The sequence below is a fragment of the Hahella sp. NS-SX17 genome, assembly GCF_057367735.1.
This window is the reverse complement of sequence record NZ_CM170632.1, coordinates 6,040,914-6,098,584: the sequence shown is the minus strand read 5'-3', so window position 1 is coordinate 6,098,584 and position 57,671 is coordinate 6,040,914. Positions and strand designations below refer to the sequence as shown.

52 protein-coding genes (2 of these 52 cut by a window edge) are annotated in these 57,671 nt (G+C 53.7%); 39 read left to right on the top strand and 13 right to left on the bottom strand.

The features are described 5' to 3' along the window. The 7 genes from AC2IBB_RS27205 to AC2IBB_RS27175 all read left to right on the top strand — a co-directional run. Nucleotides 1-1,403, top strand: partial view of an ABC transporter substrate-binding protein gene (locus AC2IBB_RS27205; protein ID WP_486329831.1) — the 3' portion only. Its footprint begins 316 nt before the window's first position; 1,403 of the gene's 1,719 nt are visible here — the last part of the coding sequence; its start codon lies off the left edge, out of view; it ends in the stop codon at nucleotides 1,401-1,403. Nucleotides 1,404-1,414: 11 nt separating this feature from the next. Further along, nucleotides 1,415-2,200, top strand: coding sequence for a vWA domain-containing protein (locus AC2IBB_RS27200; protein ID WP_486329830.1), 786 nt, complete (start codon nucleotides 1,415-1,417; stop codon nucleotides 2,198-2,200). Between the two features lie 36 nt (nucleotides 2,201-2,236). Then, complete coding sequence (locus tag AC2IBB_RS27195; RefSeq protein WP_486329829.1) at nucleotides 2,237-3,778, top strand: OmpA family protein; 1,542 nt, start codon at nucleotides 2,237-2,239, stop codon at nucleotides 3,776-3,778. Nucleotides 3,779-3,780: 2 nt separating this feature from the next. Beyond that, nucleotides 3,781-4,587 carry a hypothetical protein gene (locus AC2IBB_RS27190; RefSeq protein ID WP_486329828.1) on the top strand — a complete coding sequence of 269 codons (807 nt, stop codon included), beginning with the start codon at nucleotides 3,781-3,783 and terminating at the stop codon, nucleotides 4,585-4,587. A 13-nt stretch (nucleotides 4,588-4,600) separates the two neighbouring features. Further along, entirely contained in the window at nucleotides 4,601-5,785 is a 1,185-nt protein-coding gene (locus tag AC2IBB_RS27185; RefSeq protein ID WP_486329827.1) for a toxic anion resistance protein, read from the top strand. A gap of 58 nt (nucleotides 5,786-5,843) precedes the next feature. Continuing rightward, a complete protein-coding gene (locus tag AC2IBB_RS27180; protein WP_486329826.1) occupies nucleotides 5,844-6,878 on the top strand; it encodes a putative urea ABC transporter substrate-binding protein in 1,035 nt (344 codons plus the stop codon). Between the two features lie 271 nt (nucleotides 6,879-7,149). Next, nucleotides 7,150-7,938, top strand: coding sequence for an acyl-CoA thioesterase (locus tag AC2IBB_RS27175; RefSeq protein ID WP_486329825.1), 789 nt, complete (start codon nucleotides 7,150-7,152; stop codon nucleotides 7,936-7,938). Nucleotides 7,939-7,977: 39 nt separating this feature from the next. Here the strand turns inward: AC2IBB_RS27175 and AC2IBB_RS27170 are convergent, their stop codons facing one another. Beyond that, the gene (locus AC2IBB_RS27170; protein WP_486329824.1) at nucleotides 7,978-9,069 is read right to left on the bottom strand and encodes a PA0069 family radical SAM protein; all 1,092 of its coding nucleotides are present in this window, start codon (nucleotides 9,067-9,069) and stop codon (nucleotides 7,978-7,980) included. 176 nt (nucleotides 9,070-9,245) lie between these two features. On the opposite strand from AC2IBB_RS27170, the gene AC2IBB_RS27165 reads away from it, so the two are divergent. Together AC2IBB_RS27165 and AC2IBB_RS27160 are read left to right on the top strand one after the other, a co-directional pair. Next, on the top strand, nucleotides 9,246-10,265 hold the full coding sequence (locus AC2IBB_RS27165; protein ID WP_486329823.1) for a phospholipase A: 1,020 nt from the start codon (nucleotides 9,246-9,248) through the stop codon (nucleotides 10,263-10,265). Nucleotides 10,266-10,427: 162 nt separating this feature from the next. Further along, nucleotides 10,428-11,186: a transglycosylase SLT domain-containing protein gene (locus tag AC2IBB_RS27160; protein ID WP_486329822.1), complete on the top strand. Its 759-nt coding sequence runs from the start codon at nucleotides 10,428-10,430 to the stop codon at nucleotides 11,184-11,186. Nucleotides 11,187-11,296: 110 nt separating this feature from the next. On the opposite strand, the gene AC2IBB_RS27155 is transcribed toward AC2IBB_RS27160, so the two are convergent. Beyond that, nucleotides 11,297-11,560, bottom strand: a complete 264-nt coding sequence (locus AC2IBB_RS27155) for a hypothetical protein (RefSeq protein WP_486329821.1) — start codon at nucleotides 11,558-11,560, stop codon at nucleotides 11,297-11,299. Nucleotides 11,561-11,735: 175 nt separating this feature from the next. Here AC2IBB_RS27155 and parC point away from each other — a divergent pair, with 175 nt between their 5' ends. Both parC and serB read left to right on the top strand, forming a co-directional pair. Continuing rightward, nucleotides 11,736-14,015 (top strand): DNA topoisomerase IV subunit A, encoded by a 2,280-nt coding sequence (gene parC, locus AC2IBB_RS27150; protein WP_486329820.1) that lies wholly within the window; start codon nucleotides 11,736-11,738, stop codon nucleotides 14,013-14,015. A gap of 83 nt (nucleotides 14,016-14,098) precedes the next feature. After that, nucleotides 14,099-15,328 carry a phosphoserine phosphatase SerB gene (gene serB / locus AC2IBB_RS27145; protein WP_486329819.1) on the top strand — a complete coding sequence of 410 codons (1,230 nt, stop codon included), beginning with the start codon at nucleotides 14,099-14,101 and terminating at the stop codon, nucleotides 15,326-15,328. A gap of 78 nt (nucleotides 15,329-15,406) precedes the next feature. On the opposite strand, the gene AC2IBB_RS27140 is transcribed toward serB, so the two are convergent. The 3 genes from AC2IBB_RS27140 to epmB all read right to left on the bottom strand — a co-directional run bounded on the left by AC2IBB_RS27140 (nucleotide 15,407) and on the right by epmB (nucleotide 20,775). Then, entirely contained in the window at nucleotides 15,407-17,503 is a 2,097-nt protein-coding gene (locus AC2IBB_RS27140) for an EAL domain-containing response regulator (RefSeq protein ID WP_486329818.1), read from the bottom strand. 167 nt (nucleotides 17,504-17,670) lie between these two features. Next, the gene (locus AC2IBB_RS27135) at nucleotides 17,671-19,473 is read right to left on the bottom strand and encodes a GTPase (protein ID WP_486329817.1); all 1,803 of its coding nucleotides are present in this window, start codon (nucleotides 19,471-19,473) and stop codon (nucleotides 17,671-17,673) included. Between the two features lie 255 nt (nucleotides 19,474-19,728). Further along, entirely contained in the window at nucleotides 19,729-20,775 is a 1,047-nt protein-coding gene (epmB, locus tag AC2IBB_RS27130) for an EF-P beta-lysylation protein EpmB (RefSeq protein WP_486329816.1), read from the bottom strand. A gap of 84 nt (nucleotides 20,776-20,859) precedes the next feature. On the opposite strand from epmB, the gene efp reads away from it, so the two are divergent. Further along, nucleotides 20,860-21,432 (top strand): elongation factor P, encoded by a 573-nt coding sequence (gene efp / locus AC2IBB_RS27125; protein WP_011399132.1) that lies wholly within the window; start codon nucleotides 20,860-20,862, stop codon nucleotides 21,430-21,432. Between the two features lie 107 nt (nucleotides 21,433-21,539). Then, the gene (gene epmA / locus AC2IBB_RS27120; protein WP_486329815.1) at nucleotides 21,540-22,496 is read left to right on the top strand and encodes an EF-P lysine aminoacylase EpmA; all 957 of its coding nucleotides are present in this window, start codon (nucleotides 21,540-21,542) and stop codon (nucleotides 22,494-22,496) included. Nucleotides 22,497-22,545: 49 nt separating this feature from the next. Here the strand turns inward: epmA and asd are convergent, their stop codons facing one another. The 3 genes from asd to AC2IBB_RS27105 form a co-directional block, all read right to left on the bottom strand. Further along, entirely contained in the window at nucleotides 22,546-23,436 is an 891-nt protein-coding gene (gene asd, locus AC2IBB_RS27115) for an archaetidylserine decarboxylase (protein WP_486329814.1), read from the bottom strand. A 39-nt stretch (nucleotides 23,437-23,475) separates the two neighbouring features. Continuing rightward, nucleotides 23,476-24,300, bottom strand: coding sequence for a rhodanese-like domain-containing protein (locus AC2IBB_RS27110; RefSeq protein ID WP_486329813.1), 825 nt, complete (start codon nucleotides 24,298-24,300; stop codon nucleotides 23,476-23,478). Nucleotides 24,301-24,425: 125 nt separating this feature from the next. Beyond that, nucleotides 24,426-26,150 carry an HDOD domain-containing protein gene (locus tag AC2IBB_RS27105; protein WP_486329812.1) on the bottom strand — a complete coding sequence of 575 codons (1,725 nt, stop codon included), beginning with the start codon at nucleotides 26,148-26,150 and terminating at the stop codon, nucleotides 24,426-24,428. 96 nt (nucleotides 26,151-26,246) lie between these two features. On the opposite strand from AC2IBB_RS27105, the gene motA reads away from it, so the two are divergent. Both motA and motB read left to right on the top strand, forming a co-directional pair. Further along, complete coding sequence (motA, locus tag AC2IBB_RS27100) at nucleotides 26,247-27,098, top strand: flagellar motor stator protein MotA (protein ID WP_486329811.1); 852 nt, start codon at nucleotides 26,247-26,249, stop codon at nucleotides 27,096-27,098. A 54-nt stretch (nucleotides 27,099-27,152) separates the two neighbouring features. Further along, a complete protein-coding gene (gene motB / locus AC2IBB_RS27095) occupies nucleotides 27,153-28,139 on the top strand; it encodes a flagellar motor protein MotB (protein ID WP_486329810.1) in 987 nt (328 codons plus the stop codon). A 6-nt stretch (nucleotides 28,140-28,145) separates the two neighbouring features. On the opposite strand, the gene rsgA is transcribed toward motB, so the two are convergent. Further along, complete coding sequence (gene rsgA / locus AC2IBB_RS27090; RefSeq protein ID WP_486329809.1) at nucleotides 28,146-29,192, bottom strand: small ribosomal subunit biogenesis GTPase RsgA; 1,047 nt, start codon at nucleotides 29,190-29,192, stop codon at nucleotides 28,146-28,148. 178 nt (nucleotides 29,193-29,370) lie between these two features. Here rsgA and orn point away from each other — a divergent pair, with 178 nt between their 5' ends. Then, nucleotides 29,371-29,919: an oligoribonuclease gene (orn, locus tag AC2IBB_RS27085; protein WP_486329808.1), complete on the top strand. Its 549-nt coding sequence runs from the start codon at nucleotides 29,371-29,373 to the stop codon at nucleotides 29,917-29,919. Here the strand turns inward: orn and queG are convergent. Further along, a complete protein-coding gene (gene queG / locus AC2IBB_RS27080; RefSeq protein WP_486329807.1) occupies nucleotides 29,908-31,032 on the bottom strand; it encodes a tRNA epoxyqueuosine(34) reductase QueG in 1,125 nt (374 codons plus the stop codon). The genes orn and queG overlap by 12 nt on opposite strands. Before the next feature lie 156 nt (nucleotides 31,033-31,188). On the opposite strand from queG, the gene AC2IBB_RS27075 reads away from it, so the two are divergent. From AC2IBB_RS27075 to AC2IBB_RS27020, 12 genes are all read left to right on the top strand, one after another. Further along, nucleotides 31,189-32,679: an NAD(P)H-hydrate dehydratase gene (locus AC2IBB_RS27075; protein ID WP_486329806.1), complete on the top strand. Its 1,491-nt coding sequence runs from the start codon at nucleotides 31,189-31,191 to the stop codon at nucleotides 32,677-32,679. A 5-nt stretch (nucleotides 32,680-32,684) separates the two neighbouring features. Further along, nucleotides 32,685-33,164, top strand: a complete 480-nt coding sequence (gene tsaE, locus AC2IBB_RS27070) for a tRNA (adenosine(37)-N6)-threonylcarbamoyltransferase complex ATPase subunit type 1 TsaE (RefSeq protein WP_486334001.1) — start codon at nucleotides 32,685-32,687, stop codon at nucleotides 33,162-33,164. 29 nt (nucleotides 33,165-33,193) lie between these two features. Next, nucleotides 33,194-34,516 carry an N-acetylmuramoyl-L-alanine amidase gene (locus AC2IBB_RS27065; protein ID WP_486329805.1) on the top strand — a complete coding sequence of 441 codons (1,323 nt, stop codon included), beginning with the start codon at nucleotides 33,194-33,196 and terminating at the stop codon, nucleotides 34,514-34,516. 148 nt (nucleotides 34,517-34,664) lie between these two features. Then, complete coding sequence (gene mutL, locus AC2IBB_RS27060) at nucleotides 34,665-36,503, top strand: DNA mismatch repair endonuclease MutL (protein WP_486329804.1); 1,839 nt, start codon at nucleotides 34,665-34,667, stop codon at nucleotides 36,501-36,503. Next, nucleotides 36,503-37,501 (top strand): tRNA (adenosine(37)-N6)-dimethylallyltransferase MiaA, encoded by a 999-nt coding sequence (gene miaA, locus AC2IBB_RS27055; protein WP_486329803.1) that lies wholly within the window; start codon nucleotides 36,503-36,505, stop codon nucleotides 37,499-37,501. Before mutL ends, miaA begins: the two co-directional genes overlap by 1 nt. A gap of 132 nt (nucleotides 37,502-37,633) precedes the next feature. Further along, nucleotides 37,634-37,885: an RNA chaperone Hfq gene (gene hfq / locus AC2IBB_RS27050; RefSeq protein ID WP_305903468.1), complete on the top strand. Its 252-nt coding sequence runs from the start codon at nucleotides 37,634-37,636 to the stop codon at nucleotides 37,883-37,885. 17 nt (nucleotides 37,886-37,902) lie between these two features. After that, nucleotides 37,903-39,195 (top strand): ribosome rescue GTPase HflX, encoded by a 1,293-nt coding sequence (gene hflX, locus AC2IBB_RS27045; protein WP_486329802.1) that lies wholly within the window; start codon nucleotides 37,903-37,905, stop codon nucleotides 39,193-39,195. A gap of 145 nt (nucleotides 39,196-39,340) precedes the next feature. Continuing rightward, nucleotides 39,341-40,510 carry an FtsH protease activity modulator HflK gene (gene hflK, locus AC2IBB_RS27040; protein WP_486329801.1) on the top strand — a complete coding sequence of 390 codons (1,170 nt, stop codon included), beginning with the start codon at nucleotides 39,341-39,343 and terminating at the stop codon, nucleotides 40,508-40,510. Beyond that, on the top strand, nucleotides 40,510-41,394 hold the full coding sequence (gene hflC / locus AC2IBB_RS27035; protein WP_486329800.1) for a protease modulator HflC: 885 nt from the start codon (nucleotides 40,510-40,512) through the stop codon (nucleotides 41,392-41,394). Before hflK ends, hflC begins: the two co-directional genes overlap by 1 nt. 163 nt (nucleotides 41,395-41,557) lie before the next feature. Next, nucleotides 41,558-41,746 (top strand): DUF2065 domain-containing protein, encoded by a 189-nt coding sequence (locus AC2IBB_RS27030; RefSeq protein ID WP_486329799.1) that lies wholly within the window; start codon nucleotides 41,558-41,560, stop codon nucleotides 41,744-41,746. Between the two features lie 43 nt (nucleotides 41,747-41,789). Continuing rightward, the gene (locus tag AC2IBB_RS27025; protein WP_486329798.1) at nucleotides 41,790-43,013 is read left to right on the top strand and encodes an ATP phosphoribosyltransferase regulatory subunit; all 1,224 of its coding nucleotides are present in this window, start codon (nucleotides 41,790-41,792) and stop codon (nucleotides 43,011-43,013) included. 13 nt (nucleotides 43,014-43,026) lie between these two features. Continuing rightward, entirely contained in the window at nucleotides 43,027-44,325 is a 1,299-nt protein-coding gene (locus AC2IBB_RS27020) for an adenylosuccinate synthase (RefSeq protein ID WP_486329797.1), read from the top strand. 73 nt (nucleotides 44,326-44,398) lie between these two features. Here the strand turns inward: AC2IBB_RS27020 and AC2IBB_RS27015 are convergent, their stop codons facing one another. Continuing rightward, nucleotides 44,399-44,854, bottom strand: a complete 456-nt coding sequence (locus AC2IBB_RS27015; RefSeq protein ID WP_486329796.1) for a hypothetical protein — start codon at nucleotides 44,852-44,854, stop codon at nucleotides 44,399-44,401. Nucleotides 44,855-45,058: 204 nt separating this feature from the next. Between AC2IBB_RS27015 and AC2IBB_RS27010 the strand changes: the two genes are divergently transcribed. Continuing rightward, entirely contained in the window at nucleotides 45,059-46,270 is a 1,212-nt protein-coding gene (locus AC2IBB_RS27010; protein WP_486329795.1) for a saccharopine dehydrogenase family protein, read from the top strand. Here AC2IBB_RS27010 and AC2IBB_RS27005 read toward each other — a convergent pair. After that, entirely contained in the window at nucleotides 46,239-47,186 is a 948-nt protein-coding gene (locus AC2IBB_RS27005) for a DMT family transporter (RefSeq protein ID WP_486329794.1), read from the bottom strand. The two genes, AC2IBB_RS27010 and AC2IBB_RS27005, sit on opposite strands and share 32 nt — an antisense overlap. A 150-nt stretch (nucleotides 47,187-47,336) precedes the next feature. On the opposite strand from AC2IBB_RS27005, the gene AC2IBB_RS27000 reads away from it, so the two are divergent. Then, nucleotides 47,337-48,449: an NAD(P)/FAD-dependent oxidoreductase gene (locus AC2IBB_RS27000; protein WP_486329793.1), complete on the top strand. Its 1,113-nt coding sequence runs from the start codon at nucleotides 47,337-47,339 to the stop codon at nucleotides 48,447-48,449. A 5-nt stretch (nucleotides 48,450-48,454) separates the two neighbouring features. Here the strand turns inward: AC2IBB_RS27000 and AC2IBB_RS26995 are convergent, their stop codons facing one another. After that, entirely contained in the window at nucleotides 48,455-49,189 is a 735-nt protein-coding gene (locus AC2IBB_RS26995) for a ComF family protein (RefSeq protein ID WP_486329792.1), read from the bottom strand. Nucleotides 49,190-49,280: 91 nt separating this feature from the next. On the opposite strand from AC2IBB_RS26995, the gene bioB reads away from it, so the two are divergent. From bioB to AC2IBB_RS26950, 9 genes are all read left to right on the top strand, one after another. Beyond that, nucleotides 49,281-50,357, top strand: a complete 1,077-nt coding sequence (bioB, locus tag AC2IBB_RS26990; protein ID WP_486329791.1) for a biotin synthase BioB — start codon at nucleotides 49,281-49,283, stop codon at nucleotides 50,355-50,357. A 6-nt stretch (nucleotides 50,358-50,363) separates the two neighbouring features. Then, nucleotides 50,364-51,554 (top strand): 8-amino-7-oxononanoate synthase, encoded by a 1,191-nt coding sequence (bioF, locus tag AC2IBB_RS26985; protein ID WP_486329790.1) that lies wholly within the window; start codon nucleotides 50,364-50,366, stop codon nucleotides 51,552-51,554. Further along, nucleotides 51,547-52,254, top strand: a complete 708-nt coding sequence (locus AC2IBB_RS26980) for an alpha/beta fold hydrolase (RefSeq protein ID WP_486329789.1) — start codon at nucleotides 51,547-51,549, stop codon at nucleotides 52,252-52,254. The genes bioF and AC2IBB_RS26980 overlap by 8 nt, the downstream gene beginning before the upstream one ends. Nucleotides 52,255-52,272: 18 nt before the next feature. Further along, entirely contained in the window at nucleotides 52,273-53,112 is an 840-nt protein-coding gene (gene bioC / locus AC2IBB_RS26975) for a malonyl-ACP O-methyltransferase BioC (protein ID WP_486329788.1), read from the top strand. A 3-nt stretch (nucleotides 53,113-53,115) separates the two neighbouring features. Continuing rightward, the gene (gene bioD, locus AC2IBB_RS26970; protein WP_486329787.1) at nucleotides 53,116-53,811 is read left to right on the top strand and encodes a dethiobiotin synthase; all 696 of its coding nucleotides are present in this window, start codon (nucleotides 53,116-53,118) and stop codon (nucleotides 53,809-53,811) included. Nucleotides 53,812-53,926: 115 nt separating this feature from the next. Next, entirely contained in the window at nucleotides 53,927-54,175 is a 249-nt protein-coding gene (locus AC2IBB_RS26965; protein WP_486329786.1) for a flagellar biosynthesis protein FlgE, read from the top strand. A gap of 47 nt (nucleotides 54,176-54,222) precedes the next feature. Continuing rightward, nucleotides 54,223-55,194 (top strand): putative metalloprotease CJM1_0395 family protein, encoded by a 972-nt coding sequence (locus AC2IBB_RS26960; protein ID WP_486329785.1) that lies wholly within the window; start codon nucleotides 54,223-54,225, stop codon nucleotides 55,192-55,194. Between the two features lie 372 nt (nucleotides 55,195-55,566). Next, nucleotides 55,567-57,366: an acyl-CoA dehydrogenase C-terminal domain-containing protein gene (locus AC2IBB_RS26955; protein WP_486329784.1), complete on the top strand. Its 1,800-nt coding sequence runs from the start codon at nucleotides 55,567-55,569 to the stop codon at nucleotides 57,364-57,366. Nucleotides 57,367-57,528: 162 nt separating this feature from the next. Further along, nucleotides 57,529-57,671, top strand: the start of a protein-coding gene (locus AC2IBB_RS26950; RefSeq protein WP_486329783.1) for an acyl-CoA dehydrogenase C-terminal domain-containing protein. The gene runs 1,648 nt beyond the window's last position; only the first 143 of its 1,791 coding nucleotides appear in the window; its start codon is at nucleotides 57,529-57,531; its stop codon lies off the right edge, out of view.

Here is a 57,671-nt window from a genome sequence, read left to right as displayed (position 1 = left end):
CATTTTTGCGCGGCACGGTGGGCATGGTCAGCGCGGCGGCGGAGCTGTTGAATAAAGATCCACGCACGCAGCCGGTGGTGATCTATCAACTGACCTGGTCCTCCGGCGGCGATGCTCTGGTGGTGAAATCCAATATTCGCAACGCCAAGGACCTGAAAGGCAAGACCATCGCAATTCAGGCTTACGGTCCGCATGTGGATTACGCCGCCCGGATTCTGAAAGACGCAGGCTTGAGTTTCAAAGACGTGACGGTTCGCTGGCTGCCAGACCTGACCGGCACCAATAATGCGCCTATGGCGGCGTTTTATGAGCAGGATGTGGATGCGGCCTTCGTGATCATTCCCGATGCGTTAGCGCTGACGTCCGGCGGCAATGTAGGCTCCGGCTCCGAAGACTCGGTAAAAGGCGCGCGCATTCTGTTGTCCACCCGTACGGCGGATAAGGTTATCGCTGACGTTTATGCTGTGAGAAAAGACTACTTCGACGCCCACCGCAGTGAAGTGGAGGCTTTTGTCGCCGGCCTGCTGGAAGGCGAAGAGGCGCTGGGCAAACTGTTCCAGAACAAAACCAAAGACGCTAAGCCCTATCGGGAGTTGCTGGCGGCGGCGGGCAAACTGTTGCTGGACAGCGAAGAAGCCACCGCTGACGTAGAAGGTTTATACGCGGATGCGACCTTCGTCGGTCTGCAAGGCAACAAGCAATTCTTTACCAACAACAACTATCCCCGTCGTTTCGACGCCCTGAGCAGTGAAGTGCAAACCGGTTTGCAACAGGCCGGTATTCTGAGCAAGCCGGCCACGCTGGCGAAAGCGACGTTCGACTATGGTTTCCTGGGGGCTGCGGTCAACATGAAAGCGGAAGCCGCCAAGCCGCGCTTTGACGAAGAGAAGGTGGCGCAGCTGGTGAACCAGCGTCAACAGCAACAGAGTCTGGCGGAAGGCGAGCTGTTTTCATTCGAAGTGTTCTTCCAGCCAAACCAGAAGTCTTTCTCCGTAGACCTGTACCAGGACTCTTTCGATAAAGTGGTCGAGCTGGCCAGCACCTATGGCGGCGCCATTATCACTGTAGAAGGCAACTCCGATCCGATGGAGTATCTGCGCGCCAAGAAGAAAGGCGAGCAGGCGGTGGTGTTGGGGCGCATCAAACAGTCCGCCCGTAACCTGAGCCTGGCCCGTGCGCAGGAAGTGCGCGACAGCATTGTTCAGTATGCGTCCGCCAAGAGCATTAGTTTAGACCCATCCCAGTTTGCGGTGGTGGGCAACGGCATCGCCAATCCGAAAACCGGTATTTGCGGCTCCGAGCCCTGTGCGCCCAAGAATCAGCAGGAGTGGCGTTCGAATATGCGGGTAGAGTTCCGCATTATTCAGGTTGAAGCTGAATCTGACGTATTCATGCCGCTGTAGGGGGATAGACGATGTTGAAGAAATTATCAGTCTATATCGCCCTGGCGGCGCTGGCGGGGTGCGATGACGCTTCTTCGCCGGCGCCGTCCTCCGCTCCGGCGGCGACGCCAGAGACGAAGCCTGCGCCAGAGGTTAAACCCTCTGGGCTTTACGCCATGCGCCCGGCGGATAACCGTTGGCCGGCGACGCAGGGACAAAGTGAATTGAGCAGTCACCTGCTGGCGAAAAACTATTACATTGTGTTTGACGGCTCTGGCAGCATGAACAATACCGATTGCGGCGACGGCAAGCGCAAATTGGATGTGGCCAAGGCGGCGGTAAAACAGTTCGTCGAACAGCTGCCGGCTGACGCTAATGTGGGCGTATACGCTTTTGACGGCCAGGGCGTTGGCGAGCGCACCCATCTCGCTACACAGAACCGGCCGCTGGTGAAGCAGATGATTGACCAGCTGGTCGCCGGCGGCGGCACGCCTCTGTCCGCTGGTCTGGAGGACGGCGCAGCCGCGCTGACTGCACAGGCGGGCAAGCAATTGGGGTATGGAGAGTATCATCTGGTAATTATTACAGATGGACTGGCCAGCAGCGGTTATGAAACCGATGGGGCGGTGCAGTCCATTCTGCAGAGCTCGCCCGTCAACATTCATACTATTGGCTTCTGCATCGGCGACGATCACTCTTTGCACCAGCCCGGCCTGACTTTCTACCGTTCCGCGAGCGATCCGGACAGTTTGATGGCGGGTTTGAACGAGGTGCTTGCCGAAGCGCCGGACTTCACACTGCTGGAATTTCAACAATAGAAGGCAAGGCGACCTCAGGCAGTAGAGACAGGATGCATGAAAGCGCACATTAAGATTGTAATTATTCTGCTGGTGGGCGGGCTGCTGGTGATGGCGGGAGTCAAGCTATTCCTGCTGCAATCCCAGGAAGACCGCCAACTGCAGACCACAGACGCCAAGAACACCAAGGGGACTATTCGTCTGGCCAGGGACAGCTGGGTTGGCTATTTTCCTTTGTGCTCGCCGGAAATGGGCGCGCGGCTGCGCCGCCAGGGCTATCTGCTCGAATGCGTGGATGATCAGGCGGACTATCAGGACCGCTTCAGGCGTCTGAGCAAAGGCGAATACAGCTTTATTGTCGCCACGGTGGACAGCTATGTGCAGAACGGAGCGGGCGTGAACTATCCAGGCCCGATCATTTCCGTGATTGACGAAAGCAAAGGCGGTGACGCCATTGTGGCCCGTCAATCCAAAGTGGCGGGCATTGAGGACTTGAGAAACGCAACTGGCGTCAAGGTGGCGTTTACGCCCAATTCGCCCAGCGAACACTTGCTACGGGCGATTCGCAGCCATTTTGACCTGGCCGCCTTGAACCAGTCCGCCGCCTGGAAGTTGCCTACCAATGGCTCCGGTGAGGCGTTGGACGCACTGCTCAAAGGGCAGGCTGATGTCGCGGTGGTGTGGGAGCCGGAGGTGACTCGGGCCTTGTCCAATGACGGCATTGTGCGTTTGTTGGGAACCGAGGACACGCAGAAGCTGATTGTGGATGTGCTGGTGGCTAACGCTACTGTATTGCGCAAAGACCCGGATTTAGTGTCGGTTTTTCTGAAATCCTATTTCCAGACATTGCAGCATTATCGCCGCAATCAGGACGAGCTGGTGAAAGCGCTGCGTGACGAATATGACCTTGACGCCAAACAATCCAAAGAACTGCTGGGCGGCGTGGAATGGAAAAGCCTCACTGAGAACGCGGAGGACTGGTTTGGCGTTGGACGTCGTAACGCCGGTCGCGAGTATCTGGTGGATACGGTCGAATCCGCGGTGGGTATCCTGATTGACGATAAAGTATTCGGTCGCAACCCGATTCCAAATAATGATCCCTATCGCCTGATCGCTAGCGCGCCGATTAAAGAGCTGTACGACACGCTCGCCTCCGGCGAGTTTGCAGGGGAGAGCGCGACGGAGAAAGCGTATTTTCGTGCGCTTGCCGCCTCAGAATGGGGTCGTCTGCGAGAGTTTGGCGCCCTAAAAGTGCGTCCGATCATTTTCTCCAGCGGAACCTCGGAGCTGACGCTGGAAGGGAAGCGCGAAGTGGACCTGTTGATGGAAAATCTGCAGCATTATCCGAACTTTCGCGTGGAGATACGCGGACATACCGGCGTTAGGGGGGATGCGGAGGCGAACAAACAACTTTCTCTGGACCGCGCTGAAGCCGTGTACCGTTATATTGAAGTGACTTACGAAATCGACCCGAACCGATTTCGCTTTGTCGGATTTGGCGGAGAGAAGCCGCTTCCGCAACTCCCGAACGAGTCGCTGCGCTCCTACAACTACCGCCTGCCGCGGGTGGAAATCGTGTTGGTGAGCGGGGAGATCTAGGTATGACCTTCGACACCAAAGCGATTAAACCCGCCAAAATCAAAGCGGAAACGCTGAAAACCTCGCTGACCCAGCCGGTGACGTTATATCCGGCCCTGGTGGGGTTTCTCGGCGGCGCTGCGACCATGCTTTTCGGTGTGGGAGGCGCAACGCTGGGCGCCTTGGTGGGCGGCGCCGTATTGGCGTTGGGAGGCTGGTCCTGGGAGTATTTCGCCAGAGGAGGCGCCCACGCCAATCGCTATATCGAACGCTATCGCAAGGCGCTGGAAGCGCAGCGCAAACAGGCCATCGCCCATCTTAATACGGAGTTGGCCAAACTGAGCGCGGATGACGCCATCCATCAGTTACAGTTGTTTCAAAAGAAATTTGAGATCTTTAATCAGGTGCTCAATCGCAAGCTGCAGTCGACCGAGCTGACTTATAACCGCTATCTGGCCATGGCGGAACAGGTATATCTGAATGGTCTGGATAACCTGGAGGGCGTGTCGCTTTCTCTGCAATCCGTCAGTGCGATTGACCGGCAGGCTATCGAACACAAGCTGCAGCGTATGGATGGCGTCGCTTCGGCGGAATCGGAAAGAACCCGCGAGCAACTGCGCGGTCGGCTGCAGTTGTTCGATGAGCAAATGCAACGGGTGCGCATGCTCTATGCGGAAAATGAGGAAGCCTTGACCAAGCTGGACCAGGTCAGCGCTCGTCTCGCCAATACAGACTTCAGTAGTGGTCGCGCGGCTATGGATATGGAGCAGGCGATTAAGGAACTGACCACACTAATTGAAAACTCGCAGCAATATGCGCAAAAAAAGTGATGAGGAATAACCAGTGAGCAATTTAATCCTGACCGAGAAAGAGAAAATAGAAAAGCAGGTCATTGCGGAAACCTCCCAGACAGAAGAGGCTGATCCCAAGCTACAGGCGCAGGCTGACGAGCTGGTGGAAAAGTTGATGAGCATTGATCTCCGCAACCTGGATCAACGCGAAGCCCAGGCGCGGGCGGTGGCGAACCTGGGTGAAACTGTCGCCCGCAACATGGCGCAACAGAGCGCCATGTTGAAACAGCCGATGGCCAACCTGCTGCGCGACGCTCAGGACGGCGGGCCGGTGGCGCAAGGGCTGTTGACGCTGCAGGAGCAGGTCAGCGACATCAACCCAAACCGGGTTGATTTTAATATGGGCGGCTTCCGTCGCCTGCTGTCCATGATCCCTGGCGTTGGCACGCCGCTGGCGCGCTGGTTCGCTCGTTATCAAAGCGTTGAGGGCGTCATACAGGATATCGTGGCGACACTGAAAGACGGCAAGTCGCAATTGGAACGGGATAACGTCACTTTGCGCAATGACCAGAAGCGCATGCGCGAACTGACGTTCCTGTTGCAGGATTACATCAAGCTGGGGCAGTTGCTCGACAGGCAGCTCACCTCTCAAGTGGAGCGCCAGGAAGATCAGGAGAAGCGTAAGTTCCTGGAGGAAGAGGTGCTGTTCCCATTGCGTCAGCGCATTATCGACCTGCAGCAAATGCTGGCGGTTAATCAACAAGGCGTGCTTTCCTCTGAAGTGATCATCCGCAACAACCAGGAGTTGGTGCGTGGCGTTGATCGCGCCTGCAATGTGACGGTGACTGCGTTGTCCACCGCCTCGACCCTGGCGCTGGCGTTACAGGCGCAAAAGAAAGTGTTGAAAGGCGTGCAGGCGGTGACCCAGACCACTAACGACCTGATCGCAGAAACCGCCAATACGCTGCGCACGCAGGGCGTGGAGATTCAAAAACAGGCCTCTCAGGCGCAATTGGACATTAACACGCTGAAAAAGGCTTTCACTGATGTGCAGGCGGCTCTGGAAGAACTCAGCAGTTTCAGACGCGACGCCTTGCCCAAAATGGCGCAATCCATCGTTGATATGGATGACCTGACAGGCAAGATGGATAAGTCGATTCAGAAAATGGAAGGGGCGGCGGAGGCTCGCGTTTCCCTGGAAGACGCCATTGAAATTATCGATATCAACAAAGAATAACTGGCTGCCCGATCCTTTAAACGGTCGGGCGCAATACTTTGCAACAAGGAAAAATATTATGGTACGACGCATAACCTCGCTCATGATGTGCCTGGCGGTCTCCGCTTCTGCCTCAGCGGCGGACAAGTTCAAGCTGGCCTGGTCTCATTACACTGGTTGGGAGCCATGGGGCTACGCAGCGGATCAGGGAATCGTGAAAAAGTGGGCGGATAAATACGGTATTGAAATTGAAGTGCAGTTGATCAATGACTATGTAGAGTCCATCAACCTGTATACCGCCAGCGACTTTGACGCGGTCACCGCGACTAATATGGATGCGCTGACCATTCCTTCCGTCAGCGGCGTGGACACGCAAGCGATAATAGTGGGCGACTACTCCAACGGTAACGACGGTATTGTGGTGAAAGGCGCGCACAGCGTGGCGGAGTTGAAAGGGCGGGAAATCAATCTGGTGGAATTCTCCGTTTCTCACTACATGTTGGCGCGTGCGCTGGATAAAAACGGCATGTCTGAAAGAGACGTCACGGTAGTGAACACGTCCGATGCGGATATCGCCAGCGCCTTCATCTCCAGTTCCAAGGGCGCGGTGGTGACTTGGAATCCGCCTTTGCAGCAGGCGCGCAACGCCAAAGGCGCACAGATGATTTTTGACTCTTCCATGATCCCTGGGGAAATTCTGGATATCACATTTGTGAAGACAGACGCGGATGAGCGTTTCAAAAAAGCGCTTACCGGCGCTTGGTATGAAACCATGGCCATCATAAGCGGCGGCGCAGGCAGTAAGGAGGCGATCGAACATATGGCGGAAGCCACTGGCGCGACCGTTCCCGAGTTCAAAGCGCAACTGCGGACCACCGCTATGTTCTATACGCCAGCTGAAGCCAGCGCGTACACCAAGTCTGATGCGATTGAAAAGACAATGGAATACGTTCGTCAGTTCAGCTTCGACAAAGGCTTATTCGGCGCCACTGCGCAATCAGCGGATTTTGTCGGTATCGAGTTTGATAACGGCAAAGTGTTGGGCGACGAGAAAAATGTCAAACTGCGCTTTACCAGTAAATATATGGACATGGCGGCGCAAGGTAGCCTGTAATGCAGGTTAGGCGTTGAGGCGCGAAGCAAGCGTCTCAACGCCAGTCCATACTCCGCTGTCGCCCTTTTTTCGGGTGTTTGCGGGCAGAAAGGGCGTTGCGGCGGAGCCTTGTAATTTTAAGTTGATGCTGTAAATATCGTTGAGTCGTTAGTGACGGCGACCGGCGGACAACGCCCAATCCTGTGTGCGCCTGATGGCGTGTGGCTGTATGACGTCAGGAGACCAGGACATTTTTGTCATGAAGCAATGCAAGCAATAAAGGTGAATTCCAATGCTTTTTTCCAAACTCCTGGGAGAAGTTAGCGACTCAATATGCGATGTAGAAATCGCCGAGGACTGGTCCCAAGGTCGCTCGACCTTTGGTGGACTGGTCGCTGCATTTATCTACGAGTCTATGCGCCAGTCGCTCTCCGAGGACCGTCCTCTACGTGAACTGAATATTTCGTTCGTATCCCCCGTCGCCCCCACCAGATTGACCGTCGCCAGCGAGCTGTTGCGTGAAGGCGGCTCCGTGACGCAGGTGTTGGGCCGCGCTATTCAACAGGGGGAGGTGAAAGCCACCGCCTTCGCCAGTTTCGGTAAGGCGCGAGACACCATCATCAATGCGGCTGGGGAAGCGACGCCCGAAGCCAAGGCCCCTGATCAGTGTATTGAGATGCCGTACATTAAAGGCGTCACCCCTGAATTTACTCAGCATTTCAATTACTACTACGCCTACGGCAATCTTCCGTTTTCCGGTGTGCAATCGAGAGAAATGGGCGGCTGGATACGCTTTCGCGAGCCGGAGCCGTCGATCACGCTGGGCCATATACTTGGATTGGTGGACGCTTGGCCGCCGGCGACTTTGCCTTGGGTGAAAACCCCTGCTCCAGCCAGCACATTATCCTGGTCAATTCAGTTCCCGCATCCGTCTCCGGTGATTCAGCCGGATGAACTGTGTTTGTATAAAGTCTATGTGGATCATGCTGCGGAAGGCTACGGCTTTACCCGCTCCAAGCTCTGGAACGCGAAAGGGGAGCTGGTGGCGCTCAGTCAGCAGACGGTGACGGTATTCGGCTAAGCCGGATAGAGCGGGCCTTCGGGTTCGCTCTATTTCGCTCTATAAGGGGAACAGATCAATCTGGCTGGATGCGCCTGGCGGCGAGAACAGGTCCGTACGCAGAGGGGAATCCCGTCGCAGGTTAAGACCATTTCGCTTGGCTGCGATATGAAACCGCTGCTCAATGAGACGGGCGTAGTGTCCCACTCCTGTCTGACGAGTACGGAAATCGGCTTGGTAGAGTTCGCCATTTCTGCACTCTCTTAGCAGATTGAGCGCTTTTTCTTTACGCAACGGATAGTGTTGTTGCAACCAGCTCTCATACAGATCTTTCAGCTGATGGGGCAGCCGCAACAGGATATAGCCTGCATTGAGCGCGCCTGCGTTGGCGCACTGAGTGACGATATCCTCTATCTCCGGATCGTTGATGCCGGGTATTACCGGCGCCACCATGACGCCAACTGGAACGCCTTCTCTGCGTAATGTCTCGATTGTCTTGAGGCGTGCTTTAGGACTGGCGGCGCGCGGCTCCAGAATATTTTTTAGTTTTACGTCCATGGTGGTGACGCTGATCATTACTTTGACCAGATTCTGAAACGCCAGTTCCCTCAGCAGATCTATGTCCCGTAATATGAGATTGCTTTTCGTGATCAGGGTGACCGGGTGTCTGGCCTCCACCATGACGTTCAACAGGCTGCGGGTAATCTTCAAGTTCCGTTCGGAGGGCTGATAAGGGTCAGTATTACCGCCAATGGCGATGGTTTCGCAGCGATAATTGCGCTGGCCCAGAAAGACGCGCAGTCTTTCCGCTGCGTTGGTTTTACAGTAGATCTTGGTTTCAAAATCGAGCCCGAGGGACAGGTCCAGATACTCGTGACTGGGGCGGGCGTAGCAATAGATGCAACCATGCTCGCATCCCTGATATGGATTGATGGAGTAAGTGAAGGGGATATCCGGCGAGTTGTTTTTGCTGACAATGGATTGACAGCGTTGCGGGATGTATTCCGTTTGTGGGTGCTTCTGATAAGCTTCACCGTGGGTTTCGCTCCACGCAGTAAGTTCTGCTGGATCGCTCTCGCTGCGTTGCCGGTGAAATCGATTGTGTGGGTTGGTCCCGGTTCCACGCCCTTTGCTTGCTTCGCCGTATTGCATAACCTGTCTCCAATTTACTGTTCAAATGTACAGTATTTTGTCTGGAAGCAGCAACAGAAATTTACTGCGGTATATTCGGATCGTATTTCCGGGCTCAAACAGAAATGATTGTAAGCTTTCGCGTATGATGTTAAATACGCTTTTGCTTCAGTGGGTTAGGAATAAGTGGTGATTTGATGCGTTGGGGATTGTGTCTTTTGTTATTCGGAGCGGCGACCGTTTTCGCTAAAGAAAACGAGACGCCTATATTGGCCTGTTATGAACTGGAGGATGTGCAACAGCGTCTGATTTGTTATGACAGTGTTGCGAAGTCTCTGGGTGAGGATGATGAACTTCAGACGGGGGCAATAGAAGAACAGAATGAAGACCCTCTTGAAGATATCCGGCAACCCAGCGATATCGACAAGCGCTTGGAGTTTGAAACCACCTTTTCTGACAACCGCTTTCTGATTATCCCCCATAAACCTAACTATCTACTGCTGTACTCCTATGTGGATGACCCCAACGAAATGCCATACAGTCCGACCAGGGAACCGATTATGGAGCTGGAAAGTCAGAAACATTCGGAGACCAAATTTCAAATCAGCTTTAAAGTACAACTGGCGCGTAACTTTATCCCAGAGCCCATGAGCCTGTGGTTCGCCTATACCCAGGTTTCTTTCTGGCAATTATACAATCAGTCATTGTCCGCGCCTTTCAGAGAAACCAATTATGAGCCCGAGCTGATTTTCCTGTTTCGTAATAACCTGAGTCTGTTTGGTTACACCTCTGAACATTACGTACTGGGATTGAGCCACCAGTCAAATGGGCGAACGGAACCGGCGTCGCGGAGTTGGAATCGTATATATACCGCCTTCTTGTTCAATCAAGGCAGTATGACTTTCAGTGTTAAACCCTGGTGGCGCCTGCCGGAAAGCGGCGATGACGACGACAACCCTGATATTCATAACTATATGGGGTACGCAGAGTTTGGGGCGACCTATAAGCATGATGAGAATGTGGCCAGCCTGCGCTTGTTCAACAACTTCCGCAGTGATAACAACCATACGACAGTGCAGTTGTCCTACAGTTTCCCCCTGCAGGGGCGCTTGAAGGGATACATTGAGTATTACGATGGTTATGGCGAGAGCCTGATTGACTATAACCACCGTACTCAAAGGATTGGTTTTGGGGTATTGCTGACGGACTGGTACTAACTATTTCCTGAACCCGCCAGCGTGACGGCATTGCGCTGGTGAGGTTTTTCACTATTTTTCTTTTGTTTAATTTTCAATAACAAAATATCAACGCGGCTTAAACAGCTAAATTATCCCCGAAAACTAGAATATCTCCATACTCGTGTACTGGAGAACGTGGGAATGAAGCAGAAAGCAGTCGCCGCTCATCCTTTGATCGAACAATACATTACGCCACTGTTTATTGCTTTTCTCGCCGCCTGTATGTTGGGCTTAGTGGTGAGCGCCTGGCGCTTCGGAGGCGTACAGAGTCTGTTCAATGCGCAACCTGGCCATGGACGCTTGCTGCCGGACGCCGACGCCTTGCACGCCGCCTACTATTCCAGCGCCGATCCGATTCACGACATGGACCGCTTCCCGGGGCATGTTCCTCAATATGCCTACGCCAAAGAAGTGCGTAAGGTGGCGGTGGAGTTGGATATCGAGGAAAGCCTGCTCTACGCCGTCGCCAAGGCGGAATCCAGCTTTCGAGCGGACGTGCGCAGCGACAGGGGCGCGATTGGGTTGATGCAGGTAGTGGCGGCCACGGGAGGTAGAGAAGCCTATAAACGTTTATACAAAAAGTCGCGCAATCCCACGGAGAAAGAGCTGGCGGACCCCTACACCAACCTCAGGCTGGGGGGCGCTTACTTGAAAATTTTGAGGCATCGCTATTTTGGACAGGTCGAAGATCGGACAGTACAAACGATGCTGGTTCTTGCGGCATATAATTGGGGACCGAGCAATGTGCGGCGCAAAATTATCGGAAAAAAGCCGGTAAGCACTCGTGAGCAAGTATTAAAAGCGCTACAGCAAGTCGCGCCGACAGAGACTTATCAGTACGTCAGGAAAGTGATGCGCCATATGGATGAATTCGCCAGACTTTCCGGTCGGTCCGCGTAGGCTTATTGTTTTTAGTCGCCTGCGGTGACCCTGGTTTTCGGCCTGTGGAAAGGGGCGTTAGGGATGAGCGTATAGGCTCTTATTATGAATGAGAGGGCGGTTTAAACCGGCTAATGCTTTTTCTTGATGGTTCTTACTGCGGCGATAATACTCGCCAAAACAATGCTGGCGCTTAAGTAGTAAGGCGCCGCCTGCCAATGTCCTGAAATGAGATAATCCATCGCCATCATCACCAGGAACGCGCTCATGCAAAACGGAAACAGAAACGGGGCCAACTTGGCTCCGAGCACTGGAAGTCTTGCTGGAAGCTGCGGAGCGGAAGGCTTGGCTGCGGCCAACTGCTCTTTCTGTTGAACGAAAATTTTGAATAACAAGATAGCCTCCTTTGTTAAATGGAGTGAGGCGATCTTAGTGATTGCAGACCTTGCTCAAAATGCGTACAAGCCGCTACGTAGCAATGCGAATTTGACTTTATCTTGGGCCAGACCTTGCGTAGAGTACGGGTTTTGAAAAACTCGAATGACGAGCTGAGCGAGCATTTAAGAATCTATGAGCATGATGTTTGAAGAGGGGATTGAGCGTCGTCCGCTAAAGGAATATACGGAAAAAGCCTACCTAGATTATTCCATGTACGTCATTCTGGACCGGGCGCTACCTCATATCGGCGATGGCCTGAAGCCCGTGCAGCGGCGGATAGTCTACGCTATGTCGGAACTCGGGTTGAGCGCCGCCGCCAAACACAAAAAATCCGCCCGCACCGTCGGGGATGTGTTGGGTAAATTCCATCCTCATGGCGATTCCGCCTGTTACGAAGCCATGGTATTGATGGCGCAGCCTTTTTCCTATCGCTACCCACTGGTCGATGGGCAGGGTAACTGGGGGTCCGCGGACGATCCCAAGTCATTCGCCGCCATGCGTTACACCGAAGCCCGCTTAGCCAAATACGCGGAAGTGCTGCTGAGTGAGATCGGACAAGGCACTGTAGACTGGGTTCCCAACTTTGACGGCAGCTTGGACGAACCCTCTTTATTACCAGCCCGTTTGCCCAACCTATTATTGAATGGAACCACCGGTATCGCCGTTGGTATGGCTACGGACATTCCTCCCCACAACTTGCGGGAAGTCACCCAGGCTTGTATTCACATGCTGGATCACCCGAAAGCCTCGGTGGAGGACCTTTGTGAATATATAGAAGGCCCGGACTTCCCGTCAGGGGGGGAAATCGTCACCTCGCGCAGAGACCTGCGTCAGATATACGAGACCGGGCGCGGCTCCGTCAAGATGCGTGCGAAGTACACCAAGGAAGCCCAGGACATCGTGGTGACGGAGCTTCCCCACCAAGTGTCCGGCGCCCGCATCATGGAGCAGATCGCGCAGCAAATGCAGGCTAAAAAGCTGCCTATGGTGGCGGATTTGCGCGACGAGTCTGACCATGAAAACCCGACGCGACTGGTCATCATTCCCCGCTCTAACCGTATTGATGCAGAATCTTTGATGGCGCACTTGTTCGCGACCACGGATCTGGAAAAGAACTATCGGGTCAACCTTAATGTGGTGGGCCTGGATGGACGCCCTGCGGTGAAGGACCTGCGGGTGTTGTTGCAGGAGTGGCTCAGTTTCCGTACGCAAACGGTCAGGCGCAGACTTGAATATCGCTTGCAGAAAGTATTGGCGCGTCTGCATATCTTGGAAGGCTTATTGGTCGCCTTCTTGAATATTGATGAAGTCATCGCGATCATCCGCAGTGAAGACAAGCCGAAGCCGGTCCTCATGGAGCGTTTTGGCTTGAGCGATGTGCAGGCCGAATACGTTCTTGACACCAAATTACGGCAACTGGCCCGCCTGGAGGAAATGAAAATCCGGGCGGAGCAGGACGAGTTGGAAAAAGAGCGTAAGAAACTCGAAGATATCCTCGGTTCTGAGGCTAAGCTACGTAAGCTGGTCAAAACAGAACTGAAGCAGGATATGGAGACGTTCGGGGATGAACGCCGCTCTCCCATTGTAGAGCGTACAGAAGCTCAGGCGTTCAGCGAAACAGATTTGATCGCCTCCGAACCGGTTACTGTGGTGTTGTCGGAGAAAGGGTGGGTGCGGGCCGCCAAAGGCCATGATATTGATGCTCAAGGTCTTAGTTATAAGGCGGGTGATAAGTTTCTCGCCGCCGCCAAGGGGCGCAGCCACCAGAATGCTATCTTCCTGGACGATACCGGGCGCTCTTACTGCGTAGCGGCGCATTCGCTGCCTTCAGCCCGCGGACAGGGCGAACCGCTTACTGGACGAGTCAATCCGCCTTCCGGCGCAGGCTTCACTCATGTATTGATGGGCCCGGACTCCATGAAAGTCGTGCTGGCGTCGGACGCGGGTTACGGTTTTGTGGCCAGGCTGGAAGATTTGCAATCGAAAAACCGCGCTGGTAAAGCGCTGATCAGCCTGCCGAAGGGCGCGTGCGTATCGCCGCCCATTCTGTTAGAGCGACAAAATAATCCCCACTTGGTGGCGATCAGTAACGAAGGACGCATGCTGGTGTTTCCTGTGAGCGAGCTTCCTGAGCTGGCGAAGGGCAAAGGTAACAAGATCATCGGCATTCCCAGCGCACGTGCGCAATCTCGTGAGGAGATTATGAGTAATCTGGCTGTAGTGGGTGAAAAAGACACTCTGGTGCTGCATGCCGGTAAACGTTTCCTCAAACTGACCTTCGACGACCTGAGTCATTATCTGGGTGAGCGAGGAAGACGCGGACATAAGCTACCCCGTGGCTTGCAGCGTGTCGACCGGGTTGAAATCATCGTTGATGAAAGCGCCGCACTGGTATCCCCGGAAGGCGAGTAAGTCTTCTCTGCGCGCGCTCGTCCGGGCGCGCGACGATTCGCAAATATTGATAGCTAAGCAGTTAGATTGAGGTGGAAGACGCCGTGAGCGAAATACTACTGATTAATGTCTCTGGCTACGACAAGCCGGGGCTCACTTCTTCGATCACCCGGATCATGGCTGAGCATGGGCTGATTATTTTGGATATCGGCCAGGCCGTCATTCACGATTATCTGACCTGGGGCATATTGGTGCAGATTCCTGACCGCAAGGAATCCGCTAATGTGCTGAAGGAGTTGCTGTTTTGTATTCATGCCTTGAATCTGCAGGTTCAGTTCAAGCCAGTGTCAGAACAGGAATACTCTGAATGGGCGAAAGGTAAAGGTAAAGAGCGTTACATCGTCACGCTGCTGGCGCGGGAGATTACCGCAGAGCAAATCGCGCGGGTGTCAGGGATTACGGCGGACCATCATTTGAATATCGACAACATCAGCCGTCTGTCCAGCCGATTGTCGCTATACGAAGATCGCACGAATTCGCAAGCCTGCGTGGAGTTCGCCGTGCGTGGAACGCCCAAGAACCTGGACGCGTTAAAGGCGGAGTTTCTGCATGTTTCAAGCGATCTGAATCTGGATATCGCTTTTCAGAAAGATGACATCTATCGACGTAATCGCCGTCTGGTTGTTTTCGATATGGACTCCACCTTGATCGAAGCGGAAGTTATTGATGAGCTGGCTAAAGAAGCAGGAGTCGGCGAGCAGGTCGCTGAGATTACAGAGCAGGCCATGCGAGGGGAGCTGGACTTTTCACAAAGCTTTCGCAAGCGGGTGGGGCTGTTAAAAGGCCTCTCCGAAAGCGTATTGGAGAGAGTGCAGGCCCGTTTGGTGATGACCGAAGGGGCGGAAAAGTTGATTTCCCATTTGCGAATGCTGGGGTACAGAACGGCTATTCTGTCTGGTGGTTTCACCTACTTCGCCAAAGGGCTCCAAACAAAATTAGGCATTGATTATGTCTACGCTAATGAACTGGATATTAAAGACGGCGCAGTCACGGGTGAAGTGACTGGCAGGATTGTCGACGGAGCGCGCAAAGCGGAGCTGTTACGGGAAATTGCGGAAAAAGAAGGGTTGCGCCTGGAGCAGGTGATCGCGGTGGGCGACGGCGCTAACGATTTGCCGATGCTGAGCGCAGCTGGACTGGGTATCGCCTTCCGCGCCAAGCCTTTGGTGAAAGAGTCCGCCAAGCACGCGATTTCCAATTTGGGCCTGGACAGTATCCTGTACTTGCTTGGGCTGCGGGAAAGCGACACGGCCTTACTGGCAGGCGACAAATAGCTCTTCCATAATGAAAAAAGGCGGGCCTCAGGCCCGCCATGAACACAGCAAAAGGAACGAATGTCGACTCCAGCGAGGTTACTCGCCCTCGCTGAAGTCGTAATTCATTTCCGGTGAGGGCTCCTGCAGATAGTACCCTTGGATGTAGTTGACGCCCGCCTGCCACAAGGTGGACAGTACGGAGGCGTTTTCCACGAAAGGCACCACCGTCAGCTTCTTCAGCTCTTGTAGCTGAGTGATCATTTCTTTCAGCTTATCTCTGGAGCGCTCGTCTTTCTGAATCTCTTCAGTGAATGAACCATCCATCTTGATGTAATCGCAATCAACGTGCTTGATGGTGTTGAATGGGTTCAAGGCGCAACCGAAACGTCCAATAGAGACCTTGCCCCCCAGCTTTTTAATACCGGCAGCGAACTCCTTGGCTTGTTTCAGGTATTCGATAGCGTCTTCTTCGGCGACCTGGAATATTAAAGCGCCGCCAGGCAGCTTGGCCGCCTTCAGCGCCAGCCCTAACCACTGCACGAAGGTTTTATCCAGCACGGTGTAAGGGGTGATGTTCAAGAACAGCTTGGTATCGTGTCCCTTGACCCGGTGTGCGCTGAGACTCTTGATGTTCTGCAGAATCACCCAGCGATCAAGCTTGATCGCCAGCTCGGCGTTGCTGTCGATGGGTAAAAACTCGGAAGGGCTTATTTCCTCGTCCTTGTCGTTCAACATGCGCAGGAAAGCTTCGTAGTGCTCTTCACCTTCGCCCCGCAGGCCAATGATCGGCTGGAATAACAAGCGGAAGCGACCATTGTCCAGGCTGCGCTGCAGCACGGCGACCATGTCTTCGTCCAAGGGTTTGGCGGCATCGAAGTCTACGGCGTTGTACAAATAAGCGCCGTTACCCTTCTTCTTGCCTTCCAGGCTGTGTACATGTGAGCAGGCCTTGTGAGCGCGACTCATCAGCTCTTCCGCTTTAGGCGCATTCTCGTTAATGCGGGCGATACCAATGCTGACGGTGATCTGTGCGGTGCGGTCGCCGACTTCAAATAGATTTTCTTCCGTCTGCTTGCGAATATTCTCCGCCAGCTGCTCGGAGCCTTTGTCGTCGACCTGGGCCGCCAGTATGGCGAATGTGTCATCGCCAAGGCGCGCCAGTGAGTAGTTATCAGGGCAAATGGACTTCAGCATGTTAGCGAAGTCGCCGAGAATGCTGTCTGAACCTGGAATGCCATATTCGTTGCGGGCGGCGGAAAAGTCGTCCAGCTCCAGATAAAGGAGGCTGCCCTGCAAGTCATTGTTGAGCGCTTTGTCGATGGCGCCCTCCAAATGCTCCATGAAGTGCAGTTTGTTGTAGAGGCCGGTCAGCAGGTCTTCGCTGCTGAACTTGCGCAGCTTCTCTTCCAGCTCAGGGTCGACTTCCGGACGCACGATAATCTGGGTGCAGGCTTCACCGTCATAGGTCGCCTGAGAACAGCTGATCACCACTTCCACTTCGGAGTCATCGCTCTTACGGATAGTGCAGGTCAGCTCTTTATGCTGCTGACTTTGCTGGGCGTCATTGAACGCTTTGAGGAAATCTTTGAAAGCTTCCTGGCTGCCGCTGGACAGAACGTCCATGACAGGAATACACATTAACTCGTCGATGTCTTCGTAACCGAACAACTCAAGGTAAGCTTTGTTGGCGAAAACGTGCATGCCTTCGTTGATGTAGGCGATGGCGTCCATGGAGCTTTCGAGCAAAAGGTTGCAGCGCTTTTCCGCTTCTCGCAGGTGCACTTCGATGTTGCGGCGGCGACGTCTTTCTTCCAGGTCGTTCAGCTCGCGCTTGACGGAAAACACCATTCGAGGAAGTGCGTCCACCGGCAACACTTCGCGCGCGCCCAGTTTAAGCCCTTCCAGAGCGGCGTCTTCGTCGAAGTTTTGGGTCAGAAGGATAAAGGGAAGGTCTTTTTCCAGTCTTTTGATTTGTTCGAGGCAGTGCTTGTAGGTGACTTCCCCGTCGACTTCTTTGGCGATGAACAGATCCCACACCTGAGAGTTTAGCGACTCTTCCAAATCCTCCAGACTGGTGACTCGGTGAGCTCGCGTTGCTCTCCCTGCATTCCGAAGTAGGCTGACTACTTTTTCGGCATCATTTTGCGAGGCGTCCAGGATCAGCAAATGTACCGTTGGATTTTTTTTTTGCATGAACGTGAATTGATCAAACTCCAGTCAATTGGCGTAAACCTTGCCGCCGAACGCACATAAAGAACGCCCTACAGCCTAGATTTTACAAAGTTTTATATATGTAAGTTATTCTAGGTCGCTCTTTATTATGCGACAAGGAAATATGTTAAGTAATTTGACGTTCGTTCCTATAAGGAAGGCCACAGAGAGTCAAAATCGTCTTCACTGGCGCCAGTCGTTTTAATTTCCTCCTGGGCTTGATTAAGCGTCTGATTTAAAAACTTAATCTCAAACTGACTGAAGCTGCCGGTGGCGGATACGCGACGACAAAGCTGTACTTTGGTTTCGCGTCCCTGTTTATTGATGATGACTTTGTGTCCTACCTGGAACGGCAGACGGGGGGTAATAAGCGTCGCCGGCTGGCCGATGGAGGGAAGCTCGGGCAATAGCAGCCCGCGTAAGAACTCACTGCCTTCGCCGGTTTTCTGGGTCAACTGGACGCCGCAGGGCTTGGCGCTGGGGGCGAGCAGTTCCACACCGAATTGAGTGCCATGTTGCTTAATCTGGCGAATCCAGCGAATGACGGAAATACTCCAGGGGTGAGACTCATCCTCACGCACGCCGAGCAATTCACCAGCCTGAACATTGCCGGGAACATCTCCTACCCATTGTATGCAGTAGCCGCCTGGGCTGGTATTTACTAACGGCACGATGTGCTGCATGTAGTTGGTTTTGGTCTCTGTCTGCTTGATTCGGTTGATGCCGGGATAATTGATCGGCGACATTTCCGCTGCGCGGCCGCGATCATCGCGAGTAGGGCCCGCGTCGAAAGAAGAATTCCAGACATCTGTTTTGCGCGCACGCTGCATGAAGTAGTTAACATCATCATCGTCGTCGCTTTTGGACATCAGCAGAGTATTGAACTCGACGCCGTTGGCGCAGAAAAAGTGCGTGGAAGAGAGGCCTACGCTCAGAAATACGCGGCCGGTGCTGGACATCCGCTTAAAGGTGCGCTTAGTCAGGATGCCAAGCGCCTGACTGAGTGAGGACAACACGTTGTCGGTCATGCGTACAGGCATGTCCAGAACGCCTTCCGGTGCTTTCTTGTGAGTATTTACGTAGGCGATATAGTCCGTCAGTCTATCCACCAGGCGGGCGGTATCAAAACCTAATGAGTCCAGGGAAGGCGTTGCGCTTTGCAGGCTGCGGTAGTGTGGAGCCGCGTCTGCGCCAGGGTTGACGATAAACAGCGCGCTTGTTTCCAGGTCGTCCAGAACATCGGTGAACTGCGCCCAGGACTCGAAGGCCTCGAAAGCGGCGGCGATATCATTCTGGCGCATTTGGTTGGGTTTGCAGCAACCAAGCAGAAGCACGCGTTTATAGATATGCTCCAGGGTGGTTTCTTCAAATAATTTCGACTGCTCGTCGCGGACTTTGGCGTTGGCGAATTTGTAATTGCGCGCGAATTTATAAAGCTGATGAATTTCCAGCCACACATTGGTTGGACTTTGGCAATACAGCTGGCAGGCGCGTAATACGCAACGGGAGAGGTCGCTGATGGCGCGATGACAGGCTGTCGCTAAAGATTTTTTTGCGCGATCGGACATGGAGGCGCTGAGCTGGTCGTGAATCACCAGCTTGTAACCGTTGGCCAGATGAAGTTGCAGAGCCTGGGCGAGGTTGGCGATCTTGCGCTGTTTTTCCGGCAGGACGATAGAATGGTTGAGGAAGTGTTTTGAGAGTTCCGCGCAGACGTAGTAAATAGGCCCGCGGATGACTTCCATTAATTGAAACCGGTTGGCCGGCGCGGTAATCAGTTGGTTCAGTTCAATAATCGCATGGTATAGCCGTTTGGCGGTTTCACCAATGTTGGCGATAGGCAACTGGCTCACCCAGTGCTCCAGCTGCTTAACGTTAGGCTCACAGAAGGACAGTGTAGTGAGCTTGAGCTCAGGAACAGTTATTTTCGGCGCAGTACTTTGACCGTCCATGCATGACAACCATTATAGTTTTCGTGGTGACCTGAACGCATGCCTGCCGATAACTTAATGAATCCAGCGGGATACGCGCGTTTTTTCAAAATAAATGAAAATTCTTGCTTTTAGAATAGCAAAGATTCTTCAAAGGGAGTGGAGGGGCCTCCAAAATCCCTGCTTTTGCAAACTTTTACGATTAACACGGATGTAACACAAAGCGACAAAAAGTTACACAACCTGTCATCCCTGTCAAAGTTTTTTGGTCGTCGCCTAGGCGAAAATAGGCGTTTTGGAGAGGGCTCCGGGGATTTCTCGGACCAGACGTGGCACCAGGTAACCAGGCAGCCTGGCGCGTAACGCTTGCATTAAAGTGGAAAGACGCTCGTCGCCACAGTCAAAATGAGCGGCGCCTTGTACTTTGTCGAGCTGGTGCAGGTAATAGGGGGTGACCCCACACTCAAACAGCCTCTCGCTGAGGGCGGTGAGGGCGAAAGCGTCGTCATTGACGCCTTTTAACAGTACTGTCTGATTCAGCAGCATGTGAACGGCGGGACGTAGTCTCGCCAGGGCTTTCTCTACGGAAATATCCAGTTCCGCGCTGTGATTGGCGTGAATCACCATCAGGGTTTTAAAAGGGCGATTGGAAAGTAAATCAAGTAGCCCCTGATCGATGCGGTCTGGGAGCATAATCGGCAGGCGCGTATGGAGCCTTACTTTGCTGATCTGCGGCAGCTCCGCGATGAGAGTGAGTAACTCTTCAAGAACCGAGTTATTCAGCATGAGCGGATCACCGCCGCTGAGGATTATTTCACTGACGCTGTCGTCGCCCGGCAAGGTCGCCAAAGCATCTTTCCATTGCGCGCGACTCTGGCGGTGTTCGCCGTAGGGGAAATGGCGCCGAAAGCAATAGCGGCAGTGAATGGCGCAGGCGCTGGTGGTGATAAGCAGGGCGCGGCCATGGTACTTCTGGAGAATGCCTTTGGAAGGGGTAAAATTCGCTTCGCTCAAGGGGTCGGCGGTATAACCCGCTATTTCCTGTTGTTCCAGGTGTAGCGGAAGTACCTGTAATAACAGAGGATCATTCGGGTCGCCTTTCTTCATGCGGCGCACGTAATCGCGAGTCGCTCGCACCGGAAACTGCGCATGCCCGGGAAGCGCGTCTTGCAATAGCGCTTCCGGCAGCTCCAGAAGCGACAGCAGTTCCTGCGGCGACTTGATCATGTCGGCGATTTGCTGGCTCCAGGAAAGAGAGGGGGCGGATTGGGCGTCAAGTTTCGCGTCGCAGACTTCTACTGCAACCGGATTTCGGGCTATCATTTACAAATTTGCACCACAAGTCAGGTTCTGACCGAATTTTAACATGCGTCGCCGTCAGGCGATCATTCTGTTTCAAGAGGAAGTATGGCCAACTATTCTACCAATGAATTCAAATCAGGTCTCAAGATTATGCTGGACGGAGACCCTTGTTCCATTATTGAGAACGAGTTCGTCAAACCCGGAAAAGGGCAGGCGTTCAACCGGGTCAAGTTCCGTAACCTGAAGTCTGGCCGCGTCGGCGAGCGCACTTTCAAATCCGGTGATTCCGTAGAAGGCGCGGATGTTGTGGATCTGGATATGGAATACCTGTACACCGACGGCGAATTTTACCACTTCATGCTGACCGACGGCTCTTTCGAACAGCACGCGGCGGATGTTTCCGCTGTCGGCGACACCACCAAGTGGCTGAAAGAGCAGGACGTTTACACCGTGACTTTATACAACGGCGCACCGCTGTCCGTGTCTCCGCCCAACTTTGTGGAGCTGGAAATCGTTGAAACCGATCCCGGCGTGCGCGGCGACACCGCTCAGGGCGGCAGCAAACCGGCCAAGTTGACCACTGGCGCGGTGGTGGCTGTGCCTCTGTTCATTAACCAGGGTGAAATGATCAAAGTCGACACGCGTTCCGGCGAATACGTCAGCCGCGTTAAGAGCTGATAACGCTGCATAGGCCTTTGAAGGCTGCGCGTTGACTCATGGGAAGGCGGGTTCATTGGAATCCGCCTTTTTTATTGTTTCAGACTTATGTTTTTTCTTATTCGACTATGCAACACCCCGACTGGCGTCCAAGCGCCGCAATCGACACCCTTCGTAAAAGAGCTGATTTCATCAAGCGCATTCGCGCTTTTTTCGACGGTCGGCAGGTCCTGGAAGTAGACACGCCTTTGCTGAGCAGCGTTACTGCGACCGACCTTAATCTGGACAGCTTTGATGTCGTCAGCAACGAGTCTGAACCCCGCTATCTGCTGACTTCGCCGGAACACGCCATGAAGCGTCTGCTGGCCGCAGGTTCGGGGCCTATCTACCAGATTACCCGGGCGTTTCGACGCGGTGAGTTTGGGGCTCGCCATAATCCGGAATTCGCCATGTTGGAGTGGTACCGCCCTGGTTTTTCGCTCCAGGATCTGCAGCGTGAGGTGGAGGAGCTTCTGGCCAGTCTGGGCTACGAAGAAAAAGCGGAATGCATGAGCTATCGGCAGGCGTTTCAGCGCTTTGTCGGTCTGGACCCGTATCGGGCGGACACCTCGGTGTTGCAGGAAGCTGCGGCGCAAGCCAGCGGTATGGGGGCGTCAGAGCTGAGTCGTGACGATGCGCTGGATGTCCTTATGACCCATAGCATCGAGCCAGCATTGAAGCCTTTAGGGGCTGTGTTTATTGGTGACTATCCGCCGAGTCAGGCGGCGCTGGCCAGAGTCGGCGAAGACGACGAAGGCGACGCGGTGGCTTTTCGTTTTGAGCTGTACATCAATGGGGTCGAAATCGCCAACGCCTATGACGAGTTGATAGATCCTGTTGAGCAAAGACAGCGTTTTGAAGAAGACAATATCGCCAGGTCGGCGGCGCAAAAACCGGTTATCCCTGTAGATGAGCGTTTATTGGCTGCACTGCCTGATATGCCGGAGTCCTCGGGTATCGCGTTGGGCGTGGATCGGCTGTTTATGGTGCTCGAAGGGAAAAGCCGGTTAGAGGATGTGCTGGGGTTTCCGGCGGATAGAATCTAGCTGAAGCGTCGCGGCGACAGACCTGAAAGGCCTGCCGCCCTTCGTCATATTAATCCGTTTTTTGCTCGTCAACGGCCGCTACGGTCTGCAAAATTTCACCAAGATCTTCGCCCAGGCGCACTGGCGTCTCCGCTTTGAAGTCTTCGCGCCAGCGCATGGAGCCTTTCGGGAAGGTCATCACAACGGTTGAGCCCAGGCAGAAACGTCCCATTTCTTCACCGCGCTTGATCGTGACTTCGCCAGGTTTGTAGGTATAGCTGCGCACTTTTTTGCCCATTGGCGCCACTCGGCCCGCCCAGACCGTTTCCACGCTGGCGACGATCATGGCGCCGACCAGCGTCATGGACATCGGTCCCAGTGGCGTGTCAAAAATGCATACTACCCGCTCATTGCGCGCGAATAACGCGGGTACGTTCTCAGTGGTCAGCGGGTTGACCGAGTAGAGTTTGCCGGGAACATAGATCATCTCCCGCAGATCCCCGTCAATTGGCATGTGGATGCGGTGATAGTCTTTGGGGGAAAGATAAATAGTGGCGAACTCGCCGCCAATAAATGGCTGCGCTCTTTGCAGGTCGCCTCCCAAAAGCTCGACGAGGCTGAAGCTATGACCTTTGGCCTGGAAAATTTTGCCGTAGTCGATGGAGCCAGCCTGCGATACGGCGCCATCCACCGGCGTCACCAGTCGTGAGGCGTCAGGGTGGATCGGTCGCGCGCCGTCCTTTAACGCCCGGGTGAAAAAGTCGTTGAAGCAGGTGTAATCTTCCGCAGATGGAAGCAGCGCTTCCTGCATGTTTACGTTATAACGCTTGATGAACCACTTGATGAAGGTGTTCTTTATAAACGGCGTCCTGGAATCCGCCAGCTTGCCAATGGCGCGCGACAGCGCGTGCTGTGGAGTCAGATGCTGGCTCAGAATAAAAAGACGGTCAAATAAGGACATGTTGTATTCCGTGCGTAAAACCACCGCAAGCGCGGCTTGTCAGGGCTGGTCGATCGGCGTATCGGGGTGGTTGCCCCACTCGGCCCAAGACCCAGCGTAGGCGCGCATATTAAAGCCCAACGCCTTTCCGAGCAAATAAGTCAGTCCGGAGCGGTGATGGGATTGGCAGTGAGTGACGATACGTTTGTCTGCGCTGAGGCCGAGCGCTTCCAGTTCCACTTTAATTGCTGGCAGATCACGCAGGCGCAAGCCCGCGGATGGGTCCATCGCCCGGGTCCACTCGTAGTTGACTGCACCGGGAATGTGACCGTTGCGCATAGCGGTCTGGCGTAGTCCCTGATATTCCTGAGGCGAACGGGCGTCCCAGATAGCCAGTGCTGGATCGCCCAGCTCCGACTGTAGTTGATCAAGGGTTACTGTGGGCTCTGGGCGCAGTTGAATGCCGTAGTCGCCGGGAGTGATGGTCGGCTCCTCACGCGTGAGAAGTCTGCCTTCGTCATGCCAGGCCACTAGGCCGCCGTTCAAGTAGCTGTAGCGCTGAAATCCGATACTGTCGAGCAGCCAGGTCATACGGCCGGCCCAACCGCCGCCTTCATCGTCGTACACGACGACGTGGCTGTCCTTGCTTAAACCAATGTGCTGAACAATAGCTTGTAGCTGGGCTTCGTCCGGCAATAGTCCTGGCGCGGGCGGACGACCATATTGGGTCGCCCCTGGCGGAATATGAATCGCGCCCGGCAAATGCGCCGCCTGATAGTTTTCGGTGCGGCAAAGGTCAACGAGAATCAGGCCTGTCGAGCCAAGCAACGGCTCCAGCTGTTCAGGCTCTAGAATTAACGGCAGGGAGTCCAGGTTGTTCGCCATCGGAATGTTCTCTCTTGGTCGGGCGTTTGGATATTAAAGAGGCGCCGCGGCGTGGCAGGTCGCGCGGTCTTTGAAAGTCTGGGATGTTAGCAAAAGCGGCTATGAGCGCATAGCGCTTTCAGCGACTAGCTCTCCTGGTTCTTATTCTGCTGATTGCGCACGGCGAAATGGTGCAGAACATGAGATGTCGAGCTGCAGACATGCTTGAAGCATTCGTATTCGTAGTCACTGAGCGGCAGGCTATCAAGGCCTGCGTCGGCGTAAAACAAGGCGACAGGCCGGGTTTTCACGAACAGGGACATAAGGAAGAAATCGTCCATTTTGTTGAGCGCTTTGAAACTGTCAGGAATCATGGCTTTCACTTTGGGTGAGCTGCCGGGTTTGACCCAGAGGCTGGATGGTTTCTCCATCAGCTTGCTGAACAGGTGGGTTTCGGTCAGGTCCAGATCGATGCGAGGAAGGTCGGGCCGTTCTTCTGCGCCTACTGCGTAATATCCCTTGAGGCGTGTTCGTTTGGTGTTGATCAATGCGATGACGCAGGTATGCAGGCCTACGCCATATTTGACGCAGCGAGCGGCGTTGTTCATGAGAAAAGCGATGTCTTTAAACTGGTGCGGCGACTGCAGCATCATGTTGGTCAGTTCGGCGTAAAGATCTCTGTTGCCATGGCGTAGTTTCCTGGCCTCTGTTTGTGCGGTCTGGCGAGATGGGGGGGCGGATTTTTCCCTCGGCCTGGCTTGCTCGCGAACAAAAGGTTCTTCTGTGTCGTCCTCTTCTACCAGGGGAGGAGGTGGCGTCGTAACTGTCTGCGCTTTTCTGGGCTCTGGCCTGGATTCCTGCGCCGGAGGCGTGACGGGGGCTGAGTCTTTCTCTAAGCGGCCGGGTGTTTGTGGGTCCCATAATAGTGATTCCGCCAGTCGATTGCCTGAGGTTAAGGGGTGTAGGCGTGCCGACTCGATAGCGATCAAGTGCGTTTGCCTGACCACTTCACTGAAAGAGCTGCTCAGATATACCGCCAACACTTTGCATAAGCGGTTAAAGATGCTGCTGCGCCAGTCAAGCTGAGCATGAAAGGCGATGAGGTTGCTCAAGCCGATAATGAATTCCGGCTTATTTACGAATAAGCGCAGGTCGCGGTCTTCTGACAAATCGTCGGAACCGGTGCTTTTATAGTGTCTGGAGATGCGCACAAGCTGCTTCATCAAAGGAAGGTCATGCAAATAGTGTTCGTCGATGGCTGTTTGCGGCAACGCGAACGCCTCTTGGATTTTACTCCAGACCTCAATAAAGGGGGCGCCAAACACTTTTTCCTCAACAGAGCGGCGATGTGGAGAAGAGTGCTCGAGTCTTTGCGTCCAAGCTTGCATTTTCTTGGGCGTGAAGCGCCATAGGTACCAGTTTGGCGCTCCCCAGAACAGGCCGCCCCAGAAGTACTCTTCCTCTTTGCCTTTATGTTTGTGCGCTGCGATGTAGGAGGCGAGATGACCGGCAAAGAAACTGGTGGCGATGGCTTGATGATAGCGCCGTACAGGCTCTTCTTTGTCCGATTCCGGCGGCGGCGTCTCTTTTAGAATTTTTTCCAAAAACTCTACGCCCAGCAAGCTAATGGCGTGCGCCAGCGTTTTCACCAGACTTTCATCACTGCGGACCGCCACATTGGCTTTGCCCAGCACAGTCAGGGCCAGTACGGGGTCGTTTTTGATGAAATCGCTCATTCCCTGATAAGACAAGGAGGATTTGCTGAGCAGACCCAACAGAATTTTATTAGTGGCGGTGACGGGAGGCAGCGGTTTTTTAACCAACTGATCTACCCACGCCAAAGTTTGTTGGGGCGGTGCGGTATCCTGCATAAGTATTTGTGAAATCGCTGGTTTTGAACTTAACTAACAATAATAAAAGTAGTTAATAGTGGCTGCCTTGTCACTTAAGCAGAGAATGTTCCTGGTATGCTTTTAATTCTTGGAGTGATCGTCGTTCTGGCCAGTGTGTTGGGCGGATATGTGTTGTCGCATGGAGAACTGGCGGCCCTGTGGCAGCCTTTTGAATTGATTATTATCTGTGGCGCGGCTTTCGGCGCTTTTCTGATATCCAATCCACTCAAAGTCATTAAGCAGATACTGCAGTCCATTCCGAAAATGATCATGGGCTCGCCGTTCAATCGGGTGGTGTACATGGACCTGCTCAGCTTGCTTTACGACCTGTTCGATAAAGCGCGGCGCTCTGGCGTTATGGCGATAGAAGCCGATGTGGACGACCCCCTCAATAGTGAAATTTTCAATCGTTATCCCGCCATTGTGCGCATGGACAAGCTGCGTGACTTTATTACCGACTATCTGCGTATCGTCAGTACCGGCAATATGGCCCCTCATGAGTTGGAAGGCTTGATGGACCTGGAGCTGGAAACTCGGATGCAAGAGCTGGATAAGCCTGCCGATGCGGTGAACCGGGTGGCGGACGCCCTGCCTGGCTTCGGTATTGTCGCCGCGGTGCTGGGGATCGTTATCACGATGAAATCACTGGGCGGGCCGCCAGATGAATTGGGCGTACATGTCGCCGCCGCCCTGGTGGGCACCTTTTTGGGGATATTGGCGGCCTACGGATTTGTCGGTCCAATCTCTCACGCGATGCACCACTTGGCGGCGCAGGAAATAAAAGCTTATGAATGTGTAAAAGTCAGCATCCTGGCGACGATGACTGGTCTGGCCCCGCAGTTGGCTATCGAATTTGGACGCAAAGCGTTGAACTCGGATGTACGGCCGAGTTTTCAGGAACTCAATGATTACGTTCGCTCCAAATAAGACGGAATTGGCCATGGCTATGTTGCGTCATATGGAGTGTGAAGGAGGCGGGATATGATGGAGGAACGCCCGCCGATTATCGTTCGTCGCGTGCGCAAGTCGCATCATGCCCATGGCGGCGCCTGGAAAGTGGCGTTCGCGGACTTCGCCACCGCCATGATGGCGTTTTTTCTGGTGTTATGGCTGAGTGAAGCAGCCACAAAGGAGCAGAAGGACGCGATCTCCGGCTATTTTACAGATCCGATTGGTTTTGAGCAGGGCGGTAGTCCCTATGTTATTGATCTTGAAGGCAGCGTATCGGTTACAGTGATTCAGGACTCCGTCGGAAAGCCTGAGGATCAGCCGGAAGTGAAGATGCGCGAAGACACGATTCAGGATCTCGCCACGCAGCTTGAGCAGCAGAAACTGGCCAGGCTGATGCAGGAGATCATGACGCAGATCGAGAGGAACCCCAAACTGAATGCGTTTAAGGATCAGCTACTGCTGGATATCACCGATGAAGGTTTGCGTATTCAGATCGTAGACAAGCGGCAACGTCCGATGTTCGACAGCGGTCGCTCTGAACTCCGCCCTTATTTCGAAGATATCTTGTTCGAACTGGCGAAAAGCATTGCGAGAGTCAGAAATAAAATCAGCGTATCCGGGCACACTGACGCCCAGCCGTTTCTTGGCAGGGACAATTACAGCAACTGGGAGCTTTCTGCGGACAGGGCCAATGCTGCGCGTCGAGCGCTGGTGGGTGGCGGTTTGCCGGAGAGTCGAATGGCGCGAGTGGTTGGGTTGGCGTCCTCTGTATTGTTCGACGAAAAAGACCCTTATAACCCGGTCAACCGCCGTATTTCTATCCTGGTGCTGAATAAAAAGACGCAAGAGGATATCGAAGGCGCCGAACAAGCGGACAGCGCCATCTCAACGTCTGATTTGCTGGAAGAGTTGGACCGCACCCTGGATCTTCAGGGGCGTAAGCCGGAGTTTGATCCAGACAAAGATCTGCCCGTAGACGATGAGCCCGCCCCAAATACTGACGGGCTGACCTGGTAAACGCGCCTAAAGGTTCTCCTCGTGGATGTCCTGCTCCTGTAGCGACTCCCTGATACGCAGAAAACTCTCCATGCGGCTGGCGAGAATCTCGCCGCCTTCCTGGGCTGACTGCAAGGCGCATCCGGGCTCTTGAATATGCCGGCAGTTGCGAAAGCGGCAGTGTCCCAGATGAGGCCGAAATTCCACGAACCCGTCCTCCAGGGTGCGCTCATCAATATGCCACAAGCCGAACTCCCGGATGCCTGGAGAGTCAATCAAATCGCCCCCTGATGGCAGATGAAACAGTTTGGCTGTGGTAGTGGTGTGCGTGCCTTTGCGAACAGTTTCCGACAGGTCGCCAACTTTGACGTCTTCGTCTGGCAACAGCATTTTTATTAAAGAGGACTTCCCAACGCCTGATTGACCGACAAAGATGCTGGTTTTGTGCGCCAGATGCTGCTTGAGGTCGTCGAGGCCGGACTGGGTGTTGGTGGAAGCGTCAATCCATTCGTAGCCCAGCTGCTGGTATTGGTCCTTGAACTGTTGCAGCGTATCGCGGTTGGCGTCATTGATCAGGTCTTGCTTGTTAAGAATGATCAGGGGAGGAATGCCTACGGCTTCAGACGCCACCAGATAGCGATCAACCAGATTATGATGTGGCTCGGGCTCGGCGGCGATAACGATCAGAATCTGGTCGATGTTGGCGGCGATGGGCTTCAGCTGGCCGAACTTGTCCGGGCGCTTTAAGGCCGACTCGCGAGGCTGCCGGGCTACAATGACGCCGGAATTATCTGGCCCTGCGCGCCAGATCACTTGGTCGCCAGTGACCAGAGAATCAATATTGGCGCGGACGTAGCAGCGAAATATCTGCCCTGCGTGGGGCGGCTCCAAAGCTTCTACCGCAAGCTGCTGGCCGTAATGCGCAATGATCAGTCCCGCTTGTTCCGCCGACAGTTCTCCTCCACTCAGTTGGCTTTCCAGTTGTGTTTCCTTACGCGTCGCACGCTTGGTGCGCTCGTCCTGGATTTTCTGGATGCGCCACTTTTGCTGTTTGCTGAGTTTTCGCTTCGCCATAATCGGGGGGCTTAACTATCCTATGAACTACACTAGTTTAATATACAGCCTGACGGCCTTGGGTATGCATGTTGCTGGCGACGTAAGGCTTACAAACAGTCATGGATGCCGCTACACTGCCTGATTTTTCTGATGTCGCCGTTTGACGCCGGTGCTACTGTAAAACGATGGAGAAGTTATGTCACGTCGCGATAACCTGATTTGGATCGACTTGGAGATGACCGGACTGGATCCGGACTCCGACCGAATTATTGAAATGGCGGTGGTCGTCACCACCAGTAATCTGGATTTGGTCGCCGAAGGTCCGGTTATCGCAGTTCATCAGCCTGACAGCGTATTGGCGCTGATGGACGACTGGAATCGCAGCACGCATGGGGCCAGTGGCCTGACGGAGCGGGTCAAGTCCAGCACGATTGGAGAAGCTGACGCGGAAAAACAGATGCTGGATTTCCTGGCGCAACATGTGGATGCGGGATGTTCTCCGATGTGTGGTAACTCTATTGGTCAGGACCGCCGTTTTCTCGCACGTTATATGAAAGATCTGGAGAAGTTCTTCCATTATCGCAATCTGGATGTCAGTACGCTGAAAGAGCTCGCGCGTCGCTGGAGGCCGGAAGTGGCGGCAGGAATCAAGAAGAAGGGCTCGCATCAGGCGCTGGAGGATATCAGAGAGTCAGTAGAAGAGCTGCGATACTATCGCGATCACTTCCTGCGCTTAACGGACTGAGGCTTTATCCATTTCCCGCCGCTCCGTTGCTTCCGCGAGCGGCTCGCCATGCCGCGCCAGCGCCCAGCGCACATGCTCCTGTACGATGGAGGAAGGGTGCGATAACTTGTCCTTCAGGGCGGCGATAATCGCTGGCGACTTCGGCGCGTTGCCCAACGCCACTGCGATATTGCGCAACCAGCTCTCATGTCCTGTACGGCGTATCGCCGACCCTTCGGTATTGCTGAGAAACTGCTCTTCCGTCCACTCAAATAGCTCAAGTAGCTCCGCACTGTCGAGACGATGGCGGGGCGAGAAGTCTTTTTCGCCGGTAAGCCGGGAAAACTTGTTCCAGGGGCAAACCATTTGACAGTCGTCGCAGCCGAAGATGCGATTTCCCATCAGCGGACGAAGGTCTTCGGGGATATCGCCTTTCAGCTCTATCGTTAAATAGGAAATGCAGCGGCGGGCGTCCAGAACATGGGGCGCAACGAACGCTTTGGTGGGGCATAAATCCAGGCAGGCGCTGCAGCTTCCGCAGTGGTTTTTGGGGTAAGGCTCGTCTACGGGGAGGGGCAGGTCTGTAAACAGTTCACCGAGAAAGAAATAAGAGCCCGCCTTGGGGTTGATCAGCATGGTGTTTTTGCCAATCCATCCCAGTCCTGCCTTCTGCGCCAACGCTCGCTCCAGAACTGGCGCACTGTCGACAAAAACCCGGTGGGAGGAACCCGCTATTTCCTCTTGAATACGCTTGCCTAACTGGGCGAGCCGCTTGCGCATGAGCTTGTGATAGTCTCTGCCTACGGCGTAGCGGGAGACATAGGCGGATTTGTCTTGCTCCAGACGGGCTTGCGCCTCGCCTTTCTTTTCTGGCCAGTAGTCCATGCGTACACTAATGACGCGCAGCGTGCCGGGCAGCAGCTCGGCGGGACGGCTGCGTTTGTTTCCATGGTCGGCCATGTAACCCATGGAGCCATGATAGCCTTTGTTCAGCCAGTCCTTGAGCGCCTCTTCGTGGCGGCCCAGGTCGACATCGGTGACTCCGCACTGCTGAAAACCGAGCTCTTGCGCCCATTGCCTGATGTCGTCCGCCAGCTGGTTTAGTTGAGATTGGCTGTATGTTTCGTTCGTCATAAATTACCGCTTTAATCCAGGCGGCTATTGTGACACATCGGCGCATGGTTGTTTACGAAATGGTCTTTTTCGAGTATTTTGCTAAAATTTACATACGTATAGCGCTATTAATTGAAGTGGATTCTTGAAATGTCACCTGTGCGGGTCTCCCATCCTATGCCTAAGGACCTATACACAGCGGCGCAAGTGCGTCAGCTCGACGCATTGGCCATACAGTCCATGGCGGCTGAAAACGGCTATGAATTGATGCAACGGGCGGGACGTTCGGCGTTCCGCGCGCTGATGCGTCGCTGGCCTGAAGCGACGGGAGTGTCCCTGTTCTGTGGCGGCGGCAATAACGGCGGCGATGGCTACGTGGTGGCGGAATTGGCTCGTCGTCATAACCTGCGCGTCGAAGTATTCGCGTTGAGCGACCCCCAAAAGTTACGAGGCGAGGCGGCGCAGGCCTTTGCGAGTTGCTGCGCCGCTGGCGTCGACGTTACTTCATGGGCGCCTGACTGCTCTATAAGCGGCGATGTGATTGTGGACGCTATGCTGGGGACCGGCCTATCCAGTGAAGTGCGCGATGACTACGCCGCGGCGATTCACGCCGTCAATGACGCTTGCAAACCTGTCATCGCCTTGGATATACCCTCCGGCTTATGCGCGGACACTGGCATGCCCCAGGGCTCCGCTGTAAGCGCGGCTATGACGGTGACCTTTATTGGTATGAAACGGGGACTCCTGACGGGAGTGGCGCCGGACTACACCGGTGAGCTTGTGTTTGACGATTTGGAAGTTCCCGCTGACATTTATCGTAAACTTCCGGCGTCCTGCCGGCGTTCTGATTTTTTACAGGCTGGCGCATTGACGCCCATTCGCAAGTCATCATCGCACAAAGGTATGTTCGGCCGCGTTCTGGTGGTTGGCGGTGATACTGGTTTTGGCGGTGCGGCGATTATGGCGGCGGAAGCTGCATATCGGGCTGGTTGTGGCCTGGTATCCTGCGCAACCCGCGCCGAGCATGTCAGCGCAGGGCTTTCTAGAGTTCCTGAGGTCATGTTTCGGGGAATCACCAGTCGGGGAGAGCTGCTGGCAATGCTGGAATCTGCGGATGTGGTGGCGCTTGGGCCTGGGTTGGGCAAGGAGCCATGGGGGCAGATGTGTCTGCAAACATGCCTGGACGCTAATAAACCGATGGTCGTCGATGCTGACGCTTTGAATATGATCGCCGCTCGTAAGCATACGCTACCCCCCCAATCTTTAATGACGCCGCATCCTGGAGAAGCGGCGCGACTATTGGAGTGCTCGATAACGGATGTAATGAGAGATCGCTTTGCTGCTGCAAGAGAATTGGCGCGAGTCTATAATTGCTGCGTTTTATTGAAAGGCGTCGGAACGGTGCTGGCTGGGCCGGCTCACGAAGAGCAGGTCCTTGTGCAGGCGGGCAACCCGGGAATGGCCTGTGGCGGCATGGGGGATGTGCTGACCGGGCTGGCGGCGGGGTTGTTGGCGCAGGGCATGACTCCGCTGGCCGCGGCTGAACTAGCGGCGGCCTGGCACGGCGCGGCGGCGGACTGTGCGACGGAAAATGTGGCGCAGGCTTCCCTGATGGCGGGAGATCTACTAAAGCAGTTAGGGCCGGTAATGCGCGAGGCGGCAATATGACGCAGATGCTTGCATCCAGACAGGTAGTGGCTCCAGATGAGGAGGCCATGGCGATATTGGGCGATGAGCTATCGCAGTGCTTTGATGCGCCTGGGGTAATCTATCTGCAAGGGCAGCTCGGAGCGGGGAAAACCACATTGACCCGTGCGATGATGCGAGGGATGGGGTATTCAGGTTTGGTTAAGAGTCCCACCTATACGCTGGTCGAACCTTATCAATTGGAAGATAGGCTGGTTTTCCATTTTGACCTGTACCGGTTGGCGGACCCTGAGGAGCTGGAGTTTCTCGGTATCCGCGATTATTTCCATGAAAATTCGATTTGTTTGGTGGAGTGGCCTGATAAAGGCGCTCCATTGTTGCCGGAGCCTGACCTCACGGTGGATATCCAGGTGCTGATGAAAGGCCGCAGAATCAAGCTGCTGGCGCACACCACGCGAGGCTGTCAATGGCTGGAGTCTTACGACGTAAAGCAGTCCCGGGAGTAAAGACTATACTGGGCAATGAGGTTTACAAGATGACAGTAGCGCTCAGACTGATGTTACTCAGTGTGATACTGATTTCTTCCGCTGCGGGAGCGGCCACGGTCAGCAATGTCCGCGTCTGGCCGGCGCCGGACCATACTCGTCTGGTGTTTGACATGAGTGGTCCGGTGGATCACAAAGTGTTTGCTTTGGCCAGGCCGGACCGGTTGGTGATTGATATTTCACAGGCTTCTCTGGAGGCCGATTTTTCCTCTGTCAGCTATTCAGGTACGCCGATTCAGCGTATCCGCAGCGCCCGTCGCGGCTCCAAGGATCTGCGCGTGGTCTTGGACCTGAAAGAGGGCGTTAATCCAAAGAGTTTCTCGTTGCAGCCAAATGAGCAATACGGTCACCGTCTGGTTATTGATTTGTATGGCGCAGGCGGCGCCCAGCAGGTTAAAAAGCAGGCTGACGATCATACGCAGAAGCGCGATATCGTTGTAGTGATCGACGCTGGGCATGGCGGCGAGGACCCCGGCGCCATTGGGCCTAAGGGCGTTCGGGAAAAGGATGTGGTGCTGGCTATATCTCGTGAGTTGCAGGCGTTGCTTGATCAGGAACGGGGATTTTCCAGCCGTTTGACGCGTAAGGGCGATTACTTTGTCCCTTTGCGCAACCGCACTGCGTTGGCGCGTGAGTATAACGCGGATTTGCTGGTGTCTGTGCATGCGGATGCGTTTAAGAGTCCGGAGGCTAACGGCGCTTCTGTCTTTGCGCTTTCTAAGCGCGGCGCTACTAGTGAAACTGCGCGATGGCTGGCGGAAAAGGAAAATACGTCTGATTTAATCGGCGGTGTTGGCGGCGTTAGCTTGGAAGATAAGGATCAGGTATTGGCGGGAGTGCTGCTGGACTTATCCATGACGGCGAGCCTGAAGGCGAGTTTGACTGTGGGGGATAGCGTTCTCCAATCTGTCGGCGGCGTCTCTCGTTTGCATAAGAAAAGAGTCGAGCAGGCGGGGTTTGTGGTTCTGAAATCACCAGATATTCCCTCCATACTGGTGGAAACCGGGTTTATTTCCAATCCATCAGAGGCTCAGAGGCTCAAAACCAGTAAATACCAGAAGAAAATCGCAAAGGCGATATATGGCGGTTTGCAAAAGTACTTTGTCGATGCGCCGCCGCCGGGCACTCTTATGGCGTATCGTAAGCAGTCCGGGCAGGGCAAGCTGGGACAGACTTATGTAATAGAGAAAGGCGATACGCTTAGCAGCATTGCGCAAAGAAACAACATCAGCCTGAATGATCTAATGAGCCATAACGGGCTTACCACGGAGTCGCTGAGGATTGGTCAGGTTTTAATGATACCCGCCACCTGAAGACTTGCTATCCAGGCCGGCGCTCTTTGCGCCGGTTCTGTTGCCCGCACACTTCTGTTACCATCTGCGCAATTTCTCACTTTCGCTGTTGTTGACGCAGCTCAGCGGCAGCGGCGACCCGCATCCTGATAAATTGCCGAATTACCCGATGTCGAAAATTCATTTACTCACACCCCGCTTAGCTAACCAGATTGCTGCCGGTGAGGTCGTAGAACGACCATCCTCTGTGGTGAAGGAGTTGGTGGAAAACGCTCTGGACGCCGGCGCTCGAAAAATTGAAATCGACATTGAGAGTGGCGGGATCAAACTGATTCGTATCCGGGATGATGGCGGCGGCATTGACCGCGAAGACCTGCCTTTGGCGTTGTCCCGTCACGCTACCAGCAAGATCGAGACGCTGGAGGATCTGGAGGCGGTAGCCACTCTGGGGTTTCGAGGTGAGGCGCTGGCCAGTATCTGCTCGGTGTCCCGGTTGACTCTGACTTCGCGGCCGCATAATCAGGCGGAGGCGTGGAAGGTTGAGGTGGAGGGGCGCGACATGAAGCCGGATATTTCGCCGGCGGCCCACACCCCGGGCACTACAGTTGAGGTGCGAGACCTGTTTTACAATACGCCGGCTCGACGTAAGTTTATGCGTACCGAAAAAACCGAGTTTGGCCATATCGAGGAAATTATCAAACGGCAGGCGCTGGGCCGCTTGAGCATAGCGTTTACGCTGCGCCATAACCAAAAAGTTGTGCACCAGCTCCGCCCGGCCGCCTCGGAAGAGGATCATATCCGCCGAATTGGGCAGCTTTGCAGCTCAAACTTTATTGAGAGCGCCATTCCTATTAATGTTTCCGCATCAGGCTTATCACTGACCGGCTGGGTGGCTAAGCCCACGTTCTCCCGCAGTCAGGCGGACTTACAGTATTTCTTCGTCAACGGAAGGGTGATTCGCGACAAGCTGGTGGCTCACGCGGTGCGTCAAGCCTATCAGGATGTGCTTTATCATGGGCGACATCCCGCCTTTGTTCTGTATTTGGAGCTCGATCCCGCCACAGTCGACGTGAATGTCCATCCCACCAAGCATGAAGTGCGTTTTCGAGAAGGGCGCATGGTGCATGACTTCCTGTTTCGCAGCTTGCACAGGGCTTTGGCTGAGGTGAAGCCTCAGGTGGCCACTGTAGAACCATTGACGGTGACTGAACCTGAGCGACCGGTAATGCAATGGCCTACGCAGGATGCGTTACCACTAAGACAGCAGCCCGCAGCTGGCGGATTCTCTGTGACTGGAGTTCCGTCAACCGGCGCGGTTAGGGAGCAGATCTCCGCCTACGGGCAACTGCACGATAACTCAGGGCTTGGCGATATGTTTGGTCCTGCGTCTGATCGAGCTACTCCTGTTGCAGATGAGGCGACAGAAGCTCCGCTGGGTTATGCGATTGCGCAGTTGCACGGGGTGTTTGTCTTAGCGCAGAACGCACAAGGCATGATACTGGTCGATATGCATGCCGCACATGAGCGTATTGTTTATGAGCGTATGAAACGCTCGCTGCACAATAGTGGCGTGACCACACAACCCATGTTGGTGCCGATGAACCTTGCTGTCAGTCGCCGGGAGTCACTGGCGGTAGAAGAAAATGCGGAGACGTTGCGCCAATTGGGGTTGGAAATCACAGTTGCAGGGGCAGAGTCTATAATTGTTCGGCAAGTCCCGGCGTTATTAAGAAACGCGAATGTCGAAGCTTTGGTGAGGGATGTGATTGCGGAGCTGGCGGAACATGGCTCCACCCGCAAAGTGGAGGAAACGATGAATGAGCTACTGGGGACTATGGCTTGTCATGGCGCTGTAAGGGCTAATCGCCAGCTGACTATCGCTGAAATGAATGCATTGCTGCGAGACATGGAGGAAACTGAGCGCAGTGGGCAGTGCAACCACGGCCGACCAACATGGGTGCAGTTGACAATGTCTGAGCTGGATAAACTGTTTCTGCGGGGGCGATAGTGTCTGATAAAAAGGCGGCTCCGCCAGCAATACTCTTAATGGGGCCGACGGCGTCCGGTAAGACCGATCTTGCTATGGCGTTGAGCGAGCGATTACCCTGTGATCTGATCAGTGTCGACTCCGTCATGGTGTACCGCGGCATGGACATTGGCTCCGCCAAGCCAGATCCTGAAACTCTGGCGCGCTACCCTCATCATTTGATTGATATCCGCGATCCGGCTGAACCCTATTCCGCTGCGGAATTTCGCGCCGACGCCCTGCGTCTTATGGAGCAAAGCGTTAATGCGGGACGTATTCCCCTGCTGGTAGGCGGGACTATTATGTACTATAAAGCTTTGTGCCAGGGATTGGGCGATATGCCCAGCGCAGACGAGACTGTGCGCAGTCGGATTCTGGAAGAAGCGGAGCAGCTTGGTTGGCCTGCGTTGCATGAACAGCTGCGACAGGTTGATCCGGTGGCGGCGGCTAAAATCCATCCAAACAACCGGCAGCGTATTCAGCGCGCACTGGAAGTGTATCGTCTGACAGGGAAACCGCTCTCGCTTTATTGGGCGGCGGATGGCGTAAATCCAGAAAATGAGCTTAATTGGGACAGTGTGAATGGCGCAGCTTTGCCTTACAATGTGCTGAGTTTGGCCTTGGCTCCTGTTAAGCGCGAAGATTTGCATGCCCGTATCGCTAAGCGCTTTCAGGTTATGTTAGAGCAGGGGCTGCTAGGTGAGGTTGAGCGGTTGCGTCAACGAGGCGATCTTAGTGTGGATCTGCCCTCAATCAGGGCGGTAGGGTATCGTCAGGTGTGGTCTTATCTCGAAGGCGAGTATGGCTGGGAAGAGATGGTGGAAAAAGCGAGCGCTGCGACACGCCAGTTGGCGAAAAGGCAGATGACTTGGTTGCGCTCCTGGCCCGAGATAAATTGGTTGTCTGCAGATGATACACAATTAGTCGAAGCCGCTATGCGACTGATTTCACAACGGTTACAATCGTGTAATCCACTATAGGTCAGATCGTACGTTGGCGCTATACTATTTCTTAGTGCTGTCCAAAGGCTGGCAAACCGTCCCTGGTGATAATACATACACGAGTTAGTAATTTAATCACCGATAATTAGAACTAAAAGTAGGAGAATTCCAATGTCAAAAGGGCAATCTTTACAAGACCCTTATTTAAATGCGCTACGGAAGGAACGCATCCCTGTATCCATCTTCCTGGTAAACGGCATCAAACTGCAGGGGCAAATTGAATCGTTCGATCAGTTTGTTATTCTGCTGAAAAACACCGTCAGCCAAATGGTTTACAAACACGCTATCTCCACAGTTGTCCCCGCGCGGAACGTGCGCATCGCCGCACCGGGCGAAGGGGAAAACGAAGCGTCTAATGCTTAATGCGGAGCAGCGCCTGATTGTTTGAGCGTCCTAAAGCAGGTGAGCGGGCTGTACTTGTTCACCTGGATATGCTGGAAGAAAAAGATCGAGAAGACCCACGCGAGCTTACGGAATTAGCTTTATCGGCCGGCGCGGAGCCTGTTGCGTTGGTCACCGGAACGCGTAATCAGCCCAGTCCACGTTATTTTGTCGGTAGCGGTAAGCTAGAGGAAGTCAGGGCTGCGGTAATTGAGCATGAAGCGGAAGTCGTTCTGTTCAATCATTCTCTTAGTCCCAGTCAAGAACGAAACTTGGAAAAGGATCTGCAAGTACGGGTTCTGGACAGAACTGGCCTGATTCTCGATATATTCGCCCAGCGAGCGCGAACTCATGAAGGTAAGCTTCAGGTGGAGCTGGCCCAGCTTGAGCACTTGTCTACCAGGCTGGTGCGGGGTTGGACCCACCTTGAGCGCCAAAAAGGCGGAATCGGCCTGCGCGGGCCCGGTGAAACCCAGCTTGAAACAGATAGGCGGCTCATTCGCGGCCGCATCAAGTCTATTCACAAACGTCTGGAGAAGGTTCGCAAGCAGCGTGAACAAGGTCGGCGCGCGCGTCGCCGCGCGGAAATGCCGACTATCTCTCTCGTTGGTTACACCAACGCTGGTAAGTCTACTCTATTTAATCGAATCTCTCTGTCCGACGTGTATGCTGCGGACCAGTTGTTCGCTACCCTGGACCCTACGCTTAGGCGCATAAATCTAGAGAACTATGGCTCCGTGGTGCTGGCTGACACTGTTGGATTTATTCGGCACCTTCCCCATAAGCTTGTCGATGCTTTTCGTGCGACACTGGAAGAAACATGCAACGCTTCGCTGTTGCTCCATGTTGTCGACGCTAGCGATCCAAAGCGTAGAGAGAACATCGAGCAAGTTGAGGATGTTCTTAAGGAGATTGGCGCCGACGACATTCCTTCCTTGTTTGTCTTTAATAAAGTAGATCGGCTTGAGGCAGCGGAGCCGCGTCTGGAAGTGAATGAAAATGGCGAGCCAACGCGAGTTTGGCTTTCTGCGGTCACCGGAGAAGGACTGGGCTTGTTGGAGCAGGCTATTGGAAAGCTGCTGGGCGCGGATATGATTGATGAGATGCTTTGCATTCCGCCTGCGCTAGGGCGTTTACGCGCCAAGCTTTATGAGAGAGAGGCCGTATTGTCGGAAGAGGTAAGGGAGGACGGCTCCTTTAGCGTGCGAATAAAGATGCCGAAGACTGACTGGCTGCAAATAGCGCATAAGGAAGGCGTGAGTCTTGAGCAGCTTGCAGGGCATGTCTGCTAAGCTCAGAAGTTGTGTGTATCGGCTGTCTGAGTTCTCTGCGTCGTATGTTGGCGTTATCTAAATGCACTTCAGAACCTTGCCGATTGAGACATAGATAAATAGTATTACGCGCAAGCTTTAAATCTTCACAACGAAGGGGAATAAAATGGCTTGGAATGAACCAGGCGGAAATAATAATCAGGACCCATGGGGCTCAGGCCGTCGTGGCAATAAGAACGACGGACCGCCAGATCTGGATGAGGTAATTCGTAAAGGCTTGGAAAAAGTCGGTGGATTGTTTGGCGGCAAGCCGTCCCGGGGCGGTTCGTCTGGAGGTGGCGGAGGGGTCTCTGGTGGCGTGGCGGCGATCGTCATCGTTGTGCTGGTGCTGCTGGCTCTATCAAGCTCTGTATTCCGGGTGGATGAAAAAGAAAACGCAATTGTTTTGCGCTTTGGTAAGTATTTGGATACGCGCCAGCCTGGTCTGCAATTTAAAATCCCCCTGATCGACCAAGTTTTCATTGAAGAAGTCACCTCGGTTCGTAATCAGAAGAAAAAAGGTCACATGCTGACGGAAGATGAGAATATCGTGGATATTGATCTGACCGTTCAGTACGTCATTGGCGACTTGCGAAAGTATACGCTGGTGATGCGCGATCCTGTTACGACTCTGGACTTTGCCATAGACAGTGCTTTGCGTCATGAGGTTGGTTCTGAATCTATGGATAAGGTGCTGACTGAAGGGCGCGCGATTCTGGCTATCAACGTGCAGGATCGCTTACAGCGTTATCTTGATTTCTACGGCTCTGGTATAGAGGTGAAGAAAGTCAACATCAATGCTGCGCAACCTCCTGCGGCGGTTAAGTCTGCATTTGAAGAGGTGCAGCGCGCCAAAGAGGATGAGCAGAAGGTCATTAACCGTGCGCAAGCCTATAAAAATCAGGTTGTCCCTGAGGCGAGAGGTAAGGCGCAAAGGGTAATCGAGGAAGCCAAGGCATATCGGGATCAGGTCATCGCGCAAGCCGAAGGTGAAACTCAACGCTTCCTGAAAGTGCTTGATATCTACGAGAGTGCGCCAGGGGTGACCCGCGAGCGTTTGTATATCGACACGATGGAGAAAGTTCTGTCCGGCAGCAGTAAAGTACTGGTGGATCAAGGACAGGGGAACAATATTATGTACCTTCCCTTGGATAAGATGCTAAATCGCACCGATGCGGCTCCCGCAGCGGGCGCTATTATTCCGCGTAATGTGGATACGGGCTCCAGCGGCACATCCCGGGCTGTGGAGGATTTCCGTTCCCGTAATGAAGTTCTGAGCAGAAGCAGGGGGCAGTAATGACTACAAGATTTGCAATTTCTCTAGGCGCTATCTTGCTGTCCGTCATTGTTGTCATGCAGGGCGTATACATCGTTCCTGAGACTCATAGAGCAGTGTTGCTGCGCTTTGGCGGAATGGTTGAGTCTGATATTGGAGCCGGGCTGCACTTTAAAATTCCATTTGTGGATGTGGCTCGTAAGTTTGATATCCGTGTTCTGGTGATGGATTTACCAACCAAGAGCTATTTGACTGGTGAGCAGAAGCCGCTTGACGTGGACTCATACGCAACGTGGCGTATTGTGAATGTGGGGCAGTTCTATCGCTCAACAGCAGGCGATGAAAATAATGCCGTACGCTTGCTTGAGTCTCGTATCGATAACGGTCTGCGTGACCAGTTCGGTCGCCGCACCATGCATGAGGTGGTGGCTGGCGAGCGGGAAGAGCTGATGGAGGAATTGACCAAAAGCCTGGATCAGATTGCTCGCGCAGAATTTGGTATTGAGATTAACGACATTCGTGTTCGCGCCATAGAATTGCCAACTCGCGTCAGTGACTCTGTTTACGAAAGAATGGAGTCTGAGCGTTTGAAAATTGCTCAGCAGCATCGCTCACAAGGTGAAGAGCAGGCGGAAGCCGTGCGTGCTGCTGCAGATGCGGAAAGAACGGTAATTGACGCCAATGCGTACAAAGAGGCGGAACAGCTTCGAGGTGAGGGCGACTCAGTTGCTTCAAGAATCTACGCTGACGCATTCAGTAAAAATCCAGAGTTCTATTCTTTCTATCGGAGTATGGGCGCCTACGAGCAAACTTTCTCCAGTAAGGGGGACTTGCTGATTCTGCAACCAGACAGCGAATTTCTCCGCTTCCTGAAACAGCCGCGAGGCGCTACCCAGGGTAATTAACCCAGCCTGAAAAAGCATTGGGAAGCCGCCGAAATAGTGGTAATATTCTGCAACCGGGAACTATCCCGGTTTTTTTGTGATTAAATACCGGCAACTGTATATTTTTTGTGTGGCTTTGTTCCGTGCAACAAGGAGGAGCAAAGCAAGGTAACTGGTGGTCCCTATGTGGCGGGAGCTGGGAATTGCGCTGTGTCTGATGTTGGTATTAGAGGGCGTTGTTCCATTTCTGTATCCAGGGCGCTGGCGAAATATGGCGGCTAGATTGGCGCAGGCTGACGATAAAACTATACGCATGGCTGCTTTTGTAAGCATGTTGGTGGGAATCGCCCTGCTGTCCCTAATTAACCTCTGAGTCCTTGCCCGCATAAAAAGTTGCGCACCTAAAGGTGAAATGAATGTTTGGCGATAAGCAGTCAATGTCCGAATCTGATTTATGGCTTCTCCCTGACGGCGTGGAAGAGTTATTGCCGCCAGAAGCCAAACGTATTGAGGAACTGAGACGACAGTTGCTGGACCTGTATCATTCCTGGGGGTACGAGATGATTGTGCCTCCCTTGTTGGAATTTCTTGACTCTCTGCTTATTGGCGTCGGACGCGATTTGGAGCTGGAGATGTTCAAAGTGACGGATCAGCTTACTGGACGACTGATGGGCATCAGGGCGGATATGACGCCTCAAGTGGCTCGTATTGATTCGCGCCGATCTCACGAGGTGGCCAGTCGGTTCTGCTACATCGGCAGTGTTCTGCGCACCAAATCCCCCAGTATGTTTTCCTCACGCACTCCTATTCAGACGGGGTGCGAGCTGTATGGCGTGGTGGGCTCCGCCGCTGACATTGAGATTATTTCTCTGATGCTGGAAACGCTTAATCTGGCTAAGATCAGTCCGCTGCACATGGATCTGGCCCATGTTGGGGTTTATCAGGCGATACTGGCGGAAGCGAAACTGTCCAAAATTCAGTCTGACGAGCTGTTTGAGGCGTTGAGAAGAAAGGCGATTCCAGAGGTCGACGAGATAGCCGCAACCATACCAGACAACGCGATTCGCCAAAAGGTAATGGCTTTGCCGAGGCTGGCGGGCGGCAAAGAAAAAATGAAAGAAGCACGCAGAATTTTTGCGGGCAACCCAGATATTGAGTACGCGCTGGACGAAATGAGCCAGGTGGCTGCAGTGATTGGCGAACGCTACCCAGAAGTGGAGATCTATTTCGACTTCTGCGAAATGCGCGGCTACAAATATTACACTGGTCTGGTGTTCGCTGCATATACCGAGGGCCTGGGACAGGCGGTGGCGAAAGGCGGGCGCTATGACGAAGTAGGGCGCGATTTTGGACGGGGACGCCCTGCGATGGGTTTCAGCGTGGATTTGAAAGCTTTATACCGCATGGGCAAGCGCGAGTGGGCGCAGCCGGCGGGCGCTATTTTGGCTCCAAACGGTCAGGACGCAGAGTTATGGGAGCTAATCAGGCAGTTGCGGCGGAGCGACAGAGTTATACAACTGATGCCCGGTGAGGAAGCTGGCCACTGGGCTTCCCACTGCGATCGCCAAGTCGTACGGGACGAGTCGGGGCAATGGATCGTAACGCCCTTAACCGAATTCAATCCTAATCAAGTTAAATAGAGATTTAATCATCATGGGCAAAAATGTGGTCATTCTCGGCACTCAATGGGGTGACGAGGGCAAAGGTAAGATTGTGGACCTGCTTACGGAAGAAGTTGCTGCGGTAGCCCGTTTCCAAGGCGGACACAATGCCGGGCACACGTTGGTGATAGACGGCCAGAAAACCGTTCTACACCTGATTCCTTCAGGGATTTTGCGCAGCAATGTCGCCTGCCTTATTGGTAATGGCGTAGTGTTGGCTCCAGATGCGTTGCTGTCGGAAATCAAGACCCTTGAAGACAAAGGCGTTCCTGTGCGTCAACGTTTATACCTGAGCCCGGCTTGTCCTCTGATTCTGCCTTACCACAAGGCCTTGGATCTGGCGCGGGAAGAGCGACTAGGGGCGGCTAAAATTGGTACGACGGGCCGTGGAATTGGTCCCGCTTATGAGGATAAAGTGGCGCGTCGTGGTGTGCGTCTTGGCGATTTGGCGAAGCCTGAGCGTTTCGCTGAAAAGCTGAAGGAGATCATGCAGTATCAGAATTTTGTTCTTGAGCACTACTATAATGTCGCTCCGGTCGACTATCAGAAGACGCTCGACGAAACTCTGAAAATGGCGGAAGAGTTACTGCCGATGATGGCGGACGTCACTGACATGTTGCATGAGTTCAGAAAGCGCGGCGAGAATGTTCTTTTTGAAGGCGCTCAGGGCTCATTACTGGATATCGATCTGGGTACCTATCCCTTCGTTACCTCCTCGAATACAACCGCTGGCGGCACTGCAACCGGCAGTGGTTTTGGTCCGATGTACCTGGACTATGTGTTGGGAATCACTAAAGCCTATGCAACGCGCGTTGGCTCCGGCCCATTCCCAACGGAATTGTTTGATGACGTTGGAGCTTATTTGGCGAAGAAAGGAAATGAGTTTGGCGCCACCACAGGTCGTCCACGTCGTTGCGGGTGGTTTGATGCGGTAGCTTTGCGTCATGCTATTCAAATCAACAGCGTTTCAGGAATCTGCTTAACCAAGTTAGATGTCCTGGATGGTCTGGATGTCGTGAAAGTCTGCGTGGGTTATCGTACCGCTGATGGTGCTGAGATTACGCGTCCGCCGATTGATTGCGAGGCGTTTGGTGAGGTGGAGCCGGTTTATGAGGAACTGCCAGGCTGGAAGGAAAGCACTTTCGGCGTCAAGCGAGTAGAAGATCTTCCAAAAAATGCGCGTGATTACATCACTTTCCTTGAGAAACAGATCGAAGCGCCGATCGATGTTATCTCTACTGGTCCGGATCGCAACGAGACGATTACTCTGAGACACCCATTCTCAGCATAAGATAGGGGGCTATATAGCCCCTTGCTTATGATGAAAAAAACGCCCTAAAAAGGGCGTTTTTTTATACATTCGATTAGCTGGCGTTAGCGTCCGCCATTGGCGAGGCGGCGTCTGGCTCTTCCATCTCAAAAGGAACGCCTTGAACTCGGAGCCAGTTTTCATCGAGTTCCCAGCGAACAAAGTCAAAAGCTTCATTCTTCAGTACGAGGTCTTGGGCGTAAGCCTGCATTCTGGCGAAGTCTTTTTCAGCCTGCAGGACAGCGCGAGAATTGTCTCGCTCATCCTTCAGCTCCGGAAACACAATGCGCAACGCTTTCGACAGCGTCTTCTGGTTGGAGTGAAGGGTGCCCATAACGGCGACGCGGCCATCTTTCTCTATGACCCTGAAATTGTATGGGTATTTAGAGAGTACGGGGTCTTCTTTGAGTTCGTCGTTTATGAAAACTATCTCCAGGCTGCCGTATAAAATCCATAATACAAACAGCGCCGATACCAGCATTACTATGGCAAATTGTTTTTTATCCGACATGTCGGTAATTCTATTCCAAGTTTCATTAGCGTTAAGCCCCCGGATTGTCTGTTGTTTTACCTTGGGCGGGGGGTATTATAACCGGATTATTAATGTATGTATTTGCATTCGGGTGAGAATTGACGGATTCTCGCGTCCTAGGTCAAACGGCTTATTAATGCGTGGCGCTAGGCATACTGTCAAGTCGGTACAAGGATATTCCACATGGCGAACAAGAAAATTTATGATCTGGTTCTATTTGGGGCGACAGGGTATACAGGAGAGTTGACCGCCGAGTATCTGGCGAGAGCGATGATGCGGGAGGATTTCGTCTGGGCGATCGCGGGCCGGAGTCTGGATAAGCTGGAGCGATTGAAAAAGCGGTTATGCTCGATCAATCCGGATGTGCGCAGCCGATTGTATATTGTTTGGGCGGACATCGGCGATCAGGCAAGTTTGGATGCCATGGCGAGAGACGCAAGGGCGGTAGTAAATACAGTCGGGCCCTACATCAAATTTGGCGAGCCCGTGGTGAAAGCCTGTGTGACTCAGGGGGCGGATTATGCGGACCTAACTGGCGAGCCTGAGTTTGTCGATGCGATGATCAGTCAGTATGACGAAGCGGCTAAACGCAACAAGGTCAGAATTGTGAACTGCTGTGGCTTTGACAGCATTCCGCATGACCTTGGCGCTTATTATACCGTAGCTGAGCTGACGCAAGGTTTGTCCTCGGATGAGCTGGCGGATAACCCTGTCAAGGTGGAAGGGTTCGTGCGAGCAGGCGGCGCGTTTTCGGGAGGGACTTGGCACTCTGCGGTGCACGCCTTCTCAAGGGCGCGTCAGGCGCAAGCTCAGAAGCGCAAAATGCCGCGAGCGGCGGAGTCCGTCCGGAAAGTCGGAAACGTGGACTTCAGCTTGCGCTTTCGCAAAGAAATTAGCGCCTGGGCATGCCCATTCCCAACCATCGACCCGCAAGTGGTGAAACGCAGCGCCAGAGCGATGGAGGTCTATGGTCAGGAGTTCAAATATGGGCATTATGTGCAGGTGAAAAAGCTGCCAAAGGTCATCGCTGGCGCAGCCTTTGTGGGGGGCGTATTTGCATTGGCCCAACTCAAGCCTACTCGTGACTGGCTGCTTGGGCTGAAACCTGCGGGACAGGGGCCTACTCCCGAGCAACGTAGTCGGGGGTGGTTCAAGGTTGTGTTCGTTGGCTCCTGCAACGGTCGAAAGATCAAGACACAGGTGAGCGGCGGCGATCCTGGCTACGGCGAAACCTCAAAGATGCTGGCGGAAAGCGGCTTATGCCTGGCTTTGGATCGGCGCAAATTACCAAAATCCTATGGCGTCATTACGCCTGTTATGGCGATGGGGATGCCTTTGATGGAGCGGTTGCAGCATCGGGGAGTTAAGTTCGAGGTGCTGGAGTCGGCGGCTTGACGGCTTTGCCCATATCTTGAGACAGCCATAGGCCGGTCAAAATCGCTCCACCGCCTATAAAATGGTAGCTCTGCGGGTGCTCGTCAAGAAAAGGAATGGACAGTAAAGCGGTAAGCAGTGGCGTCAAATAGGCGAATAGGGCGGCGGTGCTGGGTGAGGTTTTGGTGACGCCGTAATTCCACAACAGGTACGCGCAGAGGGATGGGAATATCGCTACATACGCGATGACCGCCATCAAGTCATAAGTCCACTCGAATCCTCCTTTGAAGTGATGCTCCAACGCGTAAAAAGGCAGGATCATCGGCAGCCCCAACCCCAACAGAATAGCGAACAAGTCGAAACCTGGGATGGGGATGTCCCATTTTCTAAGTAAAACCGAGTACAGCGACCAAATGACCATGGCCGCCGCCATGATGCTGTCGCCCGCATTCATCTGCAAAGACATCAGCGTGGCGGGTTGGCCGCGCAGTATTACGTATAGTGCGCCAAGAAAGGCGAGTAGTACGCCGATTCCACTTCTAATGTTCAGGCGCTGGCCAAGTAGAGGCATCGCTAAGACTAGCGTGGCTACTGGCAGAAGCGAATTCACTAAGGTTATGTTGAGTGCTGTAGTGAATTGTGCGGAGGTGTAAAGCAGTGAGTTGAAGGTCGTCACGCCGAGAAACGCTAGCACTGAAATTTTCATCCAATGCTGTTTTATGATGTCTTTGTGGCGCAGGAATGCACGCAAAATGAATGGAGATATAAGGAGTGCGCAAACCAGCCAGCGATGGAAAGACAGCGCCAGCGGGGGGATGCTGTCATTGAAGCCGCGCGCGACCAGTGCATTGCCTGCCCAAAATAATGACGTTCCCGCCAACCCTAAGTAAGGCGCTATTCGAAAAAAGAGGGAATCCGTGGTTTTGACGTCGCTCACTGCGCGGGTCCTTTTGGGTTACTGAGAGGCGGGAATTGGACGTGTCCTGCTCTGAGGGCTTCCGAGGTTTTCAATTCTAGGATAAATTCTATCTCTTCTGCCAATTTTTCCGTTTATATCAATCATTAAGATAAGGGCGACGGACTGTTTATGGAGCTTTTTGAAACTTCCATTGTTGTTATCGGCGCGGGTGTCGTAGGGCTGGGCGTCGCCAAAGCGTTGGCTGAAAGTGGGGAGGAAGTACTGTTGCTGGAGCGGGAGAGCCTCATCGGTTCTGGCATTTCATCACGCAACAGTGAAGTGATTCATGCAGGGATCTATTACCCGAAAGGAAGCCTGAAGGCTGAAACCTGTGTGCGAGGCAAGGAGCTTCTGTATGAATACTGCGCGTCCCGGGGAGTGCCCCATCGGCGTTGTGGAAAGCTTATAGTTGCGACGCGTACTGATCAGATGGCGGCGTTACACCAGATATATGACGCAGCTGTTGCTAATGGCGTTGCGGACTTGCAATGGTTAACCCGATCGCAGGCCTTGGCGATGGAGCCGGAATTAGAGACCGTGGGCGCCCTGTACTCTCCTTCCACTGGTATCATTGACAGCCATCAGTATATGTTGTCTCTGCAGGGGGATTTTGAGCGCGCAGAGGGCCTGGCGGTTTTTAATGCGCCTTTACTTGCAGGGCGTATAAGTGCAGATGGAATTGCCTTGACTGTAGGCGGCGAAACGCCTTGTCAGATAAAGGCCAGGACGATTGTGAACTGCGCTGGATTGGATGCGATGGGGCTGCTGGCCAGGATAGAGGGGTATCCAGCAGCAAAAATCCCGCAAATCTATTTCGCCAAAGGAAGTTACTTTGCGTTGCCAGGGCGTAACCCTTTCCAGCGTTTGATTTATCCCGTGCCTGAAGAAGGCGGGTTGGGAGTACATTTGACGTTGGATTTAGGTGGGCAGGCTCGATTTGGACCGGATGTCGAGTGGGTTGAACAGCCGGAGTTTAGCGTGGACTCACGGCGGATGACGAAGTTCGCCCAGGCTATACGTCGCTACTGGCCTGGGCTGCCGGAAGGCTTATTGCAGCCTGCCTATGCGGGCGTTCGTCCCAAACTATCGCCGCAGGGGGCTGGCGCGGCGGACTTCGTCATCGAGACGCCAGAGCAAAATGGGGTTGCAGGTTGGTTTAATTTGTTCGGCATTGAGTCTCCCGGGCTTACAGCCTCACTTGCCCTTGCTGAGAAAGCGGCGAAGTCGATATTAGACCGTTGAGACGTTTAATCCATAGAGCGCCTTGCAATACTGAATACGTAAACCTCCAGTGCGCCAGCCTGTTTGAGTGTTCGTGCAAGCTCATCCACCGTGCTGCCGGTAGTGATCACATCATCAACAATGATCAGCGGCTGTTGAGGCAATTCGGATATTACTGCAAATCCATTTTTCACATTGTTGCGTCTGTTCCTGCGACTCAGCCCGGTTTGAGGCGGCGACGCCTTGATTCGGCGGCACAGTTTTGTGCTGATCTTGGCGTTGCTGTGACGGGACAAACTCCGGGCCAACAGCTCTGCTTGATTGAATCCGCGTTTACGTTGCTTGCTTTTATGCATCGGAACCGGTACCAGCAATGGAGCGGAAATATGTGAATAAGCTTGATGAAACATAGGAAGAGAGGCTTGGGCCAGAGCTTTGGCCCAGTATCGCTTATCGCCATACTTTAACTGCCCGATGACTTGATTCAATGGGAATGAGTAGTCAAAAGCGCTGGTGCTGGCGTCAAAGTGCGGAGGTTGACGAAGGCAGCGCCCGCAAGGGGCAGTATCGGGTGCGACCCGACTGATTCCGCAACGGGGGCAGGGGTGTTTCGGTATGGACAAGTCAGCGGCGCAGGCGACGCAAATATGGCTGTTACAGCTTGATTCGAGGCAAAGCAGGCAATGCTTTAGTTGTAAGCCGTTAACCTTTTCTCTGAGAAAGGTTGACAGCTTTTTGGCCCGGCTTATTATGTCTTCCATGAATTTCTCTCGTTTTTGGGTCCACTTTCCTGTGTCGAGGCGGATTATATCTCAGGCCCCGGCTAGTTTTGTATAACAGCAAGAGTTTGATATGACAGCAACCATGCAATCACCTATCCGCCATGACTGGTCTTTGGACGAAGTCGAAGCACTTTTTGCTCTGCCTTTCAACGACTTGTTGTTTCAGGCGCAAGTCATGCACAGACAAAATTTCGATCCGAATGAGGTGCAGGTCAGCACTCTGCTTTCCATCAAGACCGGCGCCTGTCCTGAGGACTGTAAGTACTGTCCCCAGAGCGGTCACTACAATACTGGCCTTGAGAAAGAGAAGCTGCTGGAAGTAGAAAAAGTGGTGAACGAGGCCAAGGCCGCCAAAGAGAAGGGCGCCAGCCGTTTTTGTATGGGAGCGGCTTGGAGAAACCCCCGCGCCAAAGATATGCCTTATGTCCTTGAGATGGTCAAGCAGGTTAAATCCCTGGGGATGGAAACCTGTATGACTCTGGGCATGTTGACGGCGGATCAGGCGTTGGAGCTTGCTGGCGCAGGTTTGGATTACTACAACCATAACCTGGATACTTCTGAGAATTACTACGGTGAAATTATCACCACGCGTACTTACTCCGATCGTCTGGAAACGCTGCAAAACGTTAGAGACGCCGGTATGAAAGTCTGCTGCGGCGGCATTATGGGCATGGGGGAAAGCGCTCGTGATCGCGCCGCCTTGCTCGCCCAGCTGGCGAACTTGCCTAGTCATCCTGAAAGCGTGCCGATCAATATGCTGGTCAAAGTGCAAGGTACGCCTCTGGAAATTCAGGAAGACCTTGATCCGTTCGATTTCATTCGCACCATTGCCGTGGCTCGTATTCTGATGCCCAAATCTCATGTGCGTTTGTCCGCAGGACGGGAGGATATGAATGAGCAGATGCAGGCAATGTGCTTTCTGGCGGGCGCCAACTCTATTTTCTATGGTGAAAAACTGCTGACAACGCCGAATCCCGAAGCGGACAAGGATATGATGCTGTTCAAGAAACTGGGTATTCGTCCAGAGCAACGCGAGCAGGCGCATACGGAAGATGAGCAGGAAGCCTATCTGCATGACGCCATTCATGTGCATGATCAACAGCAGCGCATGGAAAGCATGTTCTACGACGCCACCAAAACTGCGTAAACGGCCATGTCGAAATGGGGGCATTTGGCGCAGGCGCTGGTTGCGCGCAAACAGCGGGATCTTTATCGCAGCCGCCTGACCATAGAAAGCCCTCAGGCTCCACGAGTCGTTATTGACAGTCGGGAGTATCTCGCTTTTTGCAGCAACGATTATCTGGGGCTGGCCAACGACCCGCGCGTCATTGCTGCGGCGCAGCAGGCCCTGGGCGAGTATGGCGTTGGTGGCGGCGCCTCTCATTTGGTTATTGGCCATCATCGCGCCCATCATGATCTGGAGTTGGATTTGGCCGAATTCACCGGTCGTGAACGCGCCCTGCTTTTTTCAACCGGATATATGGCTAACCTTGGCGTCGCGTCAGCCCTGTTGGGGCGGAGCGACTATGTCATTGAGGACAAACTGAATCATGCTTCGCTGCTTGATGCAGGATTACTATCTGGAGCCAGGCTACTTCGCTACCGCCATGCGGACCCTGAACATCTGGCTCAGCGTCTGAGCGAGGTGGGCGACGCTCGGGCTCTGGTGATTACCGATGGTGTTTTCAGTATGGACGGTGATGTGGCGCCCTTAGATGCGATGACGCAAGTATGTCATAGCAAAGACGCCTTGCTTATGGTGGACGACGCCCACGGTTTTGGCGTGCTTGGAATGGAAGGCGGAGGTTGTGCGACGCATTTCGGGCTGGGGCGGAGCGATATTCCGATTTTGATGGGCACGCTTGGCAAAGCATATGGCGCCGCAGGCGCTTTCATCGCAGGGTCGGAAGAAATGATTGAAACCCTGGTGCAGTTCGCCAGGACCTATATTTACACCACTTCTATGCCTCCAGCTATTGCAGCGGCGGCCCGTATCAGTCTACGCATCAGCCGGGAAGAGAATTGGCGCCGTGAACATTTGAACAAATTGGTGGCGCGTTTTCGTAACGAGGCATCAGGAATGGGCTACCAGTTGGCGCCTTCTTTTACCCCTATCCAGCCCATATTAATAGGCGACGCCGCCGCCGCGATGGAACTGAGCGCAGTTTTGCGTAATGAAGGCATTCTGATTACCGCCATTCGCCCCCCCACCGTTCCGGCAAATACTTCGCGACTGAGAGTGACGTTCACTGCGGCTCATACAGACGAAGATTTGAACAGGCTGCTTGAGGTTTTGCATACATATCGAGGGGTGATTAACACTGCTGGGGCGGAAGATGCCTGATCGACGTTCTGGCTCTATCCACTTGATTGGCGGCTGGGCGCAACCGCAATTGGCTCTTGAACCGCTGGCTCAGGCTTTTGGCGGAAAGCCGGACGTGACGATCTGGACATTAAACGAAAGCTATACGGCATTAGTTGAGCGGATGTCCATACAGCTGAATGAACAATCGTTCATTGTGGGCTGGTCATTGGGCGGGGCGCTGGCCATACGCATGCTGGCGTCTGAAAAACTGACAGTCTCCGGTTTGGCGCTGGTGGCCTGTAACCCATTTTTCGCAGGAGATGATGACTGGCCTGGAGTTGGCGGAGAGCTACTTGACAGCTTCGCTGATGACTTAGCCTCAGATCGTATGCGACTACTGCGGCGTTTCAATTTATTGCAGACACAGGGGGCGTTTCAGGCGCGAGCGCAAGCAAGGCGAACGTTAGGCTTCGCTGCTGCTATTGAGTCCTGGTCAGATCAGCAGCTAAGCGCTTCATTGGAATGGCTGCGGGGTTGGGATTTACGTAATGAACTGGCATGCCTCAACTTTCCAGTCTCCCACTTTCTGGGAGAGTTTGATGCGATTACGCCAGTCGCTCTGGCGCAATGCCTCCGGCAAAACTATTCAAGCCGCCAAGTGGAAGTCGTTGGTGGCATGAGTCATTTTCCTGATGAAGAAGCAAGTCGAGTCATAGTCGAACGCTTGCAGTCAGGATGAAACGCGTGGACGAATTCAATGAATCATGCAGTAACGTTTAAATCCATTGTATCGGCCTCCGCGCATGCAGGCTTTGAGCGTGGCGTCATGGATAAGTCCAAAGTGGCGGAGTCATTTAGTGCTGCGGCTGCGACTTATGACTTCCTGGCCGGCATGCAAAAGGAAGTGGGTGAATATTTGGTGTCGCTCGGTCGAGAAGGCTGTCCGCAGGATATTATCGATGTGGGGTGCGGCACGGGATGGCTGACGCAGCGTCTGAAAGCCAGCTTACCGGAAGCGAGATTGTGCGCTTATGACCTGTCGGCGGGAATGATTGAATATGCCCGTGCGCATCACAATGACGTGGCGAAGATCTGGGCTGTCGCTGATATGGAGTCGCTGCCTGTGGCGGACTCCAGTCAGGATCTTGTGTTCAGCAACATGGCGATGCAGTGGCTGGATGACCCGTGTGCTTGGTTTGCTGAGGCTGGCAGGGTATTACGGCCTGGCGGTCGATTGATTTGCTCCACGTTGCTGACGCAAACGCTGTTTGAGCTGGAGCAGGCATGGGGGGGAGTGGATGGCGGTCGGCACGTTAATCGCTTTTTGAGCGCTGAGCAGGTGGCTGCCGCGGCGGAGGCTTGCGGCTTGCAGGGGGAGTGCAAGGAGTCCATGCATGTGCGTTTTCATGACTCCGCACTCGCTGTTATGAAAGAACTAAAAGGTATCGGCGCTCACAATATTCAATCGGAGCGCCCGCAAGGTCTGACAGGTAAGCGACGTCTGCGTCAGGCGCTCGAAAATTACGAAAAATTCCGACAGGAGCAAGGGGTGCCTGCCACCTATCATGTTGGAGTCTGTGTTTATAGCAGGAGCTAGATCATGGCTAAGACGTTTTTTGTAACTGGGACGGATACAGAGGTTGGCAAGACCTTTGTCTCCGCCGCGCTTTTACATGCGGCAGGAGTCCTGGGAAAACGCACATTGGGATTAAAGCCGGTAGCGTCCGGTTGTGAGCAGACTTCAGAAGGGCTGAGAAACGAAGACGCGTTGACGTTGCTGCGTTACGCCACGGTGACGCTTCCTTATGCTCAGGTAAATCCCATTGCGCTGGAACCTGCGATTGCTCCCCATATTGCTGCGCAGCAAGCAGGGCGAACTTTGTCCGCCCCTCGACTGGCTGGTTTATGTCGCGGCGCCTTAATGACGCCTCACGACTTTTCTCTGGTGGAAGGCGCTGGCGGCTGGTTGACGCCGCTGAATCCGCGCGAATATTTAAGTGACCTTGCCGCGATGCTTGATATTCCCGTCATTCTTGTGGTGGGAATGCGTTTAGGGTGTATCAATCACGCCTTGCTGACAGTGGAGGTATTGCGCAGCCGGGGCTTAAGCTTGGCGGGATGGGTGGCGAATCAGATGTCAGAGGAAGCTATGCTTCAGTTGACGGATAATCTTGAAACATTGAGCGCCAGAATTTCTGCGCCTTGTCTAGGTGTTGTTCCTAGAGCTGAGGCGCCGGATAGCCCTGGCGTTCAGGCTGCTTTGCGATTGGCCCCGCTATTTGACGCTGTATTCTGAGCAGATGTAAGTCTATCGTGTAAGTTTGTTAAGAAGTTTTGATGTTGGTTGAAAATTGATCTGTTTGATGGGTACAATCAAAACTGAGTCAGTCTAATCGCCGAGTGGTAATGCAATGATTTCAAGCGTTTTGCAAAGCGGTGTGCAAGGTGTAAAGCAAAATCTCCAGGGGATGGAAAAAGCGGCGACTGAAATCGCCAAAGTGGGGCGGCCCGTTGAGGAATCCGGCGAGCTGCGCACCGTTGACGATGCCGTGGAGTCTATTGTGGACCTCAAGTTGTATGAAAATGGCGTCAAAGCTTCGGCTAAGGTCATCAAAACTGCCGATGAAACCCTGGGAACGCTATTGGATATCAAAGCCTGAACGGTTGCGACCGCTACAGGCCTTAGCGAGGTTAACGGGAGTATAAGGTGCAGATAACCGGAGCGGGCCAGCCCGCCATTAGTTCGGTTACCCCATACTCGCCTCCTACGAAGGTGAGCAGCTCAGCTGTCGCCATTTCTGACCTGGATTCTACTCTGCCCCCTGTGCAGCCGTTGGAGCCTAGCGCTTCTTCCTCTCCTTCAAACTCTTTTCCAACCGTTATCTATAATCGCTTCGCTCAAACTACGAACGTTCCGCCCCAGGCTGCTCAGCCGACAACAACAGAAGCGGATGGAGCGACGGTTGCAGGGCAGACGGATACTGACGGTGAGCCGGCTCCGACGCAAACAGATGAACCTGTCGCTGGAGCCATTGACGCGTCGCCTGGAGCTGGTAATGGGCAAGATGGTGGAGAAGCTGGGTCACCTTCATCGCCAGAGCAGACGGAACTGCCTCAGAGCGCATCGCGAGGAAATTCCGACCCTGGTCTCAGTGAGCGTGATTTGGCTGTGGTTTCTCAATTGTCACAACGAGACTTGGAAGTCCGACAGCACGAGCAGGCGCATGTCGCTGTCGGTGGCGTCTATGCGGGGGCTCCGCAGTATTCCTACACTCGCGGTCCGGATGGACGTTCATACGCCGTTGGCGGGGAAGTGTCTATAGATGCCGGGGCAGTGCCCGGTAATCCTGAGGCCACCATTAGAAAAATGGAGCAGGTCCGAAGAGCAGCGTTGGCGCCGGCGGAGCCATCTTCGCAGGATCGTTCAGTCGCGGCTCGTGCGACACAGACTATACTGCAGGCGCGTTCTGAGCTTGCGCAGCAGCAGGCGGATGGCCGAGCTGAAATACAGGCGGAACAACGGCAAGAACGTGAACAACGTCAGCAGGAAGAAGAGAGTCGCGGTGCTTCCAGCGAACGTGAAAGCGCAGCTATTCGCACCTATCTTGATTTGATTCGCATCGGTCAGGCCTTCGAGCAGGGACTGCAGCCCAACATTCAATTGGACGAAGTGATCTAAACCCTCTTTACTAATTCTTAACCTTGTCAGGTGTTTGCTTTCGCCGCTTAAGCCGATATCTGCGCTTACAAAATTTTACCCACTTTTCAACTCAGGCAGTACGTCCCGTATCTATTTTTGTTTTTATAAAGCGTTGTTTTTAAATGATTAATTTTGCGGTTATAGGTATTACTGCTTACCCCTGACTAAACAGCTATTAAAAATTGGAACTTTAACTCTAATCGTTCTTGACAATCACCGTAAGCAAACGTATGTTTCAAACACTTGTTTGATATATCGGTGAGTATTATGGCTCACTGTGAAAAAAATCCAGATCATGGAATAAGTAGTGGCCTCGTGTTGCTGCGCCGAGTAGAGATTGAGGTAAACGTTATGCCGGAATATAAAGCTCCTTTACGCGATATCAGGTTTGTGATGGATGAACTGCTGAATGTGCAGTCTCATTACAAGGAATTACCGAGTGCGGAAATGACGACCCCAGACATGGTGGACGCAATCATCCAGGAAGGAGCAAAGTTCTGTGAGCAGGTCCTGTCCCCCCTTAACCGGGTGGGAGACGAGGAAGGTTGCACATGGAGCGAAGACGGCGTAACCACCCCTACCGGTTTCAAAGAAGCTTATCAGCAATATGTCGAGGGTGGCTGGCCTTCAATGACGGCGCCGGAAGATTTCGGCGGCCAGGGCCTGCCAGAGTCTCTCGGTCTGGTTATGAGTGAAATGGTGGGCTCATCCAACTGGGCTTGGGGCATGTATCCCGGCTTGAGCCATGGCGCTGTCAATACTGTCATTCTGCACGGCTCCGAAGAGCAAAAAGCGGTTTATCTGCCTAAGCTGGTCAGCGGCGAATGGACTGGCACCATGTGTCTGACCGAACCGCACTGTGGTTCAGATCTGGGCATTCTGCGCTCCAAAGCAGAGCCAAACGCCGATGGCAGCTACAGCATTACTGGAACCAAGATTTTTATTTCCGCTGGCGAACACGATATGGCGGAAAACATCGTTCATATCTGTCTGGCGCGCCTGCCAGATGCTCCGCAAGGCACCAAAGGAATATCTCTGTTCATCGTTCCCAAGTTTCTGGTGAACGAAGACGGTAGCCTGGGTGAGCGTAATAGCGTCACTTGCGGCTCTATCGAGCATAAGATGGGGATTCACGGTAACTCTACGTGCGTTATGAACTTTGACGGCGCCAAAGGCTATCTGATCGGCCCTGAGAACAAAGGCTTGGCGTGTATGTTCACGTTCATGAACTTTGCTCGCCTGGGAACTGCTATTCAAGGTCTGAGCGCGTCTGAACTGTCTTTCCAGGGCGCTCTTACTTACGCGAAAGATCGTTTGGCGATGCGTTCTCTGTCTGGAGTCAAAAATCCGAATGGTCCTGCCGACCCGATTATTGTTCATCCTGATGTCCGTCGTATGTTGCTGACGCAAAAAGCGTTTACTGAAGGTTCCCGCGCACTGATTTATTACACGGCAGTGCAAGGTGATTTCGTTCACCATGGCGCTACCGAAAAAGTTCGCAATGAAGCAGACGAATTGATGGGCTTCCTGACTCCAATCGCCAAAGCGTTCCTGACCGAAATCGGTTACGAGTCCGCTAATCTGGGAATGCAGGTTTATGGCGGTCACGGCTTTATCTCCGAGTGGGGGATGGAGCAGATCGTTCGCGACACTCGTATCGCGTTGATGTACGAGGGCACCACTGGCATTCAGGCGCTTGATCTGCTGGGTCGTAAAATTCTGATGACTCAGGGCGAATCTCTGAAGCGCTTCACTAAGCTGGTTCACGTGTTCTGCAAAGAGCAGGCGGAGAATGCGGAGATGAGCGAGTTCGTCGAGCCGCTGGCCAAGCTGAACAAAGAGTGGGGCGACCTCACTATGAAGATCGGTATGGCCGCCATGAAGAACCGCGACGAAGTGGGCGGCGCCTCTGTTGACTACCTGATGTACTCCGGCTATGCCGTGTTAGCGTATTTTTGGGCGCGTATGGCGTTGGTGGCGCAGCATAAGCTGGCGGAAGGAACCACTGAAACTGGTTTCTACACGGCGAAGCTGCAGACTGCGCGTTTCTACTTCAAACGCATCCTGCCTCGCACTCTGTCCCATGCACAGTCCGCACTCAATGGCGCTGGCTGTATGATGGATATGGAAGTGGAAAACTTTGCGTTCTGATTCTTGATAGGGACAAAATAAGCCCGCTGTAGCGGGCTTTTTTACATATTGATGCGAACCGCTATGTAGCCGGATTCGTAATGGCTAGATAATAGCGCGACAATAAGCACAAGTCAGAAAGACATTCATTCAGACAAAGCGATTTAGCTCGAGGGAGTAACCATGGCTGATTATTCTGCGCCGCTTCGTGACATGCAGTTTCTACTCAAAGAAGTGTTTGAAGCCGATAAACTTTGGCTCAGCTTGCCGGGCGCGCGCGACACTGTTGACCCGGATACTGCGGACGCCATTTTAGAGGAGGCCGC

Coding starts and splice junctions, on each gene's coding strand:
- AC2IBB_RS27180 (WP_486329826.1), top strand. CDS start 5,844: ATGGTACGACGCATAACCTCGCTCATGATGTGCCTGGCGGTCTCCGCT.
- AC2IBB_RS27190 (WP_486329828.1), top strand. CDS start 3,781: ATGACCTTCGACACCAAAGCGATTAAACCCGCCAAAATCAAAGCGGAA.
- AC2IBB_RS26995 (WP_486329792.1), bottom strand. CDS start 49,189: ATGGAAGACATAATAAGCCGGGCCAAAAAGCTGTCAACCTTTCTCAGA.
- bioF (WP_486329790.1), top strand. CDS start 50,364: ATGTCGAAATGGGGGCATTTGGCGCAGGCGCTGGTTGCGCGCAAACAG.
- AC2IBB_RS27135 (WP_486329817.1), bottom strand. CDS start 19,473: ATGGACGGTCAAAGTACTGCGCCGAAAATAACTGTTCCTGAGCTCAAG.
- AC2IBB_RS27160 (WP_486329822.1), top strand. CDS start 10,428: ATGAAGCAGAAAGCAGTCGCCGCTCATCCTTTGATCGAACAATACATT.
- AC2IBB_RS27065 (WP_486329805.1), top strand. CDS start 33,194: ATGACAGTAGCGCTCAGACTGATGTTACTCAGTGTGATACTGATTTCT.
- AC2IBB_RS26980 (WP_486329789.1), top strand. CDS start 51,547: ATGCCTGATCGACGTTCTGGCTCTATCCACTTGATTGGCGGCTGGGCG.
- AC2IBB_RS27015 (WP_486329796.1), bottom strand. CDS start 44,854: ATGTCGGATAAAAAACAATTTGCCATAGTAATGCTGGTATCGGCGCTG.
- AC2IBB_RS26965 (WP_486329786.1), top strand. CDS start 53,927: ATGATTTCAAGCGTTTTGCAAAGCGGTGTGCAAGGTGTAAAGCAAAAT.
- parC (WP_486329820.1), top strand. CDS start 11,736: ATGAGCATGATGTTTGAAGAGGGGATTGAGCGTCGTCCGCTAAAGGAA.
- rsgA (WP_486329809.1), bottom strand. CDS start 29,192: ATGGCGAAGCGAAAACTCAGCAAACAGCAAAAGTGGCGCATCCAGAAA.
- efp (WP_011399132.1), top strand. CDS start 20,860: ATGGCCAACTATTCTACCAATGAATTCAAATCAGGTCTCAAGATTATG.
- AC2IBB_RS27165 (WP_486329823.1), top strand. CDS start 9,246: ATGCGTTGGGGATTGTGTCTTTTGTTATTCGGAGCGGCGACCGTTTTC.
- hflC (WP_486329800.1), top strand. CDS start 40,510: ATGACTACAAGATTTGCAATTTCTCTAGGCGCTATCTTGCTGTCCGTC.
- AC2IBB_RS27170 (WP_486329824.1), bottom strand. CDS start 9,069: ATGCAATACGGCGAAGCAAGCAAAGGGCGTGGAACCGGGACCAACCCA.
- tsaE (WP_486334001.1), top strand. CDS start 32,685: ATGCTTGCATCCAGACAGGTAGTGGCTCCAGATGAGGAGGCCATGGCG.
- AC2IBB_RS27140 (WP_486329818.1), bottom strand. CDS start 17,503: ATGCAAAAAAAAAATCCAACGGTACATTTGCTGATCCTGGACGCCTCG.
- bioC (WP_486329788.1), top strand. CDS start 52,273: ATGAATCATGCAGTAACGTTTAAATCCATTGTATCGGCCTCCGCGCAT.
- AC2IBB_RS26955 (WP_486329784.1), top strand. CDS start 55,567: ATGCCGGAATATAAAGCTCCTTTACGCGATATCAGGTTTGTGATGGAT.
- orn (WP_486329808.1), top strand. CDS start 29,371: ATGTCACGTCGCGATAACCTGATTTGGATCGACTTGGAGATGACCGGA.
- AC2IBB_RS27105 (WP_486329812.1), bottom strand. CDS start 26,150: ATGCAGGATACCGCACCGCCCCAACAAACTTTGGCGTGGGTAGATCAG.
- AC2IBB_RS27010 (WP_486329795.1), top strand. CDS start 45,059: ATGGCGAACAAGAAAATTTATGATCTGGTTCTATTTGGGGCGACAGGG.
- bioB (WP_486329791.1), top strand. CDS start 49,281: ATGACAGCAACCATGCAATCACCTATCCGCCATGACTGGTCTTTGGAC.
- epmA (WP_486329815.1), top strand. CDS start 21,540: ATGCAACACCCCGACTGGCGTCCAAGCGCCGCAATCGACACCCTTCGT.
- hflK (WP_486329801.1), top strand. CDS start 39,341: ATGGCTTGGAATGAACCAGGCGGAAATAATAATCAGGACCCATGGGGC.
- AC2IBB_RS27175 (WP_486329825.1), top strand. CDS start 7,150: ATGCTTTTTTCCAAACTCCTGGGAGAAGTTAGCGACTCAATATGCGAT.
- queG (WP_486329807.1), bottom strand. CDS start 31,032: ATGACGAACGAAACATACAGCCAATCTCAACTAAACCAGCTGGCGGAC.
- AC2IBB_RS27025 (WP_486329798.1), top strand. CDS start 41,790: ATGTTTGGCGATAAGCAGTCAATGTCCGAATCTGATTTATGGCTTCTC.
- AC2IBB_RS27000 (WP_486329793.1), top strand. CDS start 47,337: ATGGAGCTTTTTGAAACTTCCATTGTTGTTATCGGCGCGGGTGTCGTA.
- motB (WP_486329810.1), top strand. CDS start 27,153: ATGATGGAGGAACGCCCGCCGATTATCGTTCGTCGCGTGCGCAAGTCG.
- asd (WP_486329814.1), bottom strand. CDS start 23,436: ATGTCCTTATTTGACCGTCTTTTTATTCTGAGCCAGCATCTGACTCCA.
- mutL (WP_486329804.1), top strand. CDS start 34,665: ATGTCGAAAATTCATTTACTCACACCCCGCTTAGCTAACCAGATTGCT.
- motA (WP_486329811.1), top strand. CDS start 26,247: ATGCTTTTAATTCTTGGAGTGATCGTCGTTCTGGCCAGTGTGTTGGGC.
- AC2IBB_RS27195 (WP_486329829.1), top strand. CDS start 2,237: ATGAAAGCGCACATTAAGATTGTAATTATTCTGCTGGTGGGCGGGCTG.
- AC2IBB_RS27200 (WP_486329830.1), top strand. CDS start 1,415: ATGTTGAAGAAATTATCAGTCTATATCGCCCTGGCGGCGCTGGCGGGG.
- AC2IBB_RS27075 (WP_486329806.1), top strand. CDS start 31,189: ATGCCTAAGGACCTATACACAGCGGCGCAAGTGCGTCAGCTCGACGCA.
- epmB (WP_486329816.1), bottom strand. CDS start 20,775: ATGATAGCCCGAAATCCGGTTGCAGTAGAAGTCTGCGACGCGAAACTT.
- bioD (WP_486329787.1), top strand. CDS start 53,116: ATGGCTAAGACGTTTTTTGTAACTGGGACGGATACAGAGGTTGGCAAG.
- AC2IBB_RS27110 (WP_486329813.1), bottom strand. CDS start 24,300: ATGGCGAACAACCTGGACTCCCTGCCGTTAATTCTAGAGCCTGAACAG.
- AC2IBB_RS27020 (WP_486329797.1), top strand. CDS start 43,027: ATGGGCAAAAATGTGGTCATTCTCGGCACTCAATGGGGTGACGAGGGC.
- hfq (WP_305903468.1), top strand. CDS start 37,634: ATGTCAAAAGGGCAATCTTTACAAGACCCTTATTTAAATGCGCTACGG.
- AC2IBB_RS27030 (WP_486329799.1), top strand. CDS start 41,558: ATGTGGCGGGAGCTGGGAATTGCGCTGTGTCTGATGTTGGTATTAGAG.